48 protein-coding genes and 1 riboswitch (2 of these 49 cut by a window edge) are annotated in these 57,671 nt (G+C 67.0%); of the genes, 16 read left to right on the forward strand and 32 right to left on the reverse strand.

Annotated features, from left to right (window positions below):
* The 4 genes in view from VMT40_RS28560 to VMT40_RS28575 are tightly spaced (at most 34 nt apart) and all read right to left on the reverse strand, a layout consistent with a single transcriptional unit that may run on beyond the window.
* Positions 1-460, reverse strand: the beginning of a protein-coding gene (locus VMT40_RS28560) for an ABC transporter ATP-binding protein (protein ID WP_326362005.1). 677 nt of this gene lie to the left of the window's left edge; only the first 460 of its 1,137 coding nucleotides appear in the window; the start codon lies at positions 458-460; the stop codon falls past the left edge of the window.
* A 9-nt stretch (positions 461-469) separates the two neighbouring features.
* Positions 470-1,363 carry an alpha/beta hydrolase family protein gene (locus tag VMT40_RS28565; protein WP_326362007.1) on the reverse strand — a complete coding sequence of 298 codons (894 nt, stop codon included), beginning with the start codon at positions 1,361-1,363 and terminating at the stop codon, positions 470-472.
* Positions 1,363-1,884, reverse strand: coding sequence for a YiiD C-terminal domain-containing protein (locus VMT40_RS28570; RefSeq protein ID WP_326362009.1), 522 nt, complete (start codon positions 1,882-1,884; stop codon positions 1,363-1,365). The genes VMT40_RS28565 and VMT40_RS28570 overlap by 1 nt, the downstream gene beginning before the upstream one ends.
* A 34-nt stretch (positions 1,885-1,918) precedes the next feature.
* Positions 1,919-3,079: an acyl-CoA dehydrogenase family protein gene (locus tag VMT40_RS28575; RefSeq protein ID WP_326362011.1), complete on the reverse strand. Its 1,161-nt coding sequence runs from the start codon at positions 3,077-3,079 to the stop codon at positions 1,919-1,921.
* A gap of 144 nt (positions 3,080-3,223) precedes the next feature.
* Here VMT40_RS28575 and VMT40_RS28580 point away from each other — a divergent pair, with 144 nt between their 5' ends.
* Together VMT40_RS28580 and VMT40_RS28585 are read left to right on the forward strand one after the other, a co-directional pair.
* The gene (locus VMT40_RS28580; RefSeq protein WP_326362013.1) at positions 3,224-4,150 is read left to right on the forward strand and encodes a PDR/VanB family oxidoreductase; all 927 of its coding nucleotides are present in this window, start codon (positions 3,224-3,226) and stop codon (positions 4,148-4,150) included.
* A gap of 40 nt (positions 4,151-4,190) precedes the next feature.
* Positions 4,191-4,880, forward strand: a complete 690-nt coding sequence (locus VMT40_RS28585) for a hypothetical protein (RefSeq protein ID WP_326362015.1) — start codon at positions 4,191-4,193, stop codon at positions 4,878-4,880.
* Positions 4,881-5,008: 128 nt separating this feature from the next.
* On the opposite strand, the gene VMT40_RS28590 is transcribed toward VMT40_RS28585, so the two are convergent.
* From VMT40_RS28590 to VMT40_RS28620, 7 genes are all read right to left on the reverse strand, one after another.
* Positions 5,009-5,482 carry a nuclear transport factor 2 family protein gene (locus tag VMT40_RS28590; protein WP_326362016.1) on the reverse strand — a complete coding sequence of 158 codons (474 nt, stop codon included), beginning with the start codon at positions 5,480-5,482 and terminating at the stop codon, positions 5,009-5,011.
* A 116-nt stretch (positions 5,483-5,598) separates the two neighbouring features.
* Positions 5,599-6,483: an alpha/beta fold hydrolase gene (locus VMT40_RS28595; RefSeq protein ID WP_326362018.1), complete on the reverse strand. Its 885-nt coding sequence runs from the start codon at positions 6,481-6,483 to the stop codon at positions 5,599-5,601.
* Between the two features lie 188 nt (positions 6,484-6,671).
* Complete coding sequence (locus VMT40_RS28600; protein ID WP_326362019.1) at positions 6,672-7,532, reverse strand: alpha/beta fold hydrolase; 861 nt, start codon at positions 7,530-7,532, stop codon at positions 6,672-6,674.
* A gap of 89 nt (positions 7,533-7,621) precedes the next feature.
* Positions 7,622-8,899: an ABC transporter permease gene (locus tag VMT40_RS28605; protein ID WP_326362021.1), complete on the reverse strand. Its 1,278-nt coding sequence runs from the start codon at positions 8,897-8,899 to the stop codon at positions 7,622-7,624.
* On the reverse strand, positions 8,900-10,030 hold the full coding sequence (locus VMT40_RS28610) for an ABC transporter permease (protein ID WP_326362022.1): 1,131 nt from the start codon (positions 10,028-10,030) through the stop codon (positions 8,900-8,902).
* Entirely contained in the window at positions 10,023-11,741 is a 1,719-nt protein-coding gene (locus VMT40_RS28615) for an ABC transporter ATP-binding protein (protein ID WP_326362024.1), read from the reverse strand. Before VMT40_RS28615 ends, VMT40_RS28610 begins: the two co-directional genes overlap by 8 nt.
* Positions 11,742-11,761: 20 nt before the next feature.
* Positions 11,762-12,856, reverse strand: coding sequence for a BMP family lipoprotein (locus VMT40_RS28620; RefSeq protein ID WP_326362025.1), 1,095 nt, complete (start codon positions 12,854-12,856; stop codon positions 11,762-11,764).
* Positions 12,857-13,006: 150 nt separating this feature from the next.
* Between VMT40_RS28620 and VMT40_RS28625 the strand changes: the two genes are divergently transcribed.
* Positions 13,007-14,173, forward strand: coding sequence for a serine hydrolase domain-containing protein (locus tag VMT40_RS28625; RefSeq protein ID WP_326362026.1), 1,167 nt, complete (start codon positions 13,007-13,009; stop codon positions 14,171-14,173).
* A gap of 8 nt (positions 14,174-14,181) precedes the next feature.
* On the opposite strand, the gene VMT40_RS28630 is transcribed toward VMT40_RS28625, so the two are convergent.
* From VMT40_RS28630 to VMT40_RS28670, 9 genes are all read right to left on the reverse strand, one after another.
* Positions 14,182-14,994, reverse strand: coding sequence for an amidohydrolase family protein (locus tag VMT40_RS28630; RefSeq protein WP_326362028.1), 813 nt, complete (start codon positions 14,992-14,994; stop codon positions 14,182-14,184).
* 91 nt (positions 14,995-15,085) lie between these two features.
* Positions 15,086-16,648 carry a PfaD family polyunsaturated fatty acid/polyketide biosynthesis protein gene (locus tag VMT40_RS28635; RefSeq protein ID WP_326362030.1) on the reverse strand — a complete coding sequence of 521 codons (1,563 nt, stop codon included), beginning with the start codon at positions 16,646-16,648 and terminating at the stop codon, positions 15,086-15,088.
* Positions 16,645-18,762: a beta-hydroxydecanoyl-ACP dehydratase gene (locus VMT40_RS28640; RefSeq protein ID WP_326362031.1), complete on the reverse strand. Its 2,118-nt coding sequence runs from the start codon at positions 18,760-18,762 to the stop codon at positions 16,645-16,647. Before VMT40_RS28640 ends, VMT40_RS28635 begins: the two co-directional genes overlap by 4 nt.
* Complete coding sequence (locus VMT40_RS28645; protein WP_326362032.1) at positions 18,759-25,556, reverse strand: polyketide synthase; 6,798 nt, start codon at positions 25,554-25,556, stop codon at positions 18,759-18,761. The genes VMT40_RS28640 and VMT40_RS28645 overlap by 4 nt, the downstream gene beginning before the upstream one ends.
* A gap of 59 nt (positions 25,557-25,615) precedes the next feature.
* On the reverse strand, positions 25,616-26,215 hold the full coding sequence (locus VMT40_RS28650; protein ID WP_326362033.1) for an SGNH/GDSL hydrolase family protein: 600 nt from the start codon (positions 26,213-26,215) through the stop codon (positions 25,616-25,618).
* Complete coding sequence (locus tag VMT40_RS28655) at positions 26,212-27,462, reverse strand: NAD(P)/FAD-dependent oxidoreductase (protein WP_326362034.1); 1,251 nt, start codon at positions 27,460-27,462, stop codon at positions 26,212-26,214. Before VMT40_RS28655 ends, VMT40_RS28650 begins: the two co-directional genes overlap by 4 nt.
* Before the next feature lie 7 nt (positions 27,463-27,469).
* Positions 27,470-29,206, reverse strand: coding sequence for an AMP-dependent synthetase/ligase (locus VMT40_RS28660; RefSeq protein WP_442790071.1), 1,737 nt, complete (start codon positions 29,204-29,206; stop codon positions 27,470-27,472).
* 87 nt (positions 29,207-29,293) lie between these two features.
* Entirely contained in the window at positions 29,294-30,226 is a 933-nt protein-coding gene (locus VMT40_RS28665; RefSeq protein WP_326362036.1) for a LysR family transcriptional regulator, read from the reverse strand.
* A gap of 264 nt (positions 30,227-30,490) precedes the next feature.
* Positions 30,491-30,676 carry a hypothetical protein gene (locus VMT40_RS28670; protein ID WP_326362037.1) on the reverse strand — a complete coding sequence of 62 codons (186 nt, stop codon included), beginning with the start codon at positions 30,674-30,676 and terminating at the stop codon, positions 30,491-30,493.
* Positions 30,677-30,693: 17 nt separating this feature from the next.
* On the opposite strand from VMT40_RS28670, the gene VMT40_RS28675 reads away from it, so the two are divergent.
* From VMT40_RS28675 to VMT40_RS28690, 4 genes are all read left to right on the forward strand, one after another.
* Complete coding sequence (locus VMT40_RS28675; protein WP_326362039.1) at positions 30,694-31,239, forward strand: HNH endonuclease; 546 nt, start codon at positions 30,694-30,696, stop codon at positions 31,237-31,239.
* A gap of 49 nt (positions 31,240-31,288) precedes the next feature.
* Positions 31,289-31,555 (forward strand): WhiB family transcriptional regulator, encoded by a 267-nt coding sequence (locus VMT40_RS28680; protein ID WP_326310412.1) that lies wholly within the window; start codon positions 31,289-31,291, stop codon positions 31,553-31,555.
* 240 nt (positions 31,556-31,795) lie between these two features.
* Positions 31,796-33,472: a substrate-binding domain-containing protein gene (locus VMT40_RS28685; RefSeq protein ID WP_326362040.1), complete on the forward strand. Its 1,677-nt coding sequence runs from the start codon at positions 31,796-31,798 to the stop codon at positions 33,470-33,472.
* An 86-nt stretch (positions 33,473-33,558) separates the two neighbouring features.
* Positions 33,559-33,969, forward strand: coding sequence for a DUF7144 family membrane protein (locus tag VMT40_RS28690; protein ID WP_326362041.1), 411 nt, complete (start codon positions 33,559-33,561; stop codon positions 33,967-33,969).
* Between the two features lie 70 nt (positions 33,970-34,039).
* Here the strand turns inward: VMT40_RS28690 and VMT40_RS28695 are convergent, their stop codons facing one another.
* A complete protein-coding gene (locus VMT40_RS28695; RefSeq protein ID WP_326362042.1) occupies positions 34,040-34,498 on the reverse strand; it encodes a pyridoxamine 5'-phosphate oxidase family protein in 459 nt (152 codons plus the stop codon).
* An 838-nt stretch (positions 34,499-35,336) separates the two neighbouring features.
* Between VMT40_RS28695 and VMT40_RS28700 the strand changes: the two genes are divergently transcribed.
* From VMT40_RS28700 to VMT40_RS28720, 5 genes are all read left to right on the forward strand, one after another.
* The gene (locus tag VMT40_RS28700; RefSeq protein WP_326362043.1) at positions 35,337-35,723 is read left to right on the forward strand and encodes a hypothetical protein; all 387 of its coding nucleotides are present in this window, start codon (positions 35,337-35,339) and stop codon (positions 35,721-35,723) included.
* A 289-nt stretch (positions 35,724-36,012) separates the two neighbouring features.
* A complete protein-coding gene (locus tag VMT40_RS28705) occupies positions 36,013-36,462 on the forward strand; it encodes a GNAT family N-acetyltransferase (RefSeq protein ID WP_326362044.1) in 450 nt (149 codons plus the stop codon).
* A gap of 230 nt (positions 36,463-36,692) precedes the next feature.
* Complete coding sequence (gene mraY, locus VMT40_RS28710; RefSeq protein WP_326362046.1) at positions 36,693-37,769, forward strand: phospho-N-acetylmuramoyl-pentapeptide-transferase; 1,077 nt, start codon at positions 36,693-36,695, stop codon at positions 37,767-37,769.
* 65 nt (positions 37,770-37,834) lie between these two features.
* Positions 37,835-38,287 carry a GNAT family N-acetyltransferase gene (locus VMT40_RS28715; protein WP_326362047.1) on the forward strand — a complete coding sequence of 151 codons (453 nt, stop codon included), beginning with the start codon at positions 37,835-37,837 and terminating at the stop codon, positions 38,285-38,287.
* 260 nt (positions 38,288-38,547) lie between these two features.
* On the forward strand, positions 38,548-39,054 hold the full coding sequence (locus VMT40_RS28720) for an SUKH-4 family immunity protein (RefSeq protein WP_326362775.1): 507 nt from the start codon (positions 38,548-38,550) through the stop codon (positions 39,052-39,054).
* Between the two features lie 104 nt (positions 39,055-39,158).
* On the opposite strand, the gene VMT40_RS28725 is transcribed toward VMT40_RS28720, so the two are convergent.
* The 8 genes from VMT40_RS28725 to VMT40_RS28760 form a co-directional block, all read right to left on the reverse strand.
* Positions 39,159-39,878, reverse strand: a complete 720-nt coding sequence (locus VMT40_RS28725; protein ID WP_326362049.1) for a class I SAM-dependent methyltransferase — start codon at positions 39,876-39,878, stop codon at positions 39,159-39,161.
* Positions 39,879-40,053: 175 nt separating this feature from the next.
* Positions 40,054-42,894: an aminomethyl-transferring glycine dehydrogenase gene (gcvP, locus tag VMT40_RS28730; protein WP_326362051.1), complete on the reverse strand. Its 2,841-nt coding sequence runs from the start codon at positions 42,892-42,894 to the stop codon at positions 40,054-40,056.
* 160 nt (positions 42,895-43,054) lie between these two features.
* Positions 43,055-43,150: riboswitch (glycine riboswitch) on the reverse strand.
* Between the two features lie 156 nt (positions 43,151-43,306).
* Positions 43,307-43,873 carry a MerR family transcriptional regulator gene (locus VMT40_RS28735; protein WP_326310404.1) on the reverse strand — a complete coding sequence of 189 codons (567 nt, stop codon included), beginning with the start codon at positions 43,871-43,873 and terminating at the stop codon, positions 43,307-43,309.
* A gap of 218 nt (positions 43,874-44,091) precedes the next feature.
* Positions 44,092-44,565: a bifunctional nuclease family protein gene (locus tag VMT40_RS28740; RefSeq protein WP_040807814.1), complete on the reverse strand. Its 474-nt coding sequence runs from the start codon at positions 44,563-44,565 to the stop codon at positions 44,092-44,094.
* A 66-nt stretch (positions 44,566-44,631) separates the two neighbouring features.
* Positions 44,632-45,423 carry a transcriptional regulator FtsR gene (gene ftsR, locus VMT40_RS28745; protein ID WP_326362053.1) on the reverse strand — a complete coding sequence of 264 codons (792 nt, stop codon included), beginning with the start codon at positions 45,421-45,423 and terminating at the stop codon, positions 44,632-44,634.
* 44 nt (positions 45,424-45,467) lie between these two features.
* On the reverse strand, positions 45,468-45,935 hold the full coding sequence (gene garA, locus VMT40_RS28750; protein ID WP_326362054.1) for a glycogen accumulation regulator GarA: 468 nt from the start codon (positions 45,933-45,935) through the stop codon (positions 45,468-45,470).
* A gap of 185 nt (positions 45,936-46,120) precedes the next feature.
* Positions 46,121-46,519: a glycine cleavage system protein GcvH gene (gcvH, locus tag VMT40_RS28755; RefSeq protein WP_326310401.1), complete on the reverse strand. Its 399-nt coding sequence runs from the start codon at positions 46,517-46,519 to the stop codon at positions 46,121-46,123.
* 62 nt (positions 46,520-46,581) lie between these two features.
* Entirely contained in the window at positions 46,582-47,199 is a 618-nt protein-coding gene (locus tag VMT40_RS28760) for a CDP-alcohol phosphatidyltransferase family protein (RefSeq protein WP_326362056.1), read from the reverse strand.
* Positions 47,200-47,386: 187 nt separating this feature from the next.
* On the opposite strand from VMT40_RS28760, the gene VMT40_RS28765 reads away from it, so the two are divergent.
* Both VMT40_RS28765 and VMT40_RS28770 read left to right on the forward strand, forming a co-directional pair.
* Entirely contained in the window at positions 47,387-49,081 is a 1,695-nt protein-coding gene (locus VMT40_RS28765) for a GMC family oxidoreductase (protein ID WP_326362057.1), read from the forward strand.
* A 237-nt stretch (positions 49,082-49,318) separates the two neighbouring features.
* Complete coding sequence (locus VMT40_RS28770) at positions 49,319-50,209, forward strand: nuclease-related domain-containing protein (RefSeq protein ID WP_326362059.1); 891 nt, start codon at positions 49,319-49,321, stop codon at positions 50,207-50,209.
* A 2-nt stretch (positions 50,210-50,211) separates the two neighbouring features.
* Here the strand turns inward: VMT40_RS28770 and VMT40_RS28775 are convergent, their stop codons facing one another.
* From VMT40_RS28775 to VMT40_RS28785, 3 genes are all read right to left on the reverse strand, one after another.
* Entirely contained in the window at positions 50,212-50,865 is a 654-nt protein-coding gene (locus VMT40_RS28775; RefSeq protein WP_326362061.1) for a phosphatase PAP2 family protein, read from the reverse strand.
* Between the two features lie 27 nt (positions 50,866-50,892).
* On the reverse strand, positions 50,893-53,154 hold the full coding sequence (locus tag VMT40_RS28780) for an MMPL family transporter (protein ID WP_326362062.1): 2,262 nt from the start codon (positions 53,152-53,154) through the stop codon (positions 50,893-50,895).
* A gap of 223 nt (positions 53,155-53,377) precedes the next feature.
* Positions 53,378-55,285, reverse strand: coding sequence for an acyl-CoA dehydrogenase family protein (locus tag VMT40_RS28785; RefSeq protein ID WP_326362063.1), 1,908 nt, complete (start codon positions 55,283-55,285; stop codon positions 53,378-53,380).
* A 117-nt stretch (positions 55,286-55,402) separates the two neighbouring features.
* Here VMT40_RS28785 and VMT40_RS28790 point away from each other — a divergent pair, with 117 nt between their 5' ends.
* Both VMT40_RS28790 and VMT40_RS28795 read left to right on the forward strand, forming a co-directional pair.
* Positions 55,403-56,815, forward strand: a complete 1,413-nt coding sequence (locus VMT40_RS28790) for a threonine/serine ThrE exporter family protein (protein WP_326362776.1) — start codon at positions 55,403-55,405, stop codon at positions 56,813-56,815.
* Between the two features lie 146 nt (positions 56,816-56,961).
* Positions 56,962-57,671, forward strand: the 5' portion of a protein-coding gene (locus tag VMT40_RS28795) for an MMPL family transporter (protein WP_326362065.1). It continues 1,441 nt past the right edge of the window; only the first 710 of its 2,151 coding nucleotides appear in the window; the start codon lies at positions 56,962-56,964; its stop codon lies off the right edge, out of view.

Consider the following 57,671-nt stretch of genomic DNA (forward strand, 5'->3'; position numbering starts at 1 on the left):
CTCCGGGATCGCGAACCATGGCCCGCGCCAACGCGACTCGCTGCCGTTGACCGCCCGACAGCGCGGCCGGGCGACGCTCCAGCAGCGCCGACAACTCCAGCGTGCCCGCGACTTCTCCGACCCGCTGGGCGATCTCGGCACGGGAGCGGTGGCGGGCGCGCAGCGGGAAGCCGATGTTCTTGGCCACCGTCAGATGCGGGTAGAGGGCATAGCTCTGGAACACCATGGCGAGATTGCGCCGTTGCGGAGCCTCGTCGGTAATATCCTTGCCATCCAAGAGGATTCGCCCCGAGGTCGGCTCTTCCAGCCCCGCGATCATGCGCAGCAGCGTGGACTTGCCGCAGCCGCTGGGTCCGAGCAGGACCAGGAATTCACCGTCGGCGATGTCGAGGCTCACCTCGCGCACGGCATGGTCGGTGCCGAATTGTTTCGACACCGAGTCGATCTGCAGCCGGGCCACGTCTCTCCTTCAGACCGGCGCGGTGCCGGTCGTGATCCAATTCGCCACGCCGGTCGCGATGGCGGGCGCGTCCTTGACCCACAGGAAGTGGTCGCGGTTCTCGATGTCCGAGTTCTCGTCGATGTGCCACTGCGTCACCCGGGCGGCGGGCATGCGCGAAACCAGGAAGTCCACATTGGATTTCGGGCCCAGCACGTCCTCGGACAGGGAGATGACCAGCACCGGGAGCTTCATGGCGGCCAGTAGCGAGTTGTAGCGGCGCTTGGTGCCGCGCGGGCGGTAGTAGCTGGTCAGGGAGTGCACCGACCAGTCGATCATGACGCCGCCGGACATGGGGGCGGGGATGAGCACACCACCGGGCCAGCTGCCGCGCACGCGAGAGACCAGGCCGATCCACTGGATCTGGCTCAGCGCCTCCCACCAGCGGCGCGGGCCGAAGGCCCACCAGAAGACAGTGCCGGTACCGATGATGGTGATGCCCGCGATCCGCTCGGACTCCGCCGCCGAGAACAGCAGGGCGAGTTGACCGCCCAGGCTGTGACCGAACAGGTGAATGGGCGCGCCCGGGAAACGCTGCTCGACCGCGGACACGATGGCGGGCAGATCGGTTTCGATCATTTCGCGGTAGCCGAAGTCGGTGTGCTCACCCAGCGGGGGCGTCGCCTCACCGTGGGCGCGCAGATCACAGGTGGCCACCGAGAGACCCTGGGCCTGAAGCGCTTTGGCCAGGCCGAGGTAGTTCTTCGCCTTCATCGCCATGGCGGGCAGGATGAGCACGACGGGCGCGTCGGCCCGCTCGGCGGGTAGGAACCGCACCGTGAAAGCGATGCCCTCGGCGGGCTCGACCCGCACCGACTCCAAAGTGCTGAATTCCGAACGGGATTCCGGTGTCGCGGTGGTCATCACGCCTCGGTTCCGGCGATGGTCACATCGCATACGTAGTCGAAGGTGAACTTGGCGACCACCACGTCGTTGTCGTCGAGCAGGGACGCCTTGCCCGACAGTTCGAAGCGCGCGGACTCGGTGGCGGCGAGAATCACGGCCAGCTCGGGGCCGTCGACGGTCGCGATCGCTCGGATACGACCCAGGGCCGGTTTGCGATACGAGGCGGTGCCGCCGCGCAGCACCAACCGCTCGACCGTGTACAGCTTTTCGGCGGCCGCGCCCACGAAGGCCGCGGCACCGGCGATATCGGCGGCGGTGAACAGCGCGCCCGCGTGCACGGTGCCCATGTGGTTGCGCACCTGGTCGATGGCCGGGATCTCGACCACGGCCCGCTCCGGGCTGATCTCGGTGACGAGCGTGCCGACGTGGCCGCCGAACGGCACCAGCGCCTGCGAGACCGCGCGCAGGTATTCGTAGTCGATCGCGTTGTAGTCCAATTCCGGGTAGGCGGCGGCGAATCCGGCCAACGTTCGGGTCATGTCGTTCCCTTCTGATTCGGCGTTCGGCGGGTGTTCAGCGGGGTCCACGCAGTACGCGGCGGGCGATCGACCAGCGCAACACTTCCGACGGGCCCTCGTAGATGCGGAATGCCCTGGCCTCCACCAGGAATCGAGCCACCAGGTGGTCCTCGCACACGCCCAGACCGCCATGCAGCTGCACAGCGCGGTCGAGGACGCGCCAGACTGCCTCGGAAACAAAGGTTTTGGCGACCGAGGTCTCGTGGCGGGCCTGCGGTGAGGCCGGTCCGTGGCTGTCGATGGTCTCGGCGACCGAGCGCACCAGGCTGCGGGCGGCGGCGATATCGATCTCGTTGTCGGCGACCAGGCCCTGGGCGATGCCGTGCTCGGCGATCGGGACGCCGAAAGCCGAACGGTGCGTGATGTGTTCGACAGTGAGCTCCTGAGCGCGCACCGCCAGACCCAGCCAGTTCATGCAGAACACCAGGCGGGAGGGGGCCAGGCGCACCTGGGCGAGTTCGAGGCCGCGGCCGACCTCGCCGAGGACCGCGGCGTCGGAGACCTCGCAGTCGACGAATTCGACCTCGCAGTGGCCGCCGGGGGCGCTGGTGTGGTCCAGGGTCGGCATGCGGCGACCCACCCGCAGGCCCGGATTGTCCTGATCGACCAGGAACATGGTCGGGCCGTCGGCGGTCATGGCCACGCAGATGGTGAAGGCCGCGCCGTTCGCGCCGGTGGTGAAGTGCTTGGCCCCGTTGATGACCCAGCCGTCGTCGGTCTCCTGGGCATTGGTGCGCAGCATGCGCGGGTCCGAGCCCGCGCCGGGGGCCGGTTCGGTCAGCGCGATGGCCGAACGCACCTCGCCCGACGCGAGGGGTGCGAGATACCGTTGCTTTTGCTCCTCATTGGCGACGTGCGCGAGCAGGTGGATATTGCCGTCGTCGGGGGCCCAGGCATTGACCGCGAGCGGGCCGAGCAGGCTCGCGCCCGCGGCCTCGAGCACCTGCGCCTGTCCGCGGGTGTCCAAACCCAGTCCGCCGTAGCGCGGATCGGACAGCGGGCCGAAGACTCCGGCCTCCTTGGCCTTCTTCTGCAGGTCCAGTCGCAGCGCGTCGTCGGTGACGCGGCCACCGGCCACCACCTCGCGCTCCACCGGGTACACGTGCTCGGTCACGAATGCTCTGGTCCGTTCGACCAGTTCCGCCACAGCGCTCATGGGGCCAGTGTCGAACGGGGGCCGTGTACACGGGCGGGGCGATTGTCAATGCCTATCGGTCGAATCGTCTCGGGCAACCGCCACGCGATCGACACGCCCGCTCTACCAGGGTGGTGCTCGACACCGACTCCACGAGGGGATGCGATGAGCGAGCTGACGGTCCTGGTGACCGACCGGCGCGAGGTGGCCGAGGGCGTCTTCGCGCTCGAGCTGACCGCGGCCGACGCCGGTGCGCTGCCGCCGTGGACGCCCGGCGCGCACATCGACGTGCACGCGGGAACCGTTGGGGTCCGACAGTACTCGCTGTGCGGGGATCCCGCCGACGAGCGGCGCTGGCGCATCGCGATCCTGCACGAACCGGCGGGGCGCGGCGGGTCCGATCATTTGCACCGGACGGCGTTGCCCGGCACCTCACTGCGGGTGTCGTTGCCGCGCAACAACTTCGAGCTGGTGCCCAATGACGAGTACCTGTTCGTGGCGGGCGGGATCGGGATCACGCCGATCCTGCCCATGCTCGCGGCGGCCGAACGGTCCGGGGCGCGGTGGAGTCTGCACTACGGTGCGCGCACCCGCGGACATCTGTCCTTCACCGACGAACTGTCCCGCTACTCGTCGGTGAATCTGTTGGCGCAGAACGAATCCGGACTGCTGCCGATCGCGGAGCTGCTCGCCGACACCACCGCCGCCGTGTACTGCTGCGGGCCCGCTCCGCTGCTCGACGCCGTCGAGGCCGAGGGCGCGCGACGCGGAATCGCCGTGCACACAGAGCGATTCACGCCCCGGCGCATCGACAATGCCGTCGATCGCGCATTCCAGGTCCGGCTCGCGCACAGTGGTCAGGTGCTGTCGGTCGCGGCGGACCGGTCGATCGTCGACGTCCTCGAAGGCGCGGGCGTCGCGATCGTCACCTCCTGCCGCGAGGGGACCTGCGGCAGCTGCGAGACCACCTTCCTCGAAGGCGAAGTCCAGCACCGGGATTCGGTGCTGACCGCCGACGAACGCGCCCACGGCAGGACCCTGATGCCCTGCGTGTCCCGGGCGCTCTCCGACGTTCTCGTGCTCGACCTGTGAGCACGGGACGCACCAACAAACCACACGCAGAGAGAAAAAGATGAGGAAAACTGCTGCGGCGTCCGCGCTGCTCGCGGCCGGACTGTGCATCAGCGCAGGCATCACCACCGGCACCGCCGAGGCGGACACCCCCGCCGCCCTGAACTACACGGCGACCAGCACCGGCACCACCACGGTCATTCGCACCGACGCGGGCTCCATGACCGTCGAAAACGGCGTCTTCAAAATCAAAGCCGCCGACGGCACCGTACTCGCCGGAACCGAACTGTCCTTCCGCGTAGACGATTTCGTCTTCCCCATCACCGCCGACATCTCCAACCACACCGCCACCCTGACCCCCCAATTCGACGAGGCCCACGCCGTCTACCAACCGATCGCCCTCCCCTACGAGGACCAGGCCCCCTGGAAAACCCAGTACGACCGCGAACAGGCCGCCTGGGGCCGCATGCGCGACACCATCTCCGTAGGCGCCACCATCGGCACCCTCGTCGGCGGCCTCGGCGGCGCAGCCCTCGGCTGCCTCGCAGGCGCCACCGTAGGCCTAGCCCTCACCGGCGCCCTGGCCACCCTCTTCGGCGCAGGCCCCCTCGCAGGCTGCATAGCCGGTGCCGCCGCCGTAGGCTTCCTCGGCACCATAGCCGGTCAACTCTTCGTAACAGCCCCAGTAGCCATAGCCGCCGCCATCCAATACTTCACCACAATCAACCAGCCCTTCACCCCCGCCAAATAGGCGGCCCCAAACCCGGCGACCCTCTCGCCCGGGGGACAGAGACCTCGTCCGGACCACCAACCCGGACGAGGTCTTCCCCAACCTCCCACCGCCCTCGCTATCCGGTCCGGTCAGCGCGACCAGCGGCATTATCGGGCGTCGGCTTGGTCGTGGGAGTGCTCGACGGGGTGGTTGTCGAATGCCTGGGCCACCGCGAGGCTGTCTTCGTAGACGTGGTGGCGGGTGATGAGACCGTCTTCGACGGTGAGGTGGAGGGCGAAGCGGGAACGGTAGGGCCGTTTGGTGCTGCGGGCGGTTTGGCGAATTTCGTCCAGTATCACCGCGTCTGGGCCGTCGATCAGGATGCGTTCGATGACGGTGCCTACCTCGTCGGGAAGATGATGTCGGGCGATCGCGCGATAGTGGTCGGCGACGTCGGTGCGGGTGGAACGGTGCTGGATCCATGGAGTGGCGGGTCGGCCGTGCTCGGTGTCCGGCCAGTTCAGTTTCCAGTCGCTGACCGGGGCATACAGAGCTGCGATGGCATCGGGGTCACCGGCGCCGATCCGGCTCAGCAGTTCCTCGACAACAGGACGGATGGTGCTGCCCGCAAGATCACTCATGACCGCCATCCTGGCCACGCCGACGCACCGTGTCGATTACCTCAGACGTAATGGCGCCCACCACCGGTCAAGACGATCCCGGAATCGGCGAGTGCTCGCACATCGGCTCGCGCGCTTCACGTCGCCAGCGATGTGGTGCCGGTGTGTTCGGCGAGAAGTCTTGCCAGTGCCTCGGGCGCGCTGACGTGTGGGCAGTGCCCTGTGCGCATCTCGACCGCTCGCACACCGAGCCGATGCGCGGCGGCCTCCACGCACCAATTCGGGATGAGGGTGCGGTCGAGGGCGGCCGCGATGTAGAGCGAAGGAATCTCAGGTGTCAGCGAGACCGGATGCGCGTAGGCGTAGCCGGGAACGAACAGCCGCAAGGTGCCGAGAGCCCATTGTTGCGTCCGGGGATCGCAGTCGTGGAAGAGGAAGTGCAGTGCCGCTTCGTGATCGGTAACGGGATCGACGCCGATCCAATCAGGATGGAATATCGGGGCCGGTGACTGGCGTATTTCCTCTAGGAGGGCGTGCTCTCCGTCAGGAATCATCGCCGCGACCCAAACCTGTAGTGCCGCATCGAGTTCGCGTGCGACGGCAGGCAGGATCAACCCAGCACCGGAGTGCGCCACCACGACCGATCCTCGCGGAACATCAGCGCTCGCTGCGATCGTGCGGGCGTATTCCTGCGGCGTGGTCTGCGTACTGCTGTCGAGCTCGACGGCACGGATCGTGTGCCCAGCGGCAGTCAGCGATCGAGCCACCCGGTCCCAACCCCGCGGGCCTTGAGTAGTGCCATGAATGAGGACAAAACAGGTCACGATGGCCTCCGATCCGTCGCCCCGCGTCACCCCATACTTATGACCGGACCCCCTATACAGCAAGGACTTCCAGCAAACGAAATGCACGAAAATCGGCAGATCAGTGCGTTCGCCGACCGGGTCCACGCGCGTCCCGAACCGAGCGATCAGCGACATGAGCGTGCGCTGCCCGCGAGAGATGAGCCTGAAGTTGATCATGGGCCAAAACCTGCACTATGGCCGCTGAATTGGCAGGAAACTGTCTTCCAATAGCGATCTGTGCACGAATAGGCCCATGGTCCCAAACTCGGCAAGAGCGCGCGTTACGCCCGAGGTGCCGCGGAGTCGTCGGACGATCTTGTCGCGGCAGAAGAGTTTGTTGCCAATGGCTTTCGGCGGCAGTCGGGTCAATCGTGTTCTGCGGTGTGGGAGTTGTTGGGCTGTTGGTTGTTTGTGCCGATGAAGGAGATGACGTCGTGGGCGAATTGTTTGTGTTTGACGACGCCTTGGTGGCCGGTTCCTGGGTAGATGGTCAACTGTGCGTGCGGGATTCGGTCTGCTGTTCGACGGAAGGTGTCGACGGGGTAGAAGGCGTCACGTTCTCCGCCGAGCACGAGAGTGGGGGCGGTGATCTCGTCCAAGCGGTCGCTGACGTCGAATGAATCTTCGGCGTGGAGGAATGCTGCGGTGTCGGTGGGGTTTTCGGGTCGAGCCAGGGGGTCGGCTAGCCAGAGGATTGCGGCGGCTAGGCGGGCCAGGGGGCGTGATCGGACCATGACCGGTGCGGTGTGGTGCAGGGCACGGCGTCCTGCCGCGACCGCGTTCGCATAGTTCATCTGAGCGCGTTTGGCCGTCGTGGGCAAGGTGTCGCCGGAGGAGGCGATAACCAGGGTCCGCACTGCATCTGGGTGGTCGGCGGCGAGTTGGAGCGCTACCGAGCCTCCGGAGGAGACTCCCAGTACGTTGACGGCGGTGCCGAACTCGGTACGGATTGCCTCGGCGTGTTGGGTGGCGATTTCGGCCATGGTGGTGCCCATTGCCATGCCCGGTGCGCGCCCCACCGCATAGATGCGGAAGTGACGGGCGAGTGGTGTCAGGGTTCTGATCTCCGAGGTGCGTTGCCAGCCGGTCGGGTTGGCGTGGTTGGGGGTGAACCATCGCAGGAACACGAGCGGCTGTCCGGATCCGAGTGCGAGGTAGGGCAGCCCGTGAGCGAGAGTGCCTTCGCTGACGTCGAATTCGGTGCCCCGACTTGCAGTTCCAATCATGAACCCATGGTGTCGGCCCGCGAGACCGCAGTCGAAGACCCGTTATTTATCAGTACTAGAAGCATGGGTGATGAGTCAGGGTCAGGGACCTATTCGGGTGTGTAGGGCTCGCCGTCGGCCTTGGGTGGGCGGGTTTGGGCTACGGCACCTGCGACGGCGATTACCGTCAGGAGGTAGGGGGTCATTTGCAGGACTTCGGTGGGGATGGGGGTTGCGAGGACTTGGAGTTGGCCCTGTAGGGCCTTGGTGAAGCCGAAGAATAGTGCGGCGCAGGTGGATCCGAGCGGGTGCCAGCGGCCCATGATCAGGGCGGCCAGGGCGATGAAGCCGTTGCCTGCCGTCATTTCCTTGGTGAAGCCGCCGGTGGATCCGATCGTGAAGTACGCGCCGCCCAGTCCGGCGACCACGCCCGCCGCGAGCACCGCTTGGTAGCGGATGCGCAGGACATTGATGCCGACGGTCGCGGCGGCGCGGGGATGTTCGCCGACGGCTCGCACGCGCAGGCCCCAGGTGGTGCGGTACAGCACGAAGGTGATCAGGGCTACGAGGACGACCATGGCGTACACCAGGGCGGTCTGATCGAAGATCGTTGGTCCGATGATCGGGATCGAGGACAAGACCGGGACGGCGATGGGTTGGATGGTGCCCGGTGTGTTGAAGCGGGCCGAGCCGTCGGGGAGCGCGGTGAGCTGGTCGAACAGGAAGCCGGTGATACCGGTGGCGAGCACGACCAGGACCACGCCGAGCACGATCTGATTGACCAGATAGCGAATCGAGAAGACGGCGAGCAGCCAGGCCACGAATACACCGGCCACCAGCGCGGCCGCCACACCGACGAGGAAGCTGCCGCTCACCGTCGCGATGATGGCCGCGGCGAACGCCCCGGCCAGGAGTTGGCCCTCGATGGCGATATTGATGACTCCCGCGCGTTCGCATAGCACCCCCGCCAGCGCACCCAGAATCAGCGGGGTCGAAAGTGCCAGTGTGCCTTGAATCTGGTTGGTGAGCGGGAACAGCTTGCCCGAGGCCGCCCAACAGATGAAGGTCATCACGAAGGCGCAGCCGAATAGACAGAAGGCGGCGACCGCCCATCGCCCGGACAGACCACGCCACAGCTGGAATGCCGCGATCACCAGCGTGATCGCGGCCGCCACCGCCGCGGCCGGTCGCGCGGACAGGCGCAGATCGCCGGGGCCGTTGGAACCCGGTGCGGCCAACCGGAAGTCGACCGTCCCGGCGGCGGTGAGCACCGCCAGCACCACCGCGGTGATCGCGAGGATCAGCAGCAGGATGCCCAGGCGCAGCCGTCGACGCCGATGCTCGGGCGACTCCAGGTGCCGAGCGACATCGGAAGCGGTGGTTGCCATTCAGTTCCACCCTTTCGCCAGCACGGCCTGCGCACCCTCGGCCCGGATCCGGAAGACGGTGCGCACCAGGGCCGGTGCCGCCACCAACAGGACGATCACGGCCTGCAGGACAGTCACCAGGGTGAGCGGGGTGCCGGTGGCCGCCTGCATCTCGTTTCCGCCGGAATGCAGGGCACCGAAAAGCAGTGCCGCGCAGACTGTTCCGACGGGTGTGCCACGGCCGAGCAGGGCGACGGTGATGCCGTCGAAGCCGAAGGATCCGGCGATGCCGTTCGTCAGGGGCAGATCGGTGCCGAGCACCTGCTGTGTTCCGGCCAATCCGGCGAGGCCGCCCGCGATCAGCATGGCCAGGACATAGGCCCGGTCGATCGGAATCCCTGCGGTGCGCGCCGCGTCGTGATTGGCGCCGACGGCGCGCAAGCGGAAGCCCAGTGTTGATCTCGACAGCAGCCACCACACGAAAACCGCCGCGAGCAGGGCGACGAACAAGCCGAAATGCAGTCGGGTGCCGCCGAATCGGGGGAACTGCGCGGTGGTGTCGACGATCGGGCTGATCGGCTCGTGCCGTCCGGGCCGCTGCAGTGAGTGCGTGGTGAGCAGCCAGGTGAGCGCGTACAGCGCGACGTAGTTGCCCATGATGGTGACAATGACTTCGTGAGTACCACTGCGCGCCTTGAGAATTCCGGCGATGCCGCCCCACACCGCCCCGCCGACGACACCGGCCGCCAGTGCCGCCAGCACATGAATTCCGGCGGGCAGGTGCACCGCGAAACCCACCCATCCCGCAGCCAGCGCTCCGGCGATGAGCTGACCCTGCGCACCAATATTGAACAGGCCGGTGCGGAAGGCCAAGGTGACCGACAACCCCGTGCAAATCAAGGGTGTTGCCGCGACCAAGGTCTCGGCAAGCTGATGCCAACCGCCGAACGCTCCCAGAAACAGCGCCCGGTAGGTGTCGCTCACCGCATGGGCGGCCGCCGAGAAGGTATCGATCGGCCGCGCCAGGAAATACCCGAACGCCGAGGTCACAGCGGGGGTGCTGACGATGATGAGGATCGCGCCGACCAGCAGTGCCAACAGGACGGCCAGGATACTGACGGTCAGCTCGCGCAACCACTTTCGCTCAACCATCGCCGCCTCCGGCAGGGTCCACCGGTCCGCCTCCGGCCGGGTCCGCGGGCGCACCTCCGGCCGGGTCCGCCGGTGCGCCTCCCGCCGCGTCCGCCGGTGCACCTCCCGCCGCGTCCGCCGGTGCACCTCCCGCCGCGTCCGCCGGTGCACCTCCCGCCGCGTCCGCCGGTGCACCTCCCGCCGCGTCCGCCGGTGCAGCTCCGGCCGTATCCGCGGGTGCGCCTCCGGCCATCATCAGCCCCAGCCGATCCCGCGGGGTATCGGGGCCGACGACGCCGACAATGCGTCCGCGATACATCACGATGATGCGGTCGGACAGCGCGTAGATCTCGTCCAATTCGGTGGACACGATCAGGACGGCCGTGCCCTGATCTCGTTCCCGGACAAGGCGATTGTGCACGAACTCGATCGATCCGACATCCAGGCCGCGAGTCGGCTGCCCCGCGATGAGCACACGCAGCGGCCGGGACAGCTCTCGCGCCAGCACCACCTTCTGCTGATTGCCCCCGGACAGCGCCTGCACCTGCTCGGCCGGTGACCGGCCGCGAATGTCGAACTCCGCCATGCGATATACGGCATTGCGCTGCACCGCGTTCGGTGAAAGTACGCCGTGCCGGGAGAATTCGGGACGGTCGATCAGATCCAGGACGAGGTTCTCGGCAATGCTGAACACACCGATGAAGCCGTCGTGCGAACGATCCTCGGGCACATAGCCGATTCCGGCGTCCAGATGTCGGCGCGGCGAACGACCCACCAACTCCTGCCCGCCCACCGTGATCGAGCCGCGCACCGGTGCCCGCAGGCCGACCAGCGCACCGATCAGCTCGGACTGGCCGTTGCCCGCCACCCCCGCCACACCGACGATTTCGCCGCCGTCGACGCGGAAGGACATGTCGTCCACCTGCACCATGCCGTCGACGCCGGTGAGCGTGAGACCCTCGACGACGAGTGCCGGGCGCGTCGGTGGGGCGGCCGTCTTGGCGACGACGAGTTCCACCGAACGCCCCACCATCAGTTCGGCGAGCTGGGTTTCGGCGGTGTCCGGTCCGACGGTGCCGACCACCCTGCCCCGGCGGATGACGGTGATCCGGTCGGCGATCCGCCGGACCTCCTTCAGCTTGTGCGAGATGAAGATGATCGACGTGCCGGTCGCGGCGATGGCGCGCAGCACCGCGATCAGCTCGTCGATCTCCTGCGGGGTGAGCACCGCGGTCGGTTCGTCGAGAATCAGCACTTCGACGTCATTGGCCAGCGCCTTGAGGATCTCCACCCGCTGCTTCTCGCCCACCGACAGGTCCGACACCAGCGCATCCGGATCCACCGGCAGGCCGTAACGCCGGGATAGTTCACGCACCTGCCGCCGCGCCGCGCCGCGGTCGAGCACGGCCCAGCCGGTGGTCGGCTCCCGGCCCAGCATGAGATTCTCCGCGACGGTGAAGACGGGCACCAGCATGAAATGCTGGTGCACCATGCCGATTCCGGCGGCGATCGCCGCCGCGGGCGAGCGGCACACGAAGGGCTCTCCGTCGAGCAGCACCTCACCGGAATCCGGCTGTGAGAGCCCGTAGAGCATATTCATCAACGTGGTCTTGCCCGCGCCGTTCTCGCCCAGCAGACAATGGATTTCACCCGGCTCGACGATCAGGTCGATGCTGTCGTTGGCGACGAAGTCACCGAATCTTTTGGTGAGCGAGCGTAATTCGAGCCGCATCTCCGCCTCCGAGTCACAACCTACTTGGCCGCGGGCTGCGCCTTCGACGCGATAGTGACCTTCCCGCTCGCCAAATCCGCTGTCAACGCCGTGATTTCACTCTTCAGATCGGCGGGTACGGCGGCGTCGAACTCATGGTAGGGCGCCAACCCGACACCCTTGTTGGCCAGCGTGCCGACGTAGGTGGTGTTGGTGAAGGCCTTGTTGAAGGCGTCGGTGACCGCCTTCGTCACGGCGACATCCATCGCCTTCTGCACGCTGGACAGCAGGACCGAACAATACTCCGCGGCGCTCACGCACCCGTCGGTGTCGACCCAGATCGCGGTGACCTTGCCACCGGAGGACTTGGCGGCCTCCAGCGCACCCAGCCCGGCCGGGCCCGCGACCGGCATCAGAATGTCGGCACCCTGGCTGATCAGGTCGTTCGCCTTGGTCTTGGCGGTGTTCTTGTCCTGGAAGTCGTTGGTGACCACACCCTGTTGGGTGGCCTCGTCCCAGCCGAGCAACTGGACCTGCTTGCCCTTCTGCTTGTTGTAGTAGGCGACGCCTTCGGCGAATCCGTCCATGAAGATGGCCACGGTCGGAATGTTGATCCCGCCGAAGGTGCCGACCTTGCCGGTCTTCGTCATGCCCGCCGCCAGGTATCCGGCCAGGAACGAGGGCTGCGCGGAATTGAAGGTCAGCCCTTGCAGATTCGGCAGCGGCGGGAACTTCTGCGGATCGGTGTAGGAGTAGTCGACGATCGCGAAGTCGATGGTCGGATTCGCCTTGGCCGCCGCATAAGTGACATCGCCCTGTTTGAAGCCGATGGTCACGATGATGCTGCACTTCTGCCGGACCATCGTATCGATATTGGTGGGATAGTCGTTGTCCGACTTGGACTCCAGCTGAGACTTCGAAATCCCGAGTGCCGCAACAGCATCGGTGATGCCTTTATAGGAGGTCTGGTTGAACGACTTGTCGTCGAACCCGCCGGAATCCGACACTATGCAGGCCTTGAAGTCCTTGGCCCCCGAGCCTCCCGATTTTCCCTGATCTCCCGGTGGCGACCCGCAGGCCCCGAGGGTCAGCGCGAGCACGCTCGCGGCAGTGAGAGTACGCAACCGTCTGCCCATGGTGAGCTCCTAGACGCAAGATCCGTCGAGCCGATCTGACGATCTTGCCGCAGCAGGCCCGAAAATGTGCCCGTTTCGGGGTGATCCCCCAGGGCGATTCCGGGTGTTGCCGGATCGCTTTCGACCGGGTCCCGGCAATAGCGTCGGATCATGATCTCGACGCCGCGACGCGTGGCCCTCGCCCTCGGTCTCGTCACTATGCTGTTCGCCGGGGTCGCCTGCGCTAAATCCGATCCCGACTCCGGGGTGGCCGAGCAGTTGCGCCGCGATGTGGACGCGATTCACGCGCTAGGGATCAGCGGTGTCCAGGCACGCGTGATCCGGCCAGACGGTGCGGAATCTGTTGTGACCGCGGGCACTTCCGATCTGACATCCGGCGCTCCGGTCGACCCTGACGGCTATTTCCGCATGGCCAGCACCTCGAAGACATTGATCGCCACCGTGATCCTGCAATTGGCAGCCGAAGGCAAGCTGTCCCTCGAGGACAGCGTCGAACACTGGCTGCCGAACATGGTGCACGGCAACGGGAATGACGGCAATGCGATCACCGTCCGCCAGCTTCTCCAGCACACCAGCGGCATTCACAACGACCTGCCCGGATACACGACAGCGCAGGAGTACGTCGAGCAACGCTACGACACCTACACCCCCGAGCAACTGGTGGCCCGCGCCATGTCCCACGCACCGGACTTCGCACCCGGCCAGGGCTGGGAGTACGCCAATACCGGCTACACCCTCCTCACGATGATCATCGAAAAGGCCACCGGCCGCCCATCTCACGAGGAGATCGAAACCCGCATCCTGCACCCCCTCGCACTCGACCACACCCGCTGGCTGGGCACCTCGTCCACGCTCCCCGCCCCACATACCAAGGCCTACCAACTCTTCGGCCCCGATTCCAAAGTCGATGTCACCGACCAGATCCCGATCGACCCCGAAACCCTCTCCTGGGTCACCACCACCCACGACGAAAACATCTTCTTCCGAGCCCTCCTCTCCGGCCGCCTCCTCCCCGCCCCGCAACTCGCCGCCATGCGAGACACCGTCCCCGTCAGCGCCGACCTCGAACAACTCTGGCCCAACGGCAAATACGGCCTCGGCCTAGCCGAACGCCCCCTCCCCTGCGGCGGCACCTACTGGTCCCACGAGGGCGGCGACGGCGGCTACATCACCCTCAACGGCGTCACCCCCGACGGCACCCGCAGCGCAGTAGTCTCAATGTCCGAGGCAATGGGCGACACCCCGGATCACATTCGCGCTCAGGAATCCGCCGCCACCACTCTCATCACCGACGCCCTCTGCCCACCGGCGTCCTGATTCGACGGCTACAGGGCGAAGACTCGGCGAGCGTTGCCGTCCAGGTAGAGGTCGCGGGTTTCGGCGTCCAGGTCGAGAGAGTCGAGGCCGTCGAGGGCGTGTTGGGGGAAGATCATGGGGTAGTTGGTGCCGAAGAGGACCTTGTGGCGGCCGGTTCCGGTTTTCAGGTAGGAGATCAGTTCCTGGGGTAGGCGTTTGGTGGTGTAGGCGGAGGTGTCGATGACCACGTTGGGGTGTTTGCGGGCGACTGCGATCATTTCTTCGGTCCAGGGGTAGCCGATGTGGCCGCAGACGATGGTTAGGTCGGGGAAGTCCAGGGCTATCTGGTCGATGTATGGGATGGGGCGGCCGGGTTCGGAGGGGCGGAGGGGGCCGGTGTGGCCTACCTGGGTGCAGAAGGGGATGCCGAGGTCTACGCAGGCGGCGTAGAGGGGGTAGAAGCGGCGGTCGGTGGGTGGGGTTTCCCAGAGCCAGGGCAGGACTCGGAGGGCTTTGAATCCTTGGTCGCGGACTCGGTGGCGGATTTCGCGGACCGCGTCCATGGGGCGGCGGAGGTCTACCGAGGCGATTCCGGAGAAGCGGTCGGGGGCTTCGGAAACCCATTCCGCTACTTCGTCATTGGAGATCAGGACGCCCTCGGGGGCGGTCCAGGCGGAGAGGAGGGCGTGGTCGACGCCCGCCGCGTCCATGGCGGCGAGCGTTGATTTCAGGGGGATGTCGCCGGTGGGGATTTCCGTGCCGGACCAGCGGCGCAGGGACGCGAACATGTCGTGGGCGAGGAAACGGGGGGTGGGGTGTTGGGCCCAGGCGTCGACGGTCATCTGCGCGTGCTCCTTCGCGTGGCGAGCGGCCGTGTCCCATCATGCCGGGACGGGTACCGGCATGATGGGCGATCGGATCAATGCGACGCTGTCAGCCCGCCAAGGGGCGCGGCAGGTAGCGTCCGACCGCGGCCGGGAGCCGCACACCGGCCGAGCGCAGCTGCGCGACCCTGGTGAGATAGGCCGCGCCGGTCATGATCTGGTTCGCGATCTCGGCGACCGTGCGATTGCCGGGCGCGGCCAGACGACTGCCCGCCACCCACGAGTTGAAGGCACCCATGGCGGGGCCGCACCAGATCTGATAGTCGGCAACGCGTTCGGCGTCGCCGCGAATGCTCCAGCCCGAGGACAAGCCCAGATACCAGCGGAAGATGAGGGCCATTCGCGCCTTCGGGTCATGCTCGGCCGAAACCAGCTGGGCCGGATCGCGTTCGGTGAAGAAGGCGACGCAATCCTGCCAGACGGTGGCCAGCGGGCGACGGAACAGCTTGGCTTCCAAGTCCTTCCGCACTTCCGCCGGTAGCGCCTCGATCCCGTCGTAGGCGCGGTAGAGCTCGTAGAGACGCTGCGCGCGGGTGGCGAACATGCTGCCGCGCCGCAGCACCTGCACCTGTACGCCCATTTCGAACATGTCGGAGGACGGTGCCATGACGCAGTCGGCGAACTCCGCGGTGGCCAGGAGTGCCTTCGTGGCGTCGCATTGGGCCGCCTCGCGGGCGGACTGGTTGATCGACCCGGTCACAATGTAGGCCGCACCCATGGCGAAGGCACCGGCCGCGGCATCGGGGGTGCCGATGCCACCGGCCGCACCGACCCGCACCGCCGCCGCGGCGGGCACGGTGCGTGCGATGCGGTCCCGGGTGGCCAGCAGTTCTGGCAGCAGCACCACCAGTGGGCGACGGTCGGTGTGACCACCCGAATCCGCTTCGGCGGTAATGTCATCCGCCATGGGAACCCGCGCCGTCAACTCGGCTTGCGCGGCGGTCAGGCGGCCGTCGGCGACCAGCTGATTCAACAGCCGTGCCGGTGCGGGCCGCAGGAACAATTCGGCCACCTCGGTGCGAGACACCTTGGCGATCACGCGATTCCGGATCTCGACGCCGCCGTTGCGGTCCATCGCGAGCCCCGCCGCCCGATAGCGCACCACCTCGGCGGTGAGATCCATGAACGCCGAGGCCTCCACGCAACGCACCTCATGACGCAGGCAGGCATCCACAATCGCCCGTTCCAACGCCGGTTCGGAGGGGCTGTGAATCAGATTGCAGGCGAAGGGCTTTCCCGCGAGTCGCCGGGAGATCTCGCCCAGTGCGGCATCAACCACCGCCGGTGTCACTCCCGCCGCACCATAGCTGGCCAGGTATCCCGCCTCCGACAAGGCGATCACCAATGCGGGCGAGGCGATACCGTTCGCCATCGCACCGGCCGCGTACGCCGCCCGCACACCATGTGCCGCGCGGAAAGCGCTGTCTCCCAACTGTTCCACTGGAAGCGGCGGCACCGCTGCCAGAACTTGTCCCTGCGCCGCCAGCACCGGATCGGACGTCGCCCCGACCGCGCCCTCGGACCTGACGATCCAGCACGGTCGGTGCAGATCGAGCAGGACTTCGGCGATATCGGCACTGTCGATGGCCAAAGGTGAACGGATGGCGGTCATTCCGACGCCTTTCGATCGGCGAGCTCGACCGCGAGGTCGATGAGTTCATAGATGCGCAGCCCGGGCTTCCACAGCGACCCGTCCACGACCACGGTCGCCCCGTGCCCGTCACGGCGCACCGACTTGATGTGCGCCTCCAATTCGACGGTCCCGTCGGTGGGCAGGAACTGCCCCCGGTACCGCCAGCTGAAGGCGATCCCGGCCGGAATCCGGAACGCCGGATCCGCCATGCCGTCGGCGAAACCCGAGTCCAGCATCCACTCCTGCACGGCGTGAATGACCGACTCGACACCCAGCGAGCCTGGAATCACCGGGTCCAGATGGAAATGCCTGGCGAAGAACCAGTCCTCCGGGTCGATCGTGCGCAGCGAATGCAGGTATCCCGCACCGTAATTCCCACCCTCGTCCACGACCTCGACGCGGTCGATGAGGGCCAGCTTGCGCCGCGAGCACGCCCGGGCGGCCGGATCGGCGCGGCGGGCCGCCACATCGATGACGCGGGTGGCCGCCTCCGGGTGCGCGGTGAGCCAGCTCGGCACGGATCGTCCGGCGTCGAGCCCGGTCTGGTTGCCCAGGGCCTGGTCGCTGAAGTAGCCGAACATGGTTTCGCCCTGGTAGAACGGCTGGCCGTCCACGCTCAGGGTGTAGTCGAAGGTTTGCAGTGACGAGCCTGGCAGGATGGTGGTCGACAGCAGGCGCGAGGATTGCTGAATCGTCTTGTCTCGCAGATCGATCTGCCGCAACACCGTGGCTGTGCCGCCTAGATTGCGCAGGCTCAACGTGGTGCCCGGCTGTGTCAGGGTCGGCCCGGCGTAATAGCCCATGAGCAGCGCAGCCTGCAGCGAGGTCTCCATGTACACGAAGTGCGGCATGGAATCGTTGGCCGTGTCCCCGTAGTACCAGGAGTCGGCGGGCGAGTCGTATTCGGTGTCATACGAGGCGGATTCGAGATTCCCACGCGCACCGTCGAACCGCAGCACCCGGTCCACCAGCAGCAGCCCGCCGGTGGGCAATCGGGTCGCCCGCACCCCGGTGTACGGCGCGAATTCCGGACCCATGGCGATGGCTTGATCACCACGCGCCAGATGGGCCATATGGAACTCGTTGAGCAGCAACCCCGGTGCGGCCTCGCCGGGCCCGACGCCCGCCCCGGCCCGCTCGGCCACCATCACGGTGACCACGACAGCCTCGGCCACACCGTCGAGGCGCGCCGTCGCTTGCAGGAACGGACGCGGCACCACATCGAGCCGATCGACGACGAGTTCCACGGCACCGGAAGCGGTTCCGACCGAGGCATCCCCCACTCCGCCCGTCAGCGTGCTGCCCGACAGACACAGCGGCATCCCAGTGAAGACGGCGAAGACTTCGGCGGCCTGCAATGCCGCGGCACGCGGATCGCCCTCGAACCGCGCCACGACCCGGCCATTGCCGATACCGCCGTACAACTCGATCGAACTCACCTCAGTGAGAACCAGCGGCGTGGAAGCCGCCAGCCGAGCAGCCACCTCCACCCCGTCGCGCCGATGCGAGCCACCGAACACACTTTCCATCTCCGCGACCGTGAGCATCTCCAGCGCGTCCCGGTCCAACCCCACCACCGTCGTGCGGGCCAGTGGCTTGAACGCCCCCTCTGCGGCATGGAATCGCCGCTGCGCCGAACGCTCGCTCGCCGCAGGCGACTTCGGCGTGGCGATAGGACCGGCCACGTGGTCTCTCCCGACCTCGTCCGCGCCAATCAGGAGCGCGGGAACTTCCGCCTCGACCGCCGCGCGCCCGCGCGCCCGCCGCCATATCTCCCGCTGTAGCGCGGTCTGGGCCGTCAGAGCCGCCCGGTGCGCCTCGACGACGCCCGCACGGATCTGGGCGATCGCCTCGGCCGCGACCGGGTGCACCGCCGCTTCCGGGTCGGTAGGCCGCGCCCGTGCAGCCGACCGTGCCACGAGACGCGTGCTCGCACCTTCGGATCCCGCTGCCGGGTAGGTCGATTCATTGGCCAGCCGCTCCGATTCGCGCACCGGAGGCAGCGGGTTGGGAGCCGTAGTGGGCGGTTCGGGCGTGGGTTGTTCCATGCCCAGGGGGTTGAAGGGGATGCCGTCGAAGTCGAGAGTTGTCATGCTGTCCACCGCCTCACCGAGGTTCGGAACTTCTCTGTCAGGTCGGGTGTCGTGAGGACGGTGATGTCCGAGAAACGTTGCAGCACTGTGCCGTCGGTGGACAGCGCCGTCGCGTCGATCAGGGCCTCCATGCGAGTGGCACGAGGGTTGTCGACGATCACCAGGAAGGGCGAGGTCGTGGGTAGTGGCTGGAAGTAGTCGACTCGGCCGATGCCCAGGGGCAGGCAGGCCGCACCCAGAAGGCGGTGGCCGAGTACCGGCGGACATTGCAGAATCAGGTCGGCGAGGACCGGGTCGTGCAGTCGGCTCGCGAATGCGCCGTGCGCCACCGGGTTTGCGGCGAGCTCGCATTCGAAGGCGATGGACGCATCGCCTTCGGCGCGGATCGTGCGCAGACCCTGCAGGGCCGGGGCGTGGAATTGGATCGCGTCGCGGTAGATCCGCTCGGCACTCTCGCCGGTGCCGTGCGGGAGCTGGATCGGCGCGGCCGGAAGCGGCGAGGCTTCGGGTGCGTCGGACAGCAGCAGGGTGGCGCGGAATCGAGCGGCGGAGTCGGCGATGACCGTCGCGCGCAGCGCCGTGCGGCCGTCCACCGGATCCGCGGGGTCGAGCTCGAACTCCAGGGTGGTCACAGGATGGTCGAAGACCAACCCTTTGAGCACCTGGAAGTCCCGCGCTCCCACCACGATTCGTCCCGGGTGGGTGCGCTCGGCCAGATTCACGATTGCGCCCAACCCGAAGGTGGCCGGGAGCACGATGTGCTCGCCGATTCGATGCGCCGCGATCACCGGCTCCTGCACCAGCCCGGCAATCCCGCGCCGGGCTCGCACCGGCACCGTGGGGGTGTCGGCCGTCGAAAGCGCGGTGGCGGCACCGACCAACAGGATCGGCTCCGGCCGCCGCGCCTCTGTGAACTGTGCGGTGAACGCGGCCGCCCCGGCGGCGGGTGCCAGCAGCGGCACGCCGCGCGCCGCGAAGTGTTCGCGCAGTGCGGGTGTCACCATGCCGCCATCCCACGCGCCCCAGTCGAGCGCGGTCACTCGGCGCTCGGGATCACGCGCACCCCAGCTGACCGCGAAGCGTCCCAAAGCCTCATTGGCCGCCGCGTAATCGGCCTGCCCGGTATTGCCGAACAGTCCGGCCACCGAGGTGAACAGAATCAAGTGTCGCGGCTCGCCCGCCGCCGCGAGCACTGCGGCCAGTCCGGTCAGCTTCGGCCCGAACACTCGACCGATCGACTCGGCCGTCTTATCCGGAATCAAGGAGTCCGCCAGTACTCCCGCGCCGTGCACGACTCCGGTGAGCTGGGCGGCCTTGCGCCAGGGGGCCAGCGCCTCGGCCAGTGCGGCGGCGTCGGTTGCGTCAACCGCGAGGTAGTCGGCTCGGTTGCCGAGTTCGGCCAGGGTTCGGCGGATTTCGCGGACCGCGCGGACATTCGCGCAGGCGCTGTCGATCTCGCGGGGGGTGACGCCGATTCCGGCAAGTGCGCGCACCGCGGCCGGTTTGAGGTCGGAATCGGCCACGTTAGCGGCCCACTCCGGGTCCTCGGTCAGCTCGGTGCGGCCCAGGAGGACGAAGCGGCACTTGGTGTGTCGTGCGAGTTCGAGAATGCAGGTCGCCGTGATGCCGCGCGCACCGCCCGTCACCACGAGAGTGTCGGTTTCGGTGAGTAGCGAGTCGCCGAAATCTGTTCCCGCACGGATTATATCGATGTTTCGCGCCACGCCGTGTCGGCTCGGCACCGGTGTGCGGCGGGCACCGGTGGCGTCGATGCCGACCTCGAGGGTGTCGAGGGCGGCGTCGCACAGCTCCTCGAGCACCAGCTCGGCCAGTCGGTGCGGCAGGATCGCCGGATCGATATCGAGGGCGCGACAGAACAGCGAGGGCTGCTCGGCGGCAAGGGTTTTCACCAGGCCACCCAGTCCGCCCAGAAGAGCCGAGACCGGTTCGGCCTTACCACGGAAACCGAGGTGGCCATCGAGCCGGGTAATGGTCGCGAACCCAGCTCGTCCCTCGGCGGCCCGCAGTCGGGGCACAACTTGACCGGCGAGAAGGATCACGTCGGTCAGAATGCCTTGCGCCTGCGCCCATTCGGTCGCCACACCGGCGACCACCACACAGACATCCACCGGCCCGGACCCGGATACCCCGTCGGGCCCGGAGACCCGCCGCACCGACCAACTCCGGTCCCGCAGCAGCTCTTCTAGCGCCTCGCAATCGGTTTCGCCCGAATCGTCCAAACACACCACTAGGGCGTGCCCGGCCGCCCGATACGGGTCCACCGCCGGATCGATCGGAGCCAGCTCGACGAGTTCCACCACATGCCGCGGCGTTTCGGCCGCGGCCTCAGCTTTTGGGTGAACATCACCCCCGGCCAGCTCGCCCACGATCTGATCCAGCGTCCGAAGCGTTCCGAGCTGCTCCGGCCCCAGCACCGGTAGATCCGGAAAACGTTCCTGCAGCGCACCGATCACCTGCACCCGCTTGATCGAATCGACCCCCAGATCCGCCTCCAGATCCATGGTCGGATCAACCATCTCCACCGGATACCCGGTCTTCTCCGCCACCACCTCCCGCAGCGCCCGCCGCAGCATCTCAGCGGAGGTGCCAGGGGTACCTTCCGCTCCGGCCACAGCCTCGACCCCGCCCACGGTTTCGACCGCGATCAGAGCGTTGGTCCCGATCAAAGCGTTGTCCCCGGACGCTTTCGCATCGGCACCACCCTGCGCCGCCGTATTCGCCTCCGCAGCAGTGCTATCCGCTCCGCTCACGACGCGTTCACCGCCAGCCGAGCCAACCAGCTCCTCCGCAACCTGATCCAAGGTCCGCAGCGTCCCCAACTGCTCGGGCCCAAGCACCGGCAACTCCGGGAACCGCTCCTGCAGCGCACCGATCACCTGCACCCGCTTGATCGAATCGACCCCTAGATCCGCTTCCAGATCCATGGTGGTGTCGACCATCTCCACCGGATACCCGGTCTTTTCCGCCACCACCTCGCGCAATGCCTGGCGCACCGCTTCGGCCGACAGCGCAGCCGAGCTACCGACGGCCGCCTCATCCTGCGACTCGGACGAGGCCGTATCCGCCTCGGATGCGAAGCCATTGCCCGACACCGCGGTCTCGGTGTCCGCCGCAAAGCCATTGCCGGACACTGCGGTCGCAACTCCGGGCACCTGTGGTGTACCGGATACCGGCGTGTTGAGAGCAGTGGCGCCCGTGCCTTCGGGGGCGGCGGCCAGAGCCTGCGTGGACGCGGCGTGGTCGTGCGGCAGGCCGGTGGGTGCCGTGGCGATCGGGTCCGACTCGACGTAGACCCGACTCGGGCGCAGCTGGCCGCCCCCTTCCAGCGCCGCCAGCTGCGCGACGACATCCCCGGCGCGCGAGTGGCTTTCGCTGATCGCGAGCCCATGATCCTTGACGGCCTCGATGGCGCGCACCAGCATCTCGTCGACCTGCCCGTGCCGCAACGCCCCGGCCAGGTCACGTGCCAGCTCGAGCTGCCCGTCCAGGTAATGGCGATGCGTGTTCAGATGCTGCACCAGCGCGCTGTCCAGGGCGTCCGGCGAGGGAATGCGGTACTGCGGTTCCGCGGTCACAGATTTCTCCAAAGTGCTGGGAGGGACGGACAGGTCGCCCCGGCCGGATTTGGGGACGGGATTGGGCAGGCGGCCGTAGCCACCGTTTGAGCCGGGTGAGGCTGCCGCGCCCGGCGCGGTACCGCCCGCGTTGGACACGACCGCCATCGCTGAGGGCACCGGCGCGACAACGGCACCCGCGTGTGGACCGTGGCCGCCGTACTCGGCGAAGGCATTCGGAGTGCCCGACGCGGCAGCTCTGGCCACCGACACGGACGTTCCCGCCGAGCTCGCCGCGGCATCGGCCGGGGTGAGGCCACCGTTGGTCGGCTGGGCCGCGGTGACAGCGACGGTCGCGGAGGTTTCGGGCCCAGCCGAGGTCATCCCGACAACGGGCGCGAGATTCACGCGGTAACCGTCGGACAAGGCCGCGGCATAGGCCGCGCGGCGGGTTTCGGGGACGTACTCCGGGGCCGAGATCTTCACGGTCATGGCCGGTTTGCGGGTGGGGGCCGACGGCTCCGGTGCGCTGTAGCGGTTGATTCCGCGAATGTCGAAACCCAGGACCGCGAGGCGGACGGCGGCGCGTTTGAGGGTGAGGTCGCCGTTGCCGATGGGGCCGGAGTCGGTGGGGATGGCGATTACCTCGTCGCCGAAGGTGCGGCGGACCAAGGAGGTGAGGACCTGTTTGGGGCCGAATTCTACGAAGACGGTGCAGCCGTTGGCGCGCATAGCGGTCAGGGCGGCGTGGAATTCGACGGGGTTGCTCAGTTGGGCGGTGAGGGTGGCGCGGTTGGTTTCGGGGTCGTCGCCGTAGGACGCGCCTTGGGTGTTGGCGTAGACGCGCGCGTTGGGCGCGCCGATGGTCACCTTGGCCACCGCCGCACCGAACGTCTCCACCGCGTGGCCCACGTACGGGGTGTGGAAGGCGCCGGAGACCGGCAGGGCCCTGGTGGCCCAGCCTTTCTCGGTGAAGCGCTCGGTGGCCGCTTCGATACCGGCGGTGCCGCCGCCGACAACCACCTGATCGGGCGCGTTGTGGTTGCAGATCCAGACATCGTCGATGCCTTCGAGCGCCCCTTCGACATCCTCGCGGGCCGCGCCCACCGCGACCATGGTGCCCGCCTCGACCCCCTCGGGCACGGTCATGGCCGCACCCCGGGCTCGGGCGAGGGTGTAGAAGTCCTCGGTGCTGATCGCACCGGATGCCCACAGCGCGGTGAGTTCACCGAAGCTGTGGCCCAGGTAGCCGTCCGCGTGGAAACCGAACTCACGCAATACCGCGAACTGCCCCGCCGACAGCGCGCCGATGGCGGGCTGCGCGAATTCGGTGCGCCGCAGGGTGTTCTCCTGCTCGGAGCGCGTTTCCTCGTCGAAGGCGGGTGGCGGGAACACGACGGCGCCGAGTCGGGTCGCGGCCCCGGCGAAGGCGGCATTGGCGGCGTCGAAGGCCGCACCGACCGGCGGATTGTTCAGCGCCGCAGCGGATCCCATATCAACGTACTGGCTGCCCTGCCCGGCGAACAGCGCGCCGACCTTACGCTCGGGCAGCGCGGCGGCGCGGAAGTAGACACCCTCGGGGTGATCCCAGTGCGCCGCTTCGGGATTGCGAGTCAGCTCCTCCACGACCAGCTCGCGCAGATCCGCCACGGCGTCCTCGTCCAGCGAGACGAAGCCGACCCGGGCATGCGCCTCGGGGATTTCACCGCCGTCGCCGCCCTCGGTGTCCCGCACGGCCGCGATCAGCGCCGCCACATCCGGCGCGTGCCAAATGTGCGCCCGCGGAGTCCGATGCAGCAGCTCCCCCCGCACACCGTCGGCCTCTTCCAGCACCACATGAAAGTTGGTGCCGCCAAACCCCATTGCCGAAGCGGCCGCCCGGCGCACGGGCCGCGCCGGATCCAGGATCCACGGCCGAGTCCGCGAGTTCACATAGAACGGCGCTGCCTCGGAAGCGATTTCGGCATTGGGCGCATCGACATTGATCGTCCCCGGCAACACCTTCTGATGCAGCGCCAACGCCAATTTCATGATGCTGGCCGTCCCCGCCGCACCCTTGGTGTGCCCGATCTGCGACTTCACACTGCCCAGCGCCGCGAACCGAGGCTCCGAACTAGCCTCGGACAGCAGCCCTTTCAGCGCGGTCAGCTCGGTCTTGTCCCCGACCGCGGTCCCGGTGGCATGCGCTTCGATGAGCTCCACATCGGCGGGCGAGCAGTCAGCGTCCACGTAAGCGCGATCCAGAGCCAGCCGCTGCCCCTTCGCGACCGGCGCGTAAATGCTCTTGGCCCGCCCGTCACTCGACGACCCGAGCCCGCGAATCACCGCGTACACCCGGTTCCCGTCCCGCCGCGCGTCCTCGAGCCGCCGCAGCGCCAGCATCGAAATGCCCTCGCCCAGTAGCGTTCCGTCGGCCCCGGCCCCGAACGGGCTGATCCGCCCGCTGTGCGAGAGCGCACCCACCTTGCTGAAGCACATGTAGATGAAGATGGTGTTCTCGGTGTCCACGCCACCGGTGATCATCATGTCGGCCCGGCCGTCCCGCAGCTCCGCGATGGCCGTGCGGATCGCCGCCAGCGAGGCCGCGCACGCCGCGTCCACGGTGCAGTTCATGCCGCCCAGCCCGAGCCGGTTGGCCACCCGACCGGCCACCACATTGGCGAGCAGACCCGGGAACGAGTTCTCTTCCCACGGTGCGAAAGCCGCCGCGTACCGAGCGGCAATGGCCCGCGCGTCCGCCTCGGACAGCCCGACCGAGCGCGCCGCCTCCGCCAGCACCGGCGTGGACAGCCGCGCCGCGAGCGGATGCATGAGCGGCACCGGCCCGGTGGTCCCCAGCACCACGCCGGTGCGCGCCGGGTCGTACCAGCCCGACCCGGTCGCGCCCGCGTCGACCAGCAGATCGCGCGCCACACCCAGGCTGAGCGTCTGCATGGTGCTGGTGACCTCGAGCTGATTGGGCGGGAGCCCGAACTCGAGCGGATCGAAATCCACGTCCGGCACGAAAGCGCCACGGCGCGAATAGGTTTTATCGGGAGTGGCCGGATCCTGGTCGTAGTAGTCGTCCAGGCTCCAGCGGGAGGCGGGTACCTCCTCGGTGCAGTCCACGCCGTCGACGATGTTCTGCCAGTACTCTCGATGGTTGCGTGCCTTGGGCAGCAGGCCCGACATCCCGACAATGGCTATCGGGTCGCGTGCCAGGCGTCTGTCGTCCGTCACGAAGAATCCTCTCGAAGGTGCCAATGGGCGACACACGGTCGCCGGTGCCGGTACGCCGCTCAGGCGGCGACCGTGGTGGCGATGATCGTCGAAATCAGTTCGGCCGCACTGGCGGCGAACAGTCGGTGTCCGGACGGGCTGGGGTGCAGCCCGTCCTCGGTCCAGGTGCCCGCGCGCTCCCATTCGGCGCGTGCGGACAGATCCAGAAGCAGGACCCCGTGGTCGGCGGTGACCCGGGCCATGGCGGCATTGGCGAAGGAGAAGCGCTCCCGCAGCAGTGCGCGGAAGCCGTCCGGAACCGGCAGGCGCGCCGGGATATCCGGATAGTCGGCGGTGAAAACGGTTGCGCCGGTGTATCGCAGCGCGCCGAACAGCGCATCCAGATTGGCCTCGAAGGCATCCGGATCGTAGGCGCTCACGAGATCGTTGACGCCGACCACCACGCCGTACAGTTCGGCTCGCACGGCGGCGGGCAGCTGCTCACGCAGCACATCACCCGTGGTCGCGCCGTGCACACCCAAGTTCCGAATAGCGTTGGGCCGCAACCCCAGCTGCGCACCCAGCCGGGACACCCAGCCACGGTATCCCCCGGCCGCGGCCGGATCGCCGCGGCCTTCGACGAAGCTGTCACCCAACGCGACCAGACCGACCCCGGTCATAGCGCCGCCTCGGCCTTGCTGACATGGCGGGCCTCGACCGGGAAGTCGACCAGCTCGTACAGTTCGGCCAATTCGGTCTCACCGAAGAACCTCTCGGGCGGGTACAGCCCGGCGATCAGGCCGAAGAACTTCTTCGAGTAGTCCGGACTCATGCTGGTGGCGCGGAACACCGAGTCGTAGTACGGGGTCAGCGACAGCTCGGAAATGCTGGTCGTCAGCTCATAGGTGCTGGCGCTCTGCGCGTCACGCTCGCGCTGGTATTCGGGCAGTGTCTCCTCGAAAGGCCGTCCACCCGCGAGACTTTCACCGGCCAGATCGGCCAGCAGCTGCGCGTACTTGAACGAGTCGGTGATGCCCCAGCCGGTGAACGGGTCCTTGTGGTATCCGGCATCGCCGACCAGCGCCCACCCCGGCCCGAAGGACTGGCGGCGGTAGTTGTCCGGGTACAGCATGGGCCGGAACGGCTCCACGCGGCGACCCGTATCCCGCAGGCGCGCACCGATTTCCGGATCGATCTGATCCACGATCTCCTGCACCCCGGCGTCCGGGTCATTGCGGAATTCGCGGAATCGGTCCCGCTTGCGCATGACCGCGACCAGGTACAGCTCGTCATTGGTCGGCCAGGCCCCGAACTGCTGTTCGCCGAAACCGGTGCGGTGCTGCATGCCCCAGTCGATGCCCTCGTAGTAGGAGTAGTAGACGAAGCACGCTGCGGGCGAACCCTCGTAGACCTGCGCGCCCACCTCCTTGGCCACGGTCGAGCCCGAACCGTCCGCGCCCACCACCAGCTTGGCCCGGAACTCCTGCTCCGCGCCCTCACCGACCCGGCCGCGGACGCCGACCACCTGGTCGCCGTCGCGCAGCAGCCCGGTCACCGCGAAGCCCGAGATCACCTCCGCCCCGGCCTCGTCGGCGGCGTCGACCAGGATCTTGTCCAGCACCGTCCGGCGCGGGCAGTACACGGCGTCGATGCCGTCGGCCGCCGGATCGGCCATGCCGCGAATGTCGATATCGGTGTAGGTGAAGTTGAGGTGCCGCACCGGCGGGCAGCCGGTGGCGGTGACGCGGTCGAGCAGACCCCAGGACTTCAGGAAGCCCAGTCCGGCCTGGTGGATGTAGTGCGTGGACGGGGTGTCGCTGGGGAACTGTGCCCGGTCCACCGCCAGCACCCGGAAACCCTGGCGGGCCAGCAGCATGGCCAGCGGGGCACCCGACACACGGGTACCGACAACGATGACGTCGTACATGCTCAGATCACTTTCGGGTCGTCGAGTAGAGGAGATCGATATCGGCCGAATAGGTTTCCGCGATCGCGGCGCGACGCAGTTTCAGTGAGGAGGTCAACAGTCCATTGGCGATCGTGAAATCGCCTGCCACAATTCGGAATTCCCGAATTGATTCCGCCCTCGAAACCAGGGAATTGGCGTCGTCCACGGCGGATTGCACGGCGGTCGCGAGATCGCGGCCCGGATGCTCGCGCAACCAATTCTCGGCGCGCTCGGCATCGAGGGTCACCAATGCGGTGACAAAGGCGCGGCCCTCCCCCACCACCATGCAATTGCTGACCAATGGATGCAGCCGCACCCGGTCCTCCAGCGGGGTGGGCGCGACATTTTTCCCGCCCGAGGTGACGAGAATTTCCTTCTTGCGTCCGGTGATTCGCAGATACCCGTCCTCGAGCTCACCGATATCGCCGGTGTGCAGCCAGCCGTCGGCGTCCACCGGGTTCTGCGCCCCGGCCGCACCCCAGTAGCCGGGCGACACGTGCGGGCCACTGACCAGCACCTCACCATCGGCGGCAATCGCGACCGCGGTGCCCGGAATCGGCTTGCCGACGGTCCCGAGGCGATTGGTCTCCGGCGCGCTCACCGTCACCGCGGTCGCGGCCTCGGTCAGGCCGTAGCAGTTCAGGATCACCGTGCCGAACGCGGCGTAGAACCCGGCGGTCGAATCATCCAGCGACGCACCGCCGGAGATGACATAGCGCAGGCGTCCGCCCAGCGCCGCGGCGACCGGCTCCTTCGACGCCTCGGGCTCATCCCGCCGCATCCCGTGTTCCGCCGCGGCCCTGTCGACCGCATCGGTCCCCTCCGTCGACGCCTCCGACAGCCGCAGCAGCCCGACCGCGACCGCCTCCCGCTCCGCCTCCGGGCTCAGCAGTGAGCGGCAGTGCTTGCGAATCTTCTCCAGCGCGTAGGGAATCAGCGCCAGGAACGTGGGCCGCAGCCGCGGCAGCGCCGGGACCAACTCCGGAATGCCTGGCAGCAGATGCGTCGCCGCGCCACCGAACAGGCAGGCGAACAGCATGGTCTGCCCGAACACGTGCGAGAGCGGCAGCGCCAGCGCGGTCACCCCGTCGAACAGCTGCCCGGTCTGGCGCACCGTATTCGCCGAGGACACATACATGTTCCGGTGGGTGATCATGCAGCCCTTGGACAGACCGGTCGTCCCGCTGGTGTAGACGATCATGGCCAGGTCGTCGGCCCCGACGGCGGCGGTGTGCTCGGTCAGATCCGCCCGGATCGCGCCCTCGGCCCAGTCGCGGATCTCGGCGAAACCCCACACCTCGCCCGCGCCAGCCGCGCTTAGTCGCTCGGCATCCGCGCCGGTCTCCGCCGCGAAATACGTGCTGCCGCTGTCGCGCAGTATGTGCTCGATCTGCGCGGCCGAGGAGGTCGGATACACCGGCACCACCACCGCGCCGATCGCCAGCGCGGCCAGGTCCAGCAGCGCCCACGCCAGCCCGGTGCGGCCCAGCACCACCACCCGGTCCCCGGCCGCCACCTGGCGATCCAGCAGCGCCGAGGCCACCGCCCGCACCTGCCGGTCGAATTCCGCACAGGTCAGGGGCGCGGCCTCGCCGTCGGCGAGGGTCTCGCGCTCCGGATGCCGGTAGGCCGCCTCGGCGACGATCGTGTAGAGGCTCGCGGTGGCGGGCGGTACGAAACCGTTTCCGGTGACGGATCTATCGGTGACAGACGCGATGTTCACAGACCGAATTCTGGTCGGCGACAATCATTCTCGTCGCCGCCCGACCGGCTGTTCCTACCGCGCGAAAGTCATTGCCTATCGAATAGCTCAGGCCGGTACGGCCCGGGCATCATCGAGGGGGGCGGGTTCCGCGGAATCGACACAATCCAAGAAGGCGGCCACCGCCGGATTCTGTTCCTCCGCCCGCCACACCGCATACAAATCCAGAGTGGGTACCGGATCCAAAAGCTTGACCGCCACCGAATTACTGCCCGGCGCACCCATTCCCATGGAAATCGCCCGCGGCAGCGAGGCGAACCCGACCATGGGACGCACCGACACCATGTGCGCCGTCGCACCCGGATCATCGGCATGATGGGCCACGTTCAAGGTGATCCGCGCCTGCGCGGCCGCCCGGAAAATGGTGTCGTACATGGCCGGACACTGCTCGCGCGCGAACAGCACACAGTCCTGGCCCTGCAACTCGGCGAACGGCACGCCCGGGCGATCCGCCCACCGATGCCTGCGACCGACCACCGCCACCAGCGGAACCCGGTGCAGCAGTCGCCGATAGCGGAACTCGGCGGTGCTGGGGTGGCCGTAGACCAGGGCGATATCGAGGGACCCGTCCGACAGCGCCGCGAGCTGTGGCCCGGTGCGCTTCTCCCACAACGACACCACGATGTCGGGATGCCGCTCGGTCATGCGCACCAGCGCCTCCGGCAGCACGTGGCGGCTCGCGGGCAGGTTGTAGCCGATGGCCAGGCTGCCCTGCCTGCCCTCGGCGGTGGCCTTGGCGGCCCGCGCCGCCCGATCCATCTGGGCCACGATCTGACGTGCTTGAAGCTCGAACTCGCGCCCGGCCGCGGTCAGCCGGACCTCGTGTGAATTCCGGGCCACCAACTGGACCCCGAGTGACTTCTCCAGTTTCTGCAGCTGGGCGCTGAGACTGGGCTGAGTGAGATGAAGGCGCTGCGCTGCGCGACCGAAGTGCAACTCTTCGGCAATCGTAATGAACGAGACTAGATGTCGGAACTCCATGACGAAGGCTCCTTCCGAGTACTCGTCACGGTAGCGGGGGCAGGTAACCGATAATGAACCGCTTCCGCACAGTCGCCCGCGGTTCGGTTGCCTGGTAGTGAATCAGCCCTGTGATTCCCGTCTCTCAGGAACAAGTGGGCGGGGCCGTTCGTTGTCACTCTACGACCCGTCGACCGTCGCATGCGGGCGGCGAGGTCACAGGGGGAGCAAAAAAATCACCCGACAACGGCATGCCCGTTGTGCCACCATGACTTTCACCGAAGATCAAACGACCGCGATGGTCGTGACCAGCAGGAAGGAGGAGACGGCTTGATTACCGACAGTGCCAATCGCGGCACAGCCCTGGCGAAGCGAGGACATGACCTGCGCGGCGACGAGCGGCCAACGAGTCGTCTCCAGGCCCGCGCGTAAACCCGGCCCCTTCTCTTCTTCCTGTTCGATCCCTTTCACGAAACATGGTGACCCCCATGCTGTTCCGTCATGCCGAAGACCCGGAGATAACCACCGACAACTGGATGAACACCGGAGTGCTGCTGCTCAACGCCTCCTACGAGGCGCTGACCACGATCCGCGCCGAACGCGCGGTGGTGCTGCTGCTCAGCGGCGCCGCCGAGACCGTCACCGAGCGGGAGCCGCACTTCCCGATTCGCTCGAAGCACCTGGAGATCGTGCTGCCGGAAACCATCCGGCTGCAGCGCTACATCTACCTCGAGCACCGGATCCTCGTGCACGACGACCACAGCCGCGCCACCCTGCCCGGGATCCTGCGCCGTGATCGGTACCGCTGCGGGTACTGCAACGGCTGGGCGCGCACCGTCGACCACATCCGTCCGCGGTCCAAGGGCGGGCCCAATACCTGGGCCAACCTCATCGCCGCGTGCGGGCCCTGCAATACGTACAAGGCGGACCGGACTCCGGAGGAGGCCGGGATGCGCCTGCTGTGGGAGCCCAAGGCTCCCAACGATAGAGAGCGGACGCAGCGTCAGGTCTGGAAGGAACTGGCCGCGTCCTGAACCGAGGAAACCCACCCAGCGTGATCGGACATGAAAGGAGCGAGATCCGATGACGAACACTGCACTTCGGGAGCCGACCCTGGCGGATCTGCTCCCCATCTCCGACTCGAAGGACTACTGGCAGCACGCCGCCTGCAAGGGTGACCCAAACCACGAGGCGTGGTTCCCGTACCCCTCGCAGGACTTCGACTACGCGCGCTCGATCTGCGAGTCCTGCCCGATCCGCCGCGAATGCGGCGAGTTCGCCGCCCGCACCGGCCAGTCCGGCGTCTGGGGCGGGCACGAGTACGACCGCGGCAAAATGATTCGGGACTAACTCTCAGGCTCTCAGGGGCTTCGCCCCCGAACCCCGGGAGCCTCTCGCGGGCTTCGCCCCGAATCTCCGCGAGATATGGGGCTGCGCCCCCAAACCCCGGTAGGGCTGTGGGGGCTCCGCGCCCGCAGCCCTACCAAACGGCGGCAGTCTTTAGGGCTGCCGCCGTTTTCGTGCCGGTCGGATTGCGCGTAACCGCCTGGTACAGGTGGCTACCGGGGCGTCAACATACACTGGTCGATCGTGGGTACTCATCGCGCCGCGGGCGGGTCACGAGGTGTCAGCAAGGGACCAGTTATCGCAATTGTCGCGGTGATCGTGCTAGCGCTCGCCGTGGTGGGGTGGGCGTGGTTATCGGAGCGGGCGAAGGAACGGGACTCTCGGGCCGCCGCGTCGTGTGTGGAGGGGACCGCGACGCTCAATGTCACCGTCGATCCCGACATTCTCACCCCGGTCAAATCCGCCGCCGATCGCTTCAATGCCACGAAACCGCACGTCCGGGATCATTGCGCGCAGGTGAGTGTGACCGCGCAGCCGTCGGCGGCCATGGTCGCCGCCTTCACCTCGAACAAGCAGTGGGATCCGGCGTTGGGCCCGCAGCCCGCGCTCTGGATTCCGGAATCGTCGCGCTCGGTCGAGCAAATGCGCGTGCCCGGGCTGATCGCGGGTACCCCGGCACCGATTGCCGTGAGCCCGATCTCCCTGGCCGTGAACGATGAACTGCGCGGTGCGCTGGAGACCGCCAAGATCCACTGGTCGGATCTGCCGAAGCTGCAGAGCGGTTCGCTGGCCGATATCGGCCTCGGGTCGTGGGGCAAGCTGCGCCTGGCCATGCCCGCGGGCGATCCGTCGCTGGCCATCGCGACCGCGGTCGGGTCGGGCGTCTCCGGCACCGATCCCCTCGACGAGAAGGCCGTCGCGACCGGCCAGGTCGTCTCCGCCATCTCCCTGCTGGCGGCGGGCGCGCCCCCGGCCAAGGATGTGAACGGCGCGCTCACCGATCTCGCCGCCGCGACCGATCACGCCAGCGCGCCCCTGCACGCGGTGGCCGCCACCGAACAGCAGATCCGAGCCCGCATCGGACTGACCGCCTTCCGCCCCGACGGCGCGGGACCGGTGGCCGACTTCCCCGCCGCAGAGCTCACCGGCTCCTGGGTGGATCAGACCCAGAACCTCGTCGCGGGCCTGTTCGTAGACTTCCTGCGCGCTCCGGAGCAGTCGAAGCTGTTCACCGACAACGGTTTCGGCGCGGCTCCCCCGGCGACCACCCCGGTCCCCGCGAAAACCGTGCTGGCCAAGGTGGATCAGATCCTCGCGCACCCGGTGCTCGGCGTGCAGGCCACCGTGCTGCTCGACGTCTCCTCCTCCATGTCCGCGACCGAGGGTTACGGCACCCGCCTCGCCAATTCCGTTGCGGCACTGGAGTCCACGATGGGCGTCATGCCGCCCGACTTCGGGCTCGGGGTCTGGGAGTACGCCAAGAACCTCGACGGCAACAACCCGTACAAGGTGCTGGCCCCGACGGCGGCGCTCAGCAACGATCAGCGCGCCGCAATCAGCCAGGCCCTCACCACCGTCACCACGAGTACATCCAAGCCCGACCGCACCTACCCCACCCTCGAGGCCGCCTACAAGAACATCCTCGCCACCTACGCGAGTGCCCGCACCAATTCGATCCTGCTCATCACCGACGGCCCCGAGGACGACTCCCCCGTCACCGGCGACCAACTCCTGTCCGATATCGCCGCCGCCACCGATCCCGCTCACCCGATCCGCATCGATGTCATCGTGATCAACGGCCCCGGCACCCAAACCCTGCAAACCCTCACCCAACGCACCGGCGGCACCTACACCAAGGTCAACACCACCGCCGACCTGCCGTTCGGCACCGCGGTCTCCCAGGCCCTGACCACCCCGTAACCGCGTCGATTCCGGCGGCTCACGTGCGGACAAATCGTTGGCCGCGCTTTCCCGCGCGGCCAGCAAACCCGTGGCATATTCAGCGAATGGCACACAGTAGTGGTAACGAATCCTCGCTGAAGCAGGACGTCGCCGCCGGAACGTCCATCGCCGCGGGCATCCTGCTGATCGTCATCGGCGTCCTGTCCATCCTGCAGGGCATCTCCGCCGTAGCCGCCGACAACCTCCTGGTCGTCACCTCCGACTACATCTACAAACTCAACACCACCGGCTGGGGCTGGATCCACATCATCCTCGGCGCGATCGAAATCATCGTCGCCATCGGCCTCCTCGCCGGAACCACCTGGGGCCGCACCGCCGCCCTGGTCCTCGCCTCCCTCTCCATCATCGAAAACTTCCTCTGGATCCCCTACTACCCCGCCTGGTCCCTCCTCATCATCGCCCTCGACGTAGTAGTCATCTGGGCCATCGCCACCTACAAACCCGCCAAGGCCTGAGCCCCGGCACCCGAAAAGCGCCCCACGGATTGCGAGAACCCGTGGGGCGCTTCGACATTCGGCACGAGACTCAGTCAACCGCCTTGTCGAGCCAGACACCCGCCCGCATGACGGTCCGCCCGGAAAATTCGGCGGGCCCGCGCCAAACCTGAATCCGCTCCGGCACCAGGTAGATATAGGTGAAACCCGGCGCAGAGCGGGGAATCCTAGATGCCCTGGCGTATCCATCCGCAGCCGCGTCATCGACATCCGCCCGCCCGACAATCCTCGCCACCGCGTCGATCATGACGACATCCGTCGTACTACCCAGGGCCACACGAACATGCGGCTGACTCTCGATATTCCGCAACGTACGACTGCCATCGAATGTCGATGTCAGCAAGCGGCCACCATCCCACCAGTACGACACAGGTATGAGGTGCGGCCCCCGCATCTCATCAGCCGTCGCAAGCCAAAGATTGTCCATATTCGATCGCAACCGCTCCACCGCCGCCTCGCGCCGCTCGACCAGATTCCGAATATGACTCACCCGCTCCCCCTTCCACTCCTTCGCGACGGTAACCCGAATCCCGCAGCCGCGCGAGAGCACCGCTCAATCAGCGCACGGCAATGGCACTCACTCGGCAACCAGCCGCAGTGGTCACCGCCCAAAGCTGCCCCCGAACGGCAACGGACCGAGATCATCTCGATCCGTTTGGACCTCCTGCACGGCCGAGTTCCGGACGATGGGCCGATTCGTGCACAGATCGCTATTGGAAGACAGTTTCCTGCCAATTCAGCTGTCATAGTGCAGGTTTTGGCCCATGATCAACTTCACGCTCGTCTCTCGCGGGCCCATCTGCCGCTGATCGCTCGGTTCCTAGGGGCTGCCGTAGTGCCCGGAAAGGCAACTGGCCGGGATCATCTCGATAGGTCGAACGTCCTGCACTGCCGACGAGCGTGCCAAGTTACCGGCCTGGTGCGACTACCTCCACAACCTCCGCTAGGCCGACAATTCTGGATCCCTCGAGCATCGACAGCGGCAGCCCGGGTATGACTGGGGGCCAAAGATCGGGCATCAGCGGGTGCAGCCGGGCAATCGCCTCATCACCGAGAGCGAGCTTTGTCCCCTCCTCCAGGGTCAATGGCGCGTCATGGCGTTCCTTGTGTAGGTCTGTGGGAAAGGCCCAATGTGCCCGGTAGCCGGAGTTGATCGGCGTGCGGCGGCCACCTTGCTCGGTAGTCAATAGCCGCAATCGTGCACGGATGTATCCCGTCTCGGGTTCAGTCGCGGTCCATCGGTCGTGCTCAAGATTAGAGTTCACGCTGCGATTATGTTGTCTGGCGCACGAACGAGACGATACGAGGTCGGTGTGGGTTTCAGGACTGTGGTGATCTCTGAGGATTTGCCGATTGCGTTGCCGTTGTGGTTCGTCGAGGCCCATCCCGAGTTGCACTTCCGCAGCGACGCGGACGGATCGTCTCGCCTACCGATCGCAAGTCGCAGCGAGCGCAAGTTCTACAGCTCCAAGGACGATCCGCTCTTCCTCGACCTTCAGCGGGTATTGAATGAAACTCCGTCATGGAGCCACAATGTCGAGCTGATCCTGTTCCACGAGTGCGGTGGGATTACCAAGGTGCTGGTTACGCGCGACCGGATACGCATGGCCGAACCCACGGGCTGGTCCGAAGTCGACGAGATCGAACACTGGTTCTGCGGCTGCTCATTCGACACTCAAATCGCGCCCGAGCGCTCCGAACCCGAAAGGGAGTAGCCGCCCCGAGATCGGAAAGGCCGTCGGCCCACACGACAGCCCGGATGAAGAATGACGATCCGAAATCCTGAGCTTTGTCAGCCAGCCCGACCTCCAGCACGCACACCGGACAATAATGCCGCTGATCGCCCGCGGACCCGTCTGGCGAATGCACTGATCTGCCGATTATGTTGCGCGTCAACTAGATTGGGATCATGGCAGCCTACGTGGATTTCCCGACAAGTCTTCTGACCGAGCGACTCCGGCTGCGGCAATGGCTTCCCTCGGACGCGGAGGATTACCACGCGCTGTGGACAGAACGGGACGTGCGCTCCGTCCGCAGTTTCGACGCGGCCGGGCGACCGACGGTCGAGGAGGTACGCGACCAACTGCGGGCCAAACTCCCGGTGCCGAGCAGGGGCTTGGACTACTCGTTGTTGAGCGGCGGGATACCGGCGAGTTCATCGGCTATTGCGGACTGATCGTCGGCCAAGGGACGTACGACGAACCGGAGATCGCGTACGAACTCGCTCAGCGGGCTCACGGCAATGGGTACGCCACCGAGGCGGGCCGGGTAGTCGTCGAGGCCGCCGCACGCACGGGGCGCAAGCGGTTGTGGGCGACGGTGCGGGAATGGAACACCGCCTCGTTCCGGGTGCTGGAAAAGCTCGACTTCTACAACAGCGGACGCGTCACCCCGGACTCCGCCCGCGGCGACTCGATCTGGATGACACGCGAACTCGACCAACCATTGGCATAGCGGCAGGATGAGCAGACAGTTCTGCCAGCCGGAATGAACGTCCACCATGCCGTGACCGCTTGGTTCACGATGGCCGCGGTGCCACGCAGGCGAATGCACTGAACTGCCACTCGCACCGCAGGTGTCTCCGAGCGGCCGCGCGCCAACCTCCTACGCCTCGCTAACATTCATGACGTTTGTGCCATGTCAGATTGGCTGGGCCGCGTGGCTCGGTTGCGGATCGGGGGCGGATGAGACAGATCCTGTTTGCAGTAGCGATTGCCTTGACGGTGTCGATCACAGTGACTCCGTTGTTGGTTCGCGTGTTCAGCCGGGCGAAGATGGGTCAGGAGATTCGCGCGGAGGGGCCTGCCAGCCACCAGACGAAACGTGGCACGCCCACGATGGGCGGCATCGCCATAGTGGCCGGGATGTGGGCCGGTTATCTGGGATCGCATCTGATCGGGCTGCGCTACGACGCCCCGGGCGTAACGGCCTCGGGATTGCTGGTGCTCGGATTGGCCACAGCGATGGGCCTGGTCGGGTTCCTCGACGACTTCATCAAGCTCTACAAGCGGCGCAACCTCGGGCTCACCGCGCGGGGCAAATACGTCGGCCAGCTCGGTGCCGCAATCGTTTTCGGCATCCTCGCCTTGAGATTCCCCGATAGCACCGGGCTGACCCCCGCCAGTCGGCACATCTCGATCATGCGTGACCTGGGCTGGCTCTCGCTCGTACCCGTGCTGTTCGTACTGTGGACGTGCTTTCTGGTGGTCGCCTGGTCGAACGCGGTGAACATCACCGACGGACTCGACGGCCTCGCTGCAGGATCGATGGCGCTGACCTTGGGCGCCTACGTGTTGATCACGTTCTGGCAGTACCTCAACGCCTGCACCACTCGCCCCGGCGCAGGCTGCTATACGGTGCGCGACCCGCTGGACCTGGCGCTCATCTGCGCAGCGACCGCAGCGGCATGCGTGGGTTTCCTGTGGTGGAACGCGGCCCCCGCGAAGATCTTCATGGGCGACACCGGATCTCTGGCCTTGGGTGGACTGCTCGCCGGGCTGTCGATCACGACTCGCACCGAACTGCTGATGGTGGTCATCGGCGCGTTGTTCTGCGCCGAGATCCTCTCGGTGCTGTTGCAGATCGTGGTGTTCCGTAAAACCGGTCGACGGCTCTTCCGCATCGCGCCGATGCACCACCACTTCGAACTCAGCAGCTGGCCCGAGACCACCGTCTCCATCCGCTTCTGGCTACTCGCCGGACTGTCCGCGGCCGCCGGGCTGATGCTGTTCTACGGCGAACACCTCTCCATCACCGGCTGACCTGGAACGCACTCGTGTGCGACTCAGTGCGGGGCAAGCTCAGCGTCGTCTTCTAGACTGCCCGGGTGTCCAAGATCGTTCTTCGCGCGGCGGGCCTCGACGATGCCAGTAGTGTTCTCGAGTTTTGGAGCAGGGCTGCGGAAGATGCGCACCGACCGGCCGATTCCGTCGTTGCGATCGAAGCGCTGGTCCGGCGGGATCCCGAAGCGTTGATTCTCGCCTTCGACGAGGCCGAGGGCACTGTGGAGTTGGCGGGCACGGTGATTGCGGGATGGGATGGCTGGCGCTGTCATATCTATCGGCTGGCGGTCGCGCCCGGCTGCCGCGGCAGGGGGATTGGAGGGATGCTCATCCGCGCGGCGGAGCAGCGGTTCGCTCGGCTTGGAGGTACGCGGGCTGACGCGATGGTGCTCGATGAGAACGATCTCGGACAGCGCGCGTGGAAGGCCAACGGCTATGCGCCGCAACCTGAGTGGTCGCGGTGGGTCAAGCCGCTTGCCGCGTCGGCACGGTTATAGGGCCACAGATCCCGCGCGATCGGGGACATGATCGTCTCGACGATGTTGCAACCCAGGAATTTTGACACCCCGGGAGACACGCTTCACCTAGGTGTCGAGCACACTATCGAGGCCGCGTGGCGGGCGGTCTGAAGTCATCGATCCGGTGTCGACGATCAACGGCTCCAGGCCATCTCGGTTCGCCGCGAGAATGGAGGAGATGGCGAATGTTGGTGGGAGTGGACTGGCAGGCGGTGCGTTCGAGTCTGCCACCGGGTGAGATGCTCAGATTTCGGGCTGACTTCGCGGAGCGGATCTGGACAACGCCGGACGCAGTGGAGTTCGCTGTGGAATTCGGGATACCCCACTCCCGAGGGCTGTTTCGAATGTCGGCCGATCTGGCCGACCGCGATCCCGCCAGCCCCAACATGGCGTACATCGCCGACATCGACTCGATGCCGACCGACACACCGGTCGGAGAACTCCAGCCGCTGGGTCTGCTGTTCCACGGCATGCTCTACGTCCGCCCCACCGACGGCACCATCTGGGTGTCCGACCCAGACGCCGAGGTGGAGTTCGAGTTGATCCACCGCGACCTCTCGTCACTGGCATACCTGGTGTACAAAGTCGAGGTCGAACGACCCGGCCCTGACGAAGATCCGACACCCTACGACTGGGCCGAAGTCGAGGAGATCATCCAAGAGGGAATGAACCGGTGGGACACAACACCTTTCGATGAAGGCACAAGATTCTGGACGACCTTCCTCGAGTCGTATCCGATGATGTGAGCTTCGGACGATGGGCCTATTCGTGCACAGATCGCGATTGGGAGACAGCTTTCTGCCAATTCAGCCAGGCCGGTGGTGGTCGTCGCGGTGGTTCGCGGTCCTAGTTACCGTGACCGGTGGTGAAATTGCCCGAGCAGGGCGGGTAAGTCGATCGGGTCGGGATGGAAGGGGAGGCGCGCGCGGAGGGTTGTTTCGGTGATCGAGATCGGTGACCAGCCCGCGCGAAAGCCGTGGTGTAGGGCCTCGGGGGTCAGAGACGGGACTATCTCGTCGAGGTCGAGTTCACCGCCGGTGAAGCGCTGCGTCAGCTGCTCGGCCAGGGCGTCGGGGCGGGCCTGTAGGTAGGTGAGGGCCTCGCGGGCGATGGCGAGGACATAGACCATCGCGCCGGGACGGCAGGCGTGGTGCAGGGCAGCCGCGTAGCGGGTGAGCTCGGCCGGGCCGAACAGGTGCGCGAGGGCCGAATCGACCACCGTGTCGAATTGTTCGTGATAGCCGGAGAGTTCCAGCGCATCGGCCGTTTGGAAAGAGGCGGACAGTCCGCGCTCGGCGGCGTGTGATCGTGCGATCGCAATCGCTGTCGGCGCGAGGTCGATACCGTGCACCGGGTGGCCTCGTTCGGCGAGAAACAGAGCGTTATCGCCAGTCCCGCAACCACAATCGAGTACGAGGCCGGTGATGCCGCCCCGTGCTTCGAGATCGACGATGGCCGGTTGCGGCTCCCCGATGTCCCACGGTGGCCGCCCACCGAATGCGCCGTCGCCGCGATAGACGGCATCGAAGTCGAATCTCTCTGTGCTGGCTCGAAAATCGGATTCACTCATACCCCAACCGTGCCGCGATCAAGGGTCCGCTCGCAAGGCAAATGTTCAGCAACAAATGCCGGGCCACCCTCGCGCGAAGATCGTCTTGCCATCGCACTGATGACTGCTACGCCAAGCGCCCCATCGGTTCCTGGAACCGATGGGGCGCTTGGGTTTTCCGATGCTTGGAGCAGGATCAGTCGGTGTACGCGTCGAGGGGTGGGCAGGAGCAGACGAGGTTGCGGTCGCCGTAGGCGCCGTCGATTCGGCGGACCGAGGGCCAGACCTTGGCACGAGCGTGCTTCACACCCATGGGGTAGACGGCCTTTTCGCGGCTGTACGGGTGATCCCATTCGCCGACAAGGCATTCGGCGGTGTGGGGAGCGCCGCGCAGGGGGTTGTCGTCGACGGGCCAGACGCCTGCGGCGACCTGGTCGATCTCCCCCTTGATGGCGATCATGGCTTCGATGAAAGCGTCGAGTTCTTCGAGGTTTTCGCTTTCGGTGGGTTCGACCATGAGGGTGCCTGCGACGGGGAAGCTCATGGTGGGGGCGTGGAAGCCGTAGTCGGCGAGGCGCTTTGCGACGTCGTCGACGGTGACGCCGGTTTGTTTGGTGATTTCGCGGAGGTCGAGGATGCACTCGTGGGCGACCATGCCGTTGTCGCCGGTGTAGAGGACCGGGAAGTGCGGGTTCAGTTTGCGGGCAATGTAATTCGCGGAGGCGATGGCGGTGAGGGTGGCGCGGCGCAGGCCGTCGGCGCCCATCATGCGGATGTAGGCCCAGGTGATGGGGAGGATGGAGGCGGAGCCGTACTTGGCGGCCGACACCGCGTGCGAACCCTTTTCGAGGGGGTCGCCGGGCAGGTACTTGGCCAGGTGCTCGCGGACCGCGACGGGGCCGACGCCCGGACCGCCGCCGCCGTGCGGGATACAGAAGGTCTTGTGCAGGTTCAGGTGGCTGACGTCGCCGCCGAACTTGCCCGGACGGGCAAGTCCCACAAGGGCGTTCAGGTTCGCGCCGTCGACGTACACCTGGCCGCCCGCCTCGTGCACGAGTCCGCACAGCTCGGCCACCTCGTGCTCGTACACGCCGTGCGTGGACGGGTAGGTGATCATGATGCAGGCCAGGCGCTCGGCGTGGTCGGCGATCTTGGCGCGCAGGTCGTCGAGATCGATATCCCCATTGGGGCGAGTCTTCACGACCTCCACCCGCATGCCCACCATCGCGGCCGAGGCGGCATTGGTGCCGTGCGCGCTGGAGGGGATCAGACAGGTATCCCGGTGCGCGTCACCGCGATCCAGATGGTAGCGGCGAATGGCCAGCAGACCCGCGTACTCGCCCTGGCTACCGGCATTGGGCTGCAAGGAAACCCGGTCGTAGCCGGTGACCGCGCACAGCCAGCCCTCCAGATCCTCGATCAGCTTCAGCAGACCGGGAGCGTCCTCGACCGGCGCGTACGGGTGCACCCGGTTGAAGCCGGGCCAGGTGATGGACTCCATCTCCGCGGCCGCGTTCAGCTTCATGGTGCAGGAGCCGAGCGGAATCATGCTGCGGTCCAAGGCAATATCCTTGTCCGAGAGCGCACGCAGGTAGCGCAGCATGGCGGTCTCGGTGCGGTACTTGGTGAATGCCGGGGCGGTCAGGAATTCCGAGGTGCGAACCTCGATGTGCGGGCGCTGCTTGCCGTGGAACAACGCGCCCTCCGGTCCAACCGGGATCTCCGCGCCGAAGCAGTCCAGCACGGCGACCACATGGGCGTCGGTCGTGACCTCATCGCACGCGATGGCCACATGGTCGGCGTCGACGAGCCGCAGGTTGATGCCGCTCCCCTTCGCCTTGGCCACAATGCCTTCCGCACCACCGGGCACATTCACCAGCACGGTGTCGAAGAAGGTCTGGTGCACGACCGCGTCACCGAGCCCGGCGGCCAGCCACTGCGCGTGCCCGTGCACCCGCCGCGCCAGCGACCGCAGCCCGTCCGCGCCATGATAGGAGGCGTACATGGCGGCCAAAATGGCCAGCAGCACCTGCGCGGTGCAAATGTTCGACGTCGCCTTCTCCCGGCGAATGTGCTGCTCACGGGTCTGCAGCGCGAGCCGGTAGGCCAGATTGCCGTCCGCGTCCACGGACACACCGACCAGTCGGCCCGGCAGCTGCCGCGCATGCGCGGAGTGCACGGCGAGGTATCCGGCGTGCGGTCCGCCGAAGCCCAGCGGCACACCGAAACGCTGCGTGGTGCCGAAGCAGGCGTCCGCACCCTGCTCACCGGGCGGCGTAATCAGCGTCAGCGCAAGCAGATCCGCGCCGACCGCCACCAGCGCGCCCCGCGCGTGCGCGGCCTCGATGACCGGAGCCCAGTCCACGATCCGACCCGACGCACCCGGCTGCTGCACGATCACACCGAAGAACTCACCCTCGGGCAGCGCCTCATCGGCCAGATTCGCCTCGACGATCTCGATCCCCAGCGGCTCGGCGCGCGTGTACAGCAGCGTCCGGGTCTGCGGGAACAGATCGGAGTCGATGAGCAGCCGCGAAGACTTGCTCTTGCGGTTGGCCCGCTGCAACAGCGTCATGGCCTCGGCCGCGGCGGTCGCCTCGTCCAGCATGGACGCGTTGGCGACCTCCATCGCGGTCAGATCCGCGACCATGGTCTGGAAGTTCAGCAGCGCCTCCAGCCGACCCTGGCTGATTTCCGGCTGGTACGGCGTGTACGCGGTGTACCAGGCCGGGTTCTCGATCAGATTCCGCAGCAGCACCGGCGGGGTGAGCGTGTCGTAGTACCCCAGCCCGATCATGGAGGTGGCGACGGTATTCGAATTGGCAAGCGCCGCAAGCTCGGCGAGCGCCTCGTGCTCGGAGACCGCTGCGGGCAGCGCATTCAGCCCATTGCCCTCGGGCGCGTCCAGAATGCTGGCGGGTACGGCCTTGGTGGCGAGTTCGTCCAGCGACTCGACGCCCACGGCCTCGAGGATGCGGCCGGTCTCACCGCTGTCGGGGCCGATGTGGCGGTCGGCGAAGGATCGAGTCCAGATCACGGCTGCTCCATGGGGTGGGCGGGGGTCGGCCCGGGGACCGACGCTACGTCTGCCCTCCCCCTCTGTCCTCGATGCCTGAGAGATTCGGGCCCCGACCTTGCGGCCGTTGCCCTTTCACCATGGGCGGGTGACGCGCGGCCACCACTTTCCAGAGGCGCCGAAACTCCGCACGGTCCCTTGTGCCTGAGAGATTGACGGGGAGGTGCTGCTCCTTCGGCGTCCGAGGCTACCCCCGGAACTCTCCCGCACGGCTGCGACGCACTCGCCAGTCTAAGGGGACGCAGGTTACAACAATGTTGCCGCCCAACTCTCGGGACTCTCAGGGGCTTCCCCCGAACCCCCTTTCACCGATAACCACCGGAAACACCAACGAGCGCGCCGCATGGCGGCGCGCTCGTTGTGAAGAAGATGACTAACCGGTCTTGCTCATCCGGGCCTTGCGACGGAACGACAGCTCATCCTCCGGACGCTCGGAGGTGCTGCCGTCCTCGGCGCGCTCGGCCGGGAAGTTGGCTATGGCGCCGGTCAATTCGCGCATGGCACCGCTGACCGCGATACCGAACACGCCCTGTCCACCCTGCAGTAAATCGACCACTTCCTCGGCGGAGGAGCACTCGTAGACGGTGGTGCCGTCGGAGAACAGGGTGATTCCGGCGAGGTCTTCGACCCCGCGGCTGCGCAGATGATCGACGGCGATGCGAATGTTCTGCAGCGAGATGCCCGCGTCGAGCAGCCGCTTGACGATCTTGAGGACCAGGATGTCCTTGAACGAGTACAGGCGCTGACTGCCGGATCCGGTGGCACTGCGGATGGACGGGACGACCAGTCCGGTGCGGGCCCAGTAGTCGAGCTGGCGGTAGGTGATTCCGGCCACCTGGCAAGCGCTGGGCACGCGGTAGCCGACGAGTTCGTCCGGCACCGTGTCATCGGGGAACAGCCCTGGCTGCACCACATCCTGAGGTTGCGGTTGATCTCCCACTGACTACTCCCTTACTGCTTGCCTATCAAGGGCTGGGCTCTGTCAATCGACTCTGGAGCGTTGGCCTATCAATCGAGGCTACTCCCCTGATTGTTGCGGGAGAATCGGGTCCATCCAAGGATCACCGGGCGCGTGTTTTTAAACCTAAACCTGAGGTAGAGACACGGTTTTGTCTCGTTCGGAGATCAACCCGGGATCATCGCCAGGTCAGGAACTGGTCAGCTGTCCGTGGCCTTGAAGTCGTCGGGAGATACCGATTCGAGAAACTCCTTGAACTTCTCGACCTCGTCCTCGCGCTCGTCCGGCATGACCAGCCCGGCCTCTTCGAGCACCGGCTCCTCGGCATAGATCGGGCAGCCCACGCGCAGCGCGATGGCCACCGAATCCGAGGGCCGCGCCGAGATGCGCAGATCGTTCTCGAAGACCAGGTCGGCGTAGAAGGTGCCCTCCTGCAGATCCACGATCCGCACTTCCTTGAGGGTGTGGCCGAGCTCCTTGATCAGGATCTTGATCAGATCGTGGGTCAACGGGCGGATCGGGGTCACACCCTCCTGCTCCAGCACGATCGCGGTGGCCTCGGCCTGCCCGATCCAGATGGGTAGGTAGCGATCACCGGAGACTTCCCGGAGCAACAGCACGGGCTGATTCTGTGGCTGCTCGACACGGATGCCGATCACACGCATTTCGCTCATCGCACTGCCTCCCAATCCACACCGGCCGCCAGCCCCCGGCTGTAATACCGAGTCTAGGCGAAGATTTCAGCCGCCGAGGGAAGCGCGCACAGAGGTCTTCACCAGGCAGGTGTGCAGGGTCAGCGACAACGCCGCCAACTCGCGCACCGTCTCCTCGGCACGAGCGCGCGCGTCCGCGTCGCGACTCTTGGCGATCGGTGCCGCGATCTGGGCGACCATGGCGGCCTCGCGATCGGCGGCCAGCTTGAAGGCGCGCAGATGCCTTGCCTCCAAACCGAATTCGCTCAGGGCCTTGGCGGTGCGGGCCAGGGTGACGGCGTCGCCGTCGAAATAGCCTGCCGCACCGGGCGTAATGAGATTGGCGCGAATCAATTCCGTCAGGAACTTCTCGTCGATACCGGCCTGATCGAGCAGATCCGCCCGGGTGATCCGGATTTCGTGATCGAACCGAAGCTCCTCGGGCGACACCTCACCGGGCACCGCGTTCAGCCGCCGCAGGCGGCCGCCCCCGTTGGCGGACATGGCGTCCCTCGAATCGGACGCTGATGTCGAATCGGGCATGGCCCCGACCCCTCCCACGGCGTTCGCCCGGGCCCGGGCCTCCCGGACCCCGAGCGTCGCCGCCCCGCTGTCGATCGCTTCGAGCTGTTCCTTGATCACCTTCAACGGCAGGTACTGATCCCGCTGCGCGGTCAGCACGAAGCGCAGGCGCTCGACGTCGGCCACGTGAAAGCGGCGATACCCCGAGGGCGTGCGCTCCGGGCTGATCAGACCCTCCGATTCCAGGAATCGGATCTTGGAGATGGTGATGTCCGGAAAATCCGGACGCAGGAGATCCAGCACGGAGCCGATCGACATGCCTCCGCGCGTCCACTGCGCTGCGCCAGTCATTCCGCTCGGCCCTATAGAGCCGAATCGCTCGTGGCGGGCTTGGGGCCCGTCAGGAAGACGAGGCGGAACTTGCCGATCTGGACCTCGTCGCCGTTCTGCAGCTCCGAGGAATCCACCGGCTCCCGATTGACGTAGGTGCCGTTGAGGCTGCCCACATCGACCACCTGGAAGGTGTCGTCGTCCTGGCGGAATTCCGCGTGGCGACGGCTGACGGTGACATCGTCAAGGAAGATGTCGCTGTCGGGGTGGCGGCCCGCCGAGGTGGTCGGCTGGTCGAGCAGGAAGCGCGAACCGGCGTTCGGACCACGCTTGACCACCAGCAGGGCCGCGCCCGCGGGCAGACCCTCCACTCCCTGTACCGGCTGCTCGCCTGTCTGCTCGGGGCGCGACGTGTCGACCTCGTTCAGGAAGTCGGCGCGGAACACCGAAGTGGTCTCTGCTGCCGTTTCCTGGTAACCCGGGTCCTTGTTCTCGCTCACCCTTGCTCTCCTCCTCGAACCGAATAATCCATGCAAGCAATTGGTGCCCTCAGCGATGCGGCACTCCGGCCGCTTCCCGCCTCGGGCAGGTCCGGATATACCGGGCACCGGCTGCGCGCACTTCTGTTGGCATTGACCGTACCCTGCCAGGGCGTACCCGTGCAGGTAGAACTGTGAAGGCTCCTTCAGCCTCCGATAACTCCTTGATAACCTGCGGCATCCAGGAGCTTTCCGAGCGCCGCGTCGAGCGCTTCGGCGGAGTCGGCCTCGAGCTCGAAGAGCCAGCCGTCGCCGTAGGCGTCGGAGTTGACCGTCTCCGGCTCGGCGTCCAGAAGATCGTTCACCGCAACGACTTTCCCGGCGAGCGGGGCGTAGATGTCGGACACGCTCTTGGTGGATTCGATCTCGGCGATGCTCTCCCCGGCGGGCGCCTCGGAGTCGATCGCGGGCAGCTGCACGAACACGACGTCACCCAGCTGCGACTGCGCGTAATCGGTGATGCCCACCCGCACCCGGGTCGGACCCACTTTGCTCACCCACTCGTGTTCCTCGGAGTAGCGCAAATCCTCGGGTACTGCGGTCACAGGCAGTGTCCTTTCAACGGGCGTTCCTCTCGGGATCGTCGTCGATCCGTCCGCCGCACACCCTATCGGGAGTGATCATGGTGCGGCACGGGCGGTATCGCTCGGGCCACGGCGACTGCCTTGCCGAGGTAGAGGATTCCGGTCCAGACGTAGACCGCCGTGCCCCAGATCAAGAATGCCCCACCGAAGGCGCGACCGAAACCCGCGGCGGCCCAGTCCATCTGCCCCGCCAACAACCAGGGCAAAGCGGACATGAGGGCGAAGGTGGCGGCCTTGCCCAGGTAGATGACATCGGGCGGGGGCAGATCGCGGCGCTTGTAGATGCCGAGGGTGACGGTCAGGATCGCGTCGCGACCGACCAGGATCACCACCACCCACCAGGGCAGGATGCCGCGAATCAGGAAGCCGCCCAGGGTCGCCAGCAGATAGAGGCGATCCACCAGCGGGTCCAGCAGCTGGCCGAGGCGCGACGACTGGTCCAGCAGCCGGGCGAGTTTGCCGTCGAGCCAGTCGGTGACGCCGCTGAGGACCAGCAGCGTGAAGGCCCAGCCGTCGGCCTTCTCCACCAGCAGCAGCCATAGGAAGACCGGGACGCCGATCAGCCGTATCACGCTGAGCACATTGGGCACGGTGAAGATCCGGTCGCTGTAGACCGGTTCGGCGTTCCGCTCAGTTGTCACAACCCGGTCTTACCGCAATCACTCCGGCATCTCCATCCGGGCACGCCGCCTCGCCCAGCTCGGAGCGAACCGATATGGCGCAACCCCAACTCTCGGGGGCTCTCAGGGGCTTCGCCCCCGAACCCCCAAATGAGAGATTTGTGTGCAATCCTTCTCATACCGTGGTTGAGCAGCGAGAGGAATGACCATGCCCGACTTCGACTATGACGTCGTTGTTATCGGTTCCGGGTTCGGGGGCAGCGTGAGTGCGCTGCGCCTGACCGAGAAGGGCTACCGGGTGGCCGTGCTCGAGTCCGGACGGCGCTGGAACGCCGAGGACATTCCCAAGACGAACTGGAATGTGCGCAAGTCGATCTGGGCCCCGCGCCTCGGGCTGACCGGGACGCAGCGGATCAGCGTGCTGGGCAAGTGCGCGGTGTTCTCGGCCGCCGGGGTGGGCGGCGGGTCGTTGATCTACGGGAACACGCTCTACGAGCCGCTGCCCGCCTTCTACACCGACAAGCAGTGGGCGCACATCACCGACTGGCGTTCGGAGCTCGCGCCCTACTACGACCAGGCGCAGCGCATGCTGGGCGTCGCGCCGAATCCGCGCATGACGCCCGCCGATGACGTGATCCGTTCCGTGGCAGAGGATCTGGGGGTCGCCGACACCTTCCACGCCACCAATGTGGGCGTGTTCTTCAACGAGGCCGAGCCCGGCGTCGAGGTGGACGATCCGTACTTCGGTGGCGCGGGGCCGCGGCGCAGCGGCTGTATTCACTGCGCGCGCTGCTTCACCGGCTGCCCGCACAATGCCAAGAACACCACCCCCAAGAACTACCTCTACCTGGCCGAACAGGCCGGTGCGCACGTGTTCGAGCTGACCACGGCCACCAAGGTGCGGCCCATGACCGGCGGCGGGTACGCCATCGAGACGGCGCGCTCGGATCGCTGGATTCGCAAGGGCCGCAAGGTGTTCACCGCCGAGCAGGTGGTATTCGCGGCCGCCGCGCTGGGCACCCAGAAGCTGCTGCACAAGATGCGCGATGAGGGCGTGCTGCCGAATCTGTCGCCGCGGCTGGGTGAGCTGACCCGCTCGAACTCCGAGGCGATCCTCAATGTGGTGAGCAAGACGCGCGACGATTTCGCCGAGGGCATCGCCATCACCTCCTCGATTCATCCCGAGCCCGACACTCACATCGAGGTCTGCCACTACGGCAAGGGTCAGAACGGCCTGTTCCCGCTGTCGGTGCCGCTGGTGGACGGCGGCGCGTTCCGGTTCCTGCGGTTCCTGCTGGCCATCCTGCTGCACCCGGTGGTGTTCGCGCGCAGCCTCAATGCGCATCGGGCGTCGGAGAAGTCGGTGATCCTGCTGGTCATGCAGTCGCTGGACAACTCGCTGACCTCGTTCCGGCGGTGGGGGCAGCTGAAGACGAAACAGGGCACGGGCAAGCCGAATCCGACGTGGATCCCGCTGGCGCACGAGGTCGGCAGGCGGTTCGGGCAGAAGGTCGACGGTGACGTGCAGATGCTGGCCATGGACGTGTTCAATATCCCCGCCACCGCGCACTACATCGGCGGCTGCGTCATCGGCGAGGGCCCGGAAAGCGGTGTGGTGGACCCGTATCAGCGCGTGTTCGGGTACCCGGGCCTGCACATCGCCGACGGTTCGGCGGTGACGGCCAACCTGGGCGTGAACCCGTCGCTGACCATTACGGCGCAGGCCGAGCGCGCAATGGCGTTCTGGCCCAACCGAAACGAGGCCGATCCGCGTCCGGAGCTGGGCGCGCCGTACCGTCGCATCAATCCGGTCGCGCCCAAGCACGCGGTCGTGCCGGACTTCGCGCCGGGCGCGTTGCGGCTGCCGATCTTCCCGACCGACACCCCGGTTCCCGCGAACTGACCCGGGGCGCAGTGCGAATCGAGTCGGCGCGCAGGGCCGATCGAGTCGCGGCACACCGCCAATGGCGTCCGGACGCACAGCCAATGGCGTCCGGACGCACACCCGATGGCGTCCGGACGCGCAGCCAATCGTGCCTGGGTGGGCCGCCAATCGAGCGCGGCGGCGTGCCCGGCGGTAGTTTGGGGCGTTGTGCCCGTACCATTCCCGGTATCGATTCGACGAGGAAGGTGAGAGCCGATGCTCGTCCGAGTGCAGAACGCCGCCGGTACCCACGCCGAGAAGGTGCTCATCGATTGGCTGCGCACCTGGAAGGGCGCGACCGATCCCAAGGGCGTCGCCACCGTGAATTGCAGTCTGTTCCACAACAATCAGCTGCATCCGTTCGACGCGGTGGTGTGGACGCCGACCAGCTGCGTGGTGATCGAGGCCGAGGCGCTCTCGGAGAAGCTCGACGGTGAACTCGAGGTCCCGGTCAACGGGCCCTGGCGGGTCGGCGACCGGATCATCTCCTTCGAGGGCGGGGACAAGCGCACCCCGCTGGACAAGTCCCGTGATCACACCTTCGCGCTGCAGAACTGGCTGGCCGAGCGCGGGCTCGGGCAGCGGGTGATTCACGGCATCGTGTTGGTGGTGCCGCCGGGCTCGAATCTGCGGGTCAAGCAGCTGTGGAGCGATCCGAGCTTCCACGTGATGCTGGGCGATGAGCGGGCGCTGCGCGATCACTTCACCAGTCTGCTTTCGCGGGGACGGCCGCAGTGGTCGGCCAATGATGTGGCGTGGGCGTTCCGCGGGCTGGGCATTCTGCCGTATCTGCCCGCGCCGCAGGACCTGATCAACGAGGGTTTCCTGGGGCCGATCGACGTGTCGCTGTGGCACGGCGGGCCGCAGCAGGCGCAGGCCGAGGCGTATGCGGAGGAGCAGGCGCGGCTCGAGCGGGAGCAGGCTTCGGCCGGGCGCGGATTGCGCATTCCGGAGCCGTGGTTCAGCCCGCGCAAGCTCTACCCGCGACGCAGCGATCGGGTCGAGGTGGGGCGCGGGTTCATGCGGATCATGCTCACGCTCGGGTTCATTGTCGCGTTCCTGTGGGCGGTGTGGTTCTTCCTCGCGCTGACCTGGTCGACGCTCTGAGCTCAGCGCGAAACCTGTACTGCCGCTGGCGTTGCCGTGAAATAGCGGAACGGGAGATAGAGCGCTGTCACGAGTGAGACAGCGGCTGCCGTACCGCCCAGTACGTCCGTCGGATGGTGGTATCCGAAGCCGACCATGCCGATCATGACGGCCGGGAGGACCACGATCATGACGAGGACGGTCGTGGTGCGGACGCGGGTGGATTCGCTCACCAACGCGAACGCGGTGACGACGGCGACCAAATGGACCGTGTGGCCGCTGGGGTAGGCCAGGTAGTGATCGAGTTGGCGATCCCAGAGCGGTTTGAGGGCAAAGGTATTCACGGCCACGACCAATTCGGGTGCGACCACCGCGAATCCGGCCTGCCACCACTGGCGGCGGTAGGCGAACCAGGCGGCGAAGGCGAGAAGCAGCGGCAGGACCACGTAGTTGTTGCTGGGGAAGACCAGCACCGAGTAGGCCCAACGGTGGGTGTCCAGCGCTGAGTGGATATCGCCTTCGAGGGTCCGATCCACGCTCGTCGATCCGCCGCCCGTGGGAAACGACAGTGGCACAAGCACTGTCACGAGCAGCCCCGCAAGGATCAAGCCAGGCAGGGCGGCGCGACGGGGCCAAGTGTCGGGCGTCGCCGGGGCGGGGGCGGTCGATCTGGTCACGCCTGCACGATAGCGACGACGACCGTGTCACTCTCGCAGGGCCGCGCGTTCCAGGAGTGGGCGCGTGCGGGTGGGGGCCCACCAGTTGGCGGTGCCCATGACGCGCATGAAGGCGGGGACCAGGACCATGCGGACGAGGGTGGCGTCCATGAGGACCGCTAGGGCCAGGCCCACACCGAGCATGCGGTTCATGGTGACACCGCTGGCGGCGATACCCGCGAAGACGACGGCCATGAGCAGGGCCGCGGCAGTCACGATGCGGCCGGAGCGGGCGATGCCGAGGGCGACGGCATTGTCGTTGTCGGCGCGGGTCTTGGCCGAGTTGTCCCATTCCTCGGTGAAGCGGGCCAGCAGGAAGACCTCGTAGTCCATCGAGAGGCCGAAGGCGACGCAGAACAAGAGGACGGGCAGGGTGCCGATGGTGTATCCGGTGGTGAGGGTGCCCAGGCCGCCGAGGTGACCCCATTGGAAGATCCACACCAACGCACCGAAGGTGGCCGAGAGCGAAAGTGTATTGAGGACCAGCGCTTTCAGCGGCAGGACGACGCTGCCGGTGAGCAGTAGGAGCAGCACGAAGGTGACGATCGCGATCCAGGTGATCGCCTTCGGAATACCTTGGGCGATGCCCGCTCCGGCGTCCGCGGTCTGTTGGGCGAGCCCGCCGAACAGCACCGGCGCGGGTGCGCCGACGGCGTGCAGGGCGTCCAATTGCCGTTGGGCCGCACCGGAATAGGGGTCCAGGCGGGTGGTGACGGTCAGGTGCACGGTGTCGGGGCCGACTGCGGTGGGATCACCGGGGCCGACCGGCGTTTCGTAGGCGAAAGTGCCGGTCGGGCCGATCACGGACTCGACCTCGGGCACCCGCGACAGCGCGGCGGCGTAGGCGCTCACGTCGATGCCCTGCCCGCGCACGAGGATCTGCACGGCGCCGGTCGCGTTGTCGTCGAAGCGATTTCGCAGGAGATCCCCCACTTGGCGGGATTCCAGCGTGCCCGGCAGCACCCGATCGTCGGGCAGACCCAGCCGCAATCCGACTATGGGCGAACCCAACAGCAGGAGCAGCGCCAGAACCGGGAAGGCGCACAAGGCCGGTCGCCGCTGGACGCCGCGCGCCACCCGGTACAGCAGACCCCGCTCGACAGGTGCCGCCTCCCGCAATGGTTTCCGGTTGATGCGGTCGCCGAGCAGGACGAGCAGCGCGGGCACCATGGTCAGGGCCAGTCCGATGGACAGGGCCACCACGGCCAGCCCGGCCGAGGCCAGCGAGCGCAGGAAGGCCATGGGGAAGAACAACATTCCGATCAGCGCGATGCCGACGGTGGTGCCCGAGAACGACACGGCCCGGCCGCCGCGCCGCATGGCCACGGTCAACGCCTCGGTGCGGTCCCGACCCCGCGCGATCTCCTCGCGATAGCGTCCGATGATCAGCAGCGAGTAGTCGATGGCCAGGGCGAGGCCGATGGCGGTGGTGATGTTCAACGCGAACACCGACAGTTGAACAGCGAACGTCATCAGGTACAGCACGGCGCTGGCGCCGGCGATGGCGACAACCCCGGTGAGGAACGGAATGAGCGCTGCGACCGGGCTTCTGAGGAACCACACCAGCAGCAGAAAGGTCAGCGGCAGCGCGATGGCCTCCGCCACGGCCAGGTCACGCTGTGTCTGCTGCCCGGTCTCCCGCCACACCATGGCCTGCCCACCCGCCCGGACGGTGACCTCGCCCGCAGGCCCGGTGGCCTCGCCTTGCCGGTTGGTGAAGTCGCTGCCCGGGCCGACGGCCGCATCGCCTTGGCCGACAACGGCATCACCGCCGCGGGCAGCGATATCGGCACTGCTGCCGGTGAATTCGGCCGCCAGCTCATGGGCGACAGCCGGTACCGAGTTCTCATCGCCGCGCACCGTGGCGACGATCAGCCCGATCCGGCCGTCGCTGCTGACCAGTGCCTTGTTGTTCGGTATCGGCGCGGTCCACGGCGACATCACCCCGGAAACCCGCGGGTCCCCCGCGAGCCGCTGCGCGATCTGCCTACCCCGTGTGGTCGCCGCGGGACCGGCCGCGCCACCGGGCGATTCGACGGTGAACACCAGCTGCGCACCAGAGATCCCGTAGTCGCGGCCCAGAATGTCCGCGGCCCTGGCCGATTCGGAGTCGGTCGCCACGAACCCGCCATTGGACAGCCGCCCCGCCGCCTGTGATCCGAGCGCCCCACACACCACGAACCCGATCCCGACCAGGACGAGCACCAGCTTCGGCGTCCGCATCGCCGGTCCGATCAACCTGTCGATCATCGCTGATCCTCGCCGTCGCGCGGACGACCGCACCCCGAGGCAACGATTCCCCTCACAGCATTGCGATCCCCCCGATTGCGCGGGTCGATGTCGATCACTTCCTGGGTCCGACGGCATGACTGAGAGGTGGTGCGAACACCCTCTCAACGATGCTGACGGGCAAGAAGGTTCATCGTGGGCGAGGGATCGAGTCGGTCGGGGGCATGGTGACGCGCGGGATGGATCAGTCGAGCATGGCGGCGCGGAGCATGTTCTCGGGGACGCCGAGGCCCTCGATCAAGGTCAGCGCCTGGGGGCGGAGGCGGTCGACCAGTTCGTTCACGCCGCGGCGGACGGCCTTGGCGCGTTCGACCGACATGAAGCGGTGCATGATGTACCAGGCCTGGTTTTGTTCGAGGGTCCAGTAGACGTACAGGTCGCAGACGGTGTTGGCGAGGGCGCGGGCGTCCTCGTCCTCGATCTCGGCGATGCCGTCGATGAAGGCTTCCAGGACCATGCGCTCGATGTGGGCGGTGCCCGCGGCGAGGATGTGGTCCTGGGCATTGTTGAAGGCCTCGAAGGGGCCGGTTTCCTTGGCGCGGGCGCGCAGTCGGTGGGCGGCGGTGCGGGTCAGGTAGTCCTCGCGGTCGGCGAAGAGTTGCAGTTGCACCGAGCGGCGGGACAGGTCGCCCTCGTCGACGGTTTCGTCGCCGCGGTCGCGCAGGCGCTGAATCATCTGGCGCACACCGGAACGCTCGCGCACCACATCGCGGGCGGTGGTGGCGGCGAAACGCACCCAGCCGAGGGCGTCGAGGTCGCGGACCTCCTCCGCATAGGCGGTGAGCAAGTCCTTGGCTACCAGCTGGGTGAGGACCACGTTGTCGCCCTCGAAGGTGGTGAACACGTCCGTGTCGGCCTTGAGGGTGACCAGGCGGTTCTCGGTGAGATAGCCCGCGCCGCCGCAGGCTTCGCGGCACTCCTGGATGGCCGCGGTGGCGTGGCGGGTCTGGGCCACCTTGAGACCGGCCGCGCGATTTTCCAGCGCACGCTGGGCCAGCGGGTCGGTGTCCTGGCCGGTCTGCACCAGGTGCATGCGGTGCACGAGGTCGTTCTGCGCGAAAGCCAGTGCGTAGGAACGGGCCACGAGCGGCAGCAGGCGGCGCTGGTGACTGCGGTAGTCCAGCAGCAGGGATTCCTCGCCGGTGTCCGGGTCGGAGAATTGGCGGCGCTGTTCGGCGTAGCGGACCGCGATGCTCAGGGCGACGCGCGCCGCCGCGGCCGCCGCGCCACCGACGCTCACCCGGCCGCGCACCAGGGTGCCGAGGGTGGTGAAGAAGCGCCGACTCGGGTTGGCGATCTCGGAGCTGTAGGTGCCGTCCGGGGCGACATCGGCGTAGCGGTTGAGGAGGTTCTCGCGCGGAATTCGCACCTGGTCGAACATGATTCGGCCATTGTCGACGCCGGGCAGGCCGCCCTTGAGCCCGCAGTCGGAGGTGGTGACGCCGGGCAGGTCGGAGCCGCCCTCGTCGCGAATCGGCACCAGGAAGCAGTGCACTCCGTGGCTCTCCCCACCGGTGATCAGTTGCGCGAAAACCGCTGCCATGCGGGCGTGTTCGGCCGCGCCGCCGATGTAGTCCTTGCGGGCGGACGGAGTCGGGCTGTGCACCACGAACTCTCGGGTGGCCGGGTCGTAGGTGGCGGTGGTCTCCAGGTTCGCCACGTCGCTGCCGTGGCCGGTCTCGGTCATGGCGAAGCAGCCGAGCAGGTTCAGCGAGATCAGATCGTCGATGTATTTCCGATGCCGTTCGGTGCCGAGGTTTTCCACCGCGCCGCCGAAAAGTCCCCACTGCACACCGCTTTTCACCCACAGCGACAGATCGGTGTAGGCGAGCATCTCCAGGGCGGTGACGACCGCGCCCGGGTCTCCGGGGGTGCCGTCGGCGTGATGGAATCCGCGTTCGACCCAGCCGAAAGAGGCCACGAGTCTCATTTGTTCCAACACGCGGGCCCGGGCCGCCTTGATGTCGAGGGCCGGGTCCCCGTACAGCCGATCATCGTCGAGGATCCTGCGAGCTTGTTCGCGCACCTCACGCCAGGGACCGTCGAGTGCCGCGCGTAGCTCTTCCGCAATCGAAACGCCGCTCGTCGCCATACTCGAAAACACTACTGCCCGGGCCCGGCTCACCCCGGTGATCTTTCGCACCCGTGTAGTTTCGGTCCTGTGACCAACGAGTTGGCTACCGACGAGCAAGCGGGAGCGCCCGCGGGACTGCGCGCCCACTGGCAGCGGCTGCTGACCGGAGCGGTGCTGCGGCTGACCGCCGGGCGGCGGGCCACGGCGGACACGGTGGTCGAGATGCCCGCGCCGGTGCAGCCCATCGATCTCACCGATGACGCGACGGTGACCGAAGTGCTGGATCTGGCCGAGCGGGTGGGCGAGGTGGTGTTGGCCTCGGGCACGGCTGTCACCGACACCACCACGCAGATCGAATTCATTGCCGCCACGTATGGACTGTCGAAGTGCGATATCGACGTCACCTACAACTCGATTCGTATCTCCGCCGATCGTGGGCCGCGGCTGCCTCCGGCCAGCACCATGCGCGTGGTGCATTATCGTTCGCTCGACTTCACGCGGCTGGCGGCGGTCGATCGACTGACCCGGCGGATCCGTCGCGAGTTGGTCCCTCCGCAGGAGGCGCTCGCGGCGCTCGACGAGATCACCGGCGCGCCGCACCCGTACCCGCGGTGGGTCGCGACCTTCGGCTGGGCGCTCATGGCCGCGGGGGTGGCGCTGCTGCTCAATGGCGGGTGGGCCATCGCGCTGCTGAGCTTCGCGACCACCACGGCCATCGACCGGACCAATCGGGTCTTGAATCGGCGCGGGCTGCCCTTCTTCTTCCAGCATGTCGCGGGTGGCATTATCGCGGCGACGCCCGCGGTGTTGATCTCGACCTACGCGGGCAGTCTGCACCTGGATCCCTCGCTCATCATCGCGGCGGGAATTGCGGTGTTGCTGGCCGGTTTACAACTGGTCGGCGCGGTCGAGGACGCGATCACGGGTGCGCCGATCACCGCGTCGGCGCGGCTGCTCGAGGTGGTCATGATGACCGGCGGCATCATCGCGGGTATCGCGTTGACGCTGCGGGTGGCGGAGGTGCTCGACGCGTCGGTACCGACCGTCGACATGGTGTCGGCTCGCGACCTGACCAATCTGCCACTCAAGTTGCTGGCCGGTGCGGTCACCTCGGCGGCGTTCGCGCTGGCCTGTTATGCCGAACGTCGGGCATTGGCGGCGGCGGCCTTCAGCGGTGCGGCGGCGACCATCGTCTACCTCTTGATCCAGCATTTCGGGTTCGGGCCGGTCGTGGCGTCGGGTGGCGCGGCGACGGTCGTGGGTCTCGCCGGTGGTCTGCTCGCACGGCGCGCGTTGACCCCGCCGCTCGTGGTCGCGGTCGCGGGCATTACTCCCCTGCTGCCGGGTCTGCGCGTGTACCGCGGGCTCTACGCCCTGCTCAATGACGAGATGCTGATCGGCTTCAATCAGCTGTCCGGCGCGTTCGGTGTGGGACTGGCTTTGGCGGCCGGTGTCACCCTCGGCGAGTGGATGGCTCGCGATCTCCGGCGGCCTCGAATCGTCAAGCGGATAGGCGGTATTCGGCGTCCGCGCTTCGCCTCCAGTTGAGGAGTAATAGCCGAATCGCATTGTAAAACAACGTTTTTCACTTACGGTGATCTTGGCTGTTACCGTGCAGTATGACCACGCGACGCACGGGTAACCGCGATGTCTTCGCGCTATGGGGAAAACTCGTAGCACAGCACCGATTTGTGGTGCTCGCAATCGTGGCGGCCGCCATGCTCGGCCTCGGCGGGTATGCCTGGGGCTTCGAGGGACGGCTCAGCTCGGGTGGTCTGGATGATCCGAATTCGGATTCGGCGCAGGCCGACAGGGTGGCCGCGGGAGCGTTCGCGGCGGGGCACGATGTGGATGTCGTTGTGCTGTACAAGGCTCCGGAGGGCACGACGTTCGATGACCCCGAGGTGAGTCAGCCGGTCATCGACAGTCTCAACGGGCTCACGCAGCGGCTGCCGACGGTGGTCGAGGGGGTGAATGCCTCGTACTTCCCCGGCGTGAACGCCAGCAAGGGGTCGGCCGGGGGCTTGATCTCGAAGGACAAGACGCGGACGTTGGCGACGATCGCGCTCAAGGACATCACGGTTCCGTACACGACTTTGACCGACGCGCTGGCGGTTCCGGGCGTGCAGGTGCAGGTCGGTGGCTTGCAGCCGGTCGCGACCGCGTTGACCGACACCATTTCGGCCGATACCCATCGCATGGAGTTGCTGGCGATTCCGGCGGTCGCGGTGCTGCTGTTCTTCATTTTCGGCGGGGTGGTCGCGGCGGCGCTGCCGTTGTTGATGGGTGTGCTCACGGTCTTGGGCGCGAACGGCATCGTTCGGTGGATCACGAACTTCACCGAGGTGAGCAACTTTGTGGCGCCGGTGGTTTCGATGATCGGGCTGGGGTTGGCGATCGATTA

It is taken from the genome of Nocardia sp. CDC160 (genome assembly GCF_035818795.1).
Lineage (GTDB): Bacteria > Actinomycetota > Actinomycetes > Mycobacteriales > Mycobacteriaceae > Nocardia.

What these genes read in the sequence shown, in the direction of transcription:
- VMT40_RS28565 (WP_326362007.1), bottom strand. Translation starts at nt 1,363, where the DNA reads ATGACCACCGCGACACCGGAATCCCGTTCGGAATTCAGCACTTTGGAG.
- VMT40_RS28570 (WP_326362009.1), bottom strand. Translation starts at nt 1,884, where the DNA reads ATGACCCGAACGTTGGCCGGATTCGCCGCCGCCTACCCGGAATTGGAC.
- VMT40_RS28575 (WP_326362011.1), bottom strand. Translation starts at nt 3,079, where the DNA reads ATGAGCGCTGTGGCGGAACTGGTCGAACGGACCAGAGCATTCGTGACC.
- VMT40_RS28580 (WP_326362013.1), top strand. Translation starts at nt 3,224, where the DNA reads ATGAGCGAGCTGACGGTCCTGGTGACCGACCGGCGCGAGGTGGCCGAG.
- VMT40_RS28585 (WP_326362015.1), top strand. Translation starts at nt 4,191, where the DNA reads ATGAGGAAAACTGCTGCGGCGTCCGCGCTGCTCGCGGCCGGACTGTGC.
- VMT40_RS28590 (WP_326362016.1), bottom strand. Translation starts at nt 5,482, where the DNA reads ATGAGTGATCTTGCGGGCAGCACCATCCGTCCTGTTGTCGAGGAACTG.
- VMT40_RS28595 (WP_326362018.1), bottom strand. Translation starts at nt 6,483, where the DNA reads ATGATCAACTTCAGGCTCATCTCTCGCGGGCAGCGCACGCTCATGTCG.
- VMT40_RS28600 (WP_326362019.1), bottom strand. Translation starts at nt 7,532, where the DNA reads ATGATTGGAACTGCAAGTCGGGGCACCGAATTCGACGTCAGCGAAGGC.
- VMT40_RS28605 (WP_326362021.1), bottom strand. Translation starts at nt 8,899, where the DNA reads ATGGCAACCACCGCTTCCGATGTCGCTCGGCACCTGGAGTCGCCCGAG.
- VMT40_RS28610 (WP_326362022.1), bottom strand. Translation starts at nt 10,030, where the DNA reads ATGGTTGAGCGAAAGTGGTTGCGCGAGCTGACCGTCAGTATCCTGGCC.
- VMT40_RS28615 (WP_326362024.1), bottom strand. Translation starts at nt 11,741, where the DNA reads ATGCGGCTCGAATTACGCTCGCTCACCAAAAGATTCGGTGACTTCGTC.
- VMT40_RS28620 (WP_326362025.1), bottom strand. Translation starts at nt 12,856, where the DNA reads ATGGGCAGACGGTTGCGTACTCTCACTGCCGCGAGCGTGCTCGCGCTG.
- VMT40_RS28625 (WP_326362026.1), top strand. Translation starts at nt 13,007, where the DNA reads ATGATCTCGACGCCGCGACGCGTGGCCCTCGCCCTCGGTCTCGTCACT.
- VMT40_RS28630 (WP_326362028.1), bottom strand. Translation starts at nt 14,994, where the DNA reads ATGACCGTCGACGCCTGGGCCCAACACCCCACCCCCCGTTTCCTCGCC.
- VMT40_RS28635 (WP_326362030.1), bottom strand. Translation starts at nt 16,648, where the DNA reads ATGACCGCCATCCGTTCACCTTTGGCCATCGACAGTGCCGATATCGCC.
- VMT40_RS28640 (WP_326362031.1), bottom strand. Translation starts at nt 18,762, where the DNA reads ATGACAACTCTCGACTTCGACGGCATCCCCTTCAACCCCCTGGGCATG.
- VMT40_RS28650 (WP_326362033.1), bottom strand. Translation starts at nt 26,215, where the DNA reads ATGACCGGGGTCGGTCTGGTCGCGTTGGGTGACAGCTTCGTCGAAGGC.
- VMT40_RS28655 (WP_326362034.1), bottom strand. Translation starts at nt 27,462, where the DNA reads ATGTACGACGTCATCGTTGTCGGTACCCGTGTGTCGGGTGCCCCGCTG.
- VMT40_RS28665 (WP_326362036.1), bottom strand. Translation starts at nt 30,226, where the DNA reads ATGGAGTTCCGACATCTAGTCTCGTTCATTACGATTGCCGAAGAGTTG.
- VMT40_RS28675 (WP_326362039.1), top strand. Translation starts at nt 30,694, where the DNA reads ATGCTGTTCCGTCATGCCGAAGACCCGGAGATAACCACCGACAACTGG.
- VMT40_RS28680 (WP_326310412.1), top strand. Translation starts at nt 31,289, where the DNA reads ATGACGAACACTGCACTTCGGGAGCCGACCCTGGCGGATCTGCTCCCC.
- VMT40_RS28690 (WP_326362041.1), top strand. Translation starts at nt 33,559, where the DNA reads ATGGCACACAGTAGTGGTAACGAATCCTCGCTGAAGCAGGACGTCGCC.
- mraY (WP_326362046.1), top strand. Translation starts at nt 36,693, where the DNA reads ATGAGACAGATCCTGTTTGCAGTAGCGATTGCCTTGACGGTGTCGATC.
- VMT40_RS28720 (WP_326362775.1), top strand. Translation starts at nt 38,548, where the DNA reads ATGCTCAGATTTCGGGCTGACTTCGCGGAGCGGATCTGGACAACGCCG.
- VMT40_RS28725 (WP_326362049.1), bottom strand. Translation starts at nt 39,878, where the DNA reads ATGAGTGAATCCGATTTTCGAGCCAGCACAGAGAGATTCGACTTCGAT.
- VMT40_RS28740 (WP_040807814.1), bottom strand. Translation starts at nt 44,565, where the DNA reads ATGAGCGAAATGCGTGTGATCGGCATCCGTGTCGAGCAGCCACAGAAT.
- ftsR (WP_326362053.1), bottom strand. Translation starts at nt 45,423, where the DNA reads ATGTCGATCGGCTCCGTGCTGGATCTCCTGCGTCCGGATTTTCCGGAC.
- VMT40_RS28765 (WP_326362057.1), top strand. Translation starts at nt 47,387, where the DNA reads ATGCCCGACTTCGACTATGACGTCGTTGTTATCGGTTCCGGGTTCGGG.
- VMT40_RS28770 (WP_326362059.1), top strand. Translation starts at nt 49,319, where the DNA reads ATGCTCGTCCGAGTGCAGAACGCCGCCGGTACCCACGCCGAGAAGGTG.
- VMT40_RS28780 (WP_326362062.1), bottom strand. Translation starts at nt 53,154, where the DNA reads ATGATCGACAGGTTGATCGGACCGGCGATGCGGACGCCGAAGCTGGTG.
- VMT40_RS28785 (WP_326362063.1), bottom strand. Translation starts at nt 55,285, where the DNA reads ATGGCGACGAGCGGCGTTTCGATTGCGGAAGAGCTACGCGCGGCACTC.